General features: G+C 68.8%; 54 protein-coding genes and 1 tRNA gene. 20 read left to right on the top strand and 35 right to left on the bottom strand.

The annotated features are described in order from the left end of the window. The first annotated feature begins 123 nt into the window (after positions 1 to 123). The 3 genes from Q9R22_RS10920 (at position 124) to Q9R22_RS10910 (ending at position 3,700) form a co-directional block, all read left to right on the top strand. The gene (locus Q9R22_RS10920; RefSeq protein ID WP_165489774.1) at positions 124 to 1,749 is read left to right on the top strand and encodes an alkaline phosphatase; all 1,626 of its coding nucleotides are present in this window, start codon (positions 124 to 126) and stop codon (positions 1,747 to 1,749) included. A gap of 69 nt (positions 1,750 to 1,818) precedes the next feature. Beyond that, entirely contained in the window at positions 1,819 to 2,262 is a 444-nt protein-coding gene (locus tag Q9R22_RS10915; protein ID WP_131332570.1) for a GNAT family N-acetyltransferase, read from the top strand. Further along, positions 2,255 to 3,700, top strand: coding sequence for a carboxylesterase family protein (locus tag Q9R22_RS10910; RefSeq protein ID WP_131332569.1), 1,446 nt, complete (start codon positions 2,255 to 2,257; stop codon positions 3,698 to 3,700). The genes Q9R22_RS10915 and Q9R22_RS10910 overlap by 8 nt, the downstream gene beginning before the upstream one ends. Positions 3,701 to 3,723: 23 nt before the next feature. Here Q9R22_RS10910 and Q9R22_RS10905 read toward each other — a convergent pair whose 3' ends face one another. The 10 genes from Q9R22_RS10905 to Q9R22_RS10860 form a co-directional block, all read right to left on the bottom strand. Continuing rightward, positions 3,724 to 3,924, bottom strand: coding sequence for a helix-turn-helix transcriptional regulator (locus Q9R22_RS10905; RefSeq protein ID WP_064846036.1), 201 nt, complete (start codon positions 3,922 to 3,924; stop codon positions 3,724 to 3,726). Beyond that, the gene (locus tag Q9R22_RS10900; RefSeq protein WP_131332568.1) at positions 3,924 to 4,358 is read right to left on the bottom strand and encodes a hypothetical protein; all 435 of its coding nucleotides are present in this window, start codon (positions 4,356 to 4,358) and stop codon (positions 3,924 to 3,926) included. Before Q9R22_RS10900 ends, Q9R22_RS10905 begins: the two co-directional genes overlap by 1 nt. Positions 4,359 to 4,466: 108 nt before the next feature. Continuing rightward, on the bottom strand, positions 4,467 to 5,060 hold the full coding sequence (locus tag Q9R22_RS10895) for a mismatch-specific DNA-glycosylase (RefSeq protein ID WP_131332567.1): 594 nt from the start codon (positions 5,058 to 5,060) through the stop codon (positions 4,467 to 4,469). 245 nt (positions 5,061 to 5,305) lie between these two features. After that, positions 5,306 to 6,214: a DMT family transporter gene (locus tag Q9R22_RS10890; protein WP_131332566.1), complete on the bottom strand. Its 909-nt coding sequence runs from the start codon at positions 6,212 to 6,214 to the stop codon at positions 5,306 to 5,308. A gap of 35 nt (positions 6,215 to 6,249) precedes the next feature. Further along, complete coding sequence (locus Q9R22_RS10885; protein WP_131332565.1) at positions 6,250 to 6,510, bottom strand: hypothetical protein; 261 nt, start codon at positions 6,508 to 6,510, stop codon at positions 6,250 to 6,252. A gap of 280 nt (positions 6,511 to 6,790) precedes the next feature. Next, positions 6,791 to 7,612, bottom strand: coding sequence for an alpha/beta fold hydrolase (locus tag Q9R22_RS10880; protein WP_131332564.1), 822 nt, complete (start codon positions 7,610 to 7,612; stop codon positions 6,791 to 6,793). A 112-nt stretch (positions 7,613 to 7,724) separates the two neighbouring features. Then, positions 7,725 to 7,925, bottom strand: coding sequence for a DUF3072 domain-containing protein (locus tag Q9R22_RS10875; RefSeq protein ID WP_231885531.1), 201 nt, complete (start codon positions 7,923 to 7,925; stop codon positions 7,725 to 7,727). 276 nt (positions 7,926 to 8,201) lie between these two features. Further along, positions 8,202 to 9,989, bottom strand: coding sequence for a selenocysteine-specific translation elongation factor (selB, locus tag Q9R22_RS10870; protein ID WP_311254202.1), 1,788 nt, complete (start codon positions 9,987 to 9,989; stop codon positions 8,202 to 8,204). Next, positions 9,989 to 11,296 carry an L-seryl-tRNA(Sec) selenium transferase gene (selA, locus tag Q9R22_RS10865; protein ID WP_131332563.1) on the bottom strand — a complete coding sequence of 436 codons (1,308 nt, stop codon included), beginning with the start codon at positions 11,294 to 11,296 and terminating at the stop codon, positions 9,989 to 9,991. Before selA ends, selB begins: the two co-directional genes overlap by 1 nt. A gap of 41 nt (positions 11,297 to 11,337) precedes the next feature. After that, positions 11,338 to 11,432 (bottom strand) — tRNA-Sec (locus Q9R22_RS10860). Between the two features lie 83 nt (positions 11,433 to 11,515). Between Q9R22_RS10860 and selD the strand changes: the two genes are divergently transcribed. Beyond that, positions 11,516 to 12,559 carry a selenide, water dikinase SelD gene (gene selD, locus Q9R22_RS10855; protein ID WP_311254201.1) on the top strand — a complete coding sequence of 348 codons (1,044 nt, stop codon included), beginning with the start codon at positions 11,516 to 11,518 and terminating at the stop codon, positions 12,557 to 12,559. Positions 12,560 to 12,680: 121 nt separating this feature from the next. On the opposite strand, the gene nrfD is transcribed toward selD, so the two are convergent. The 6 genes from nrfD to Q9R22_RS10825 all read right to left on the bottom strand — a co-directional run bounded on the left by nrfD (position 12,681) and on the right by Q9R22_RS10825 (position 20,692). Further along, positions 12,681 to 13,781, bottom strand: coding sequence for an NrfD/PsrC family molybdoenzyme membrane anchor subunit (gene nrfD / locus Q9R22_RS10850; protein ID WP_311254200.1), 1,101 nt, complete (start codon positions 13,779 to 13,781; stop codon positions 12,681 to 12,683). Then, on the bottom strand, positions 13,778 to 14,941 hold the full coding sequence (locus tag Q9R22_RS10845) for a 4Fe-4S dicluster domain-containing protein (RefSeq protein ID WP_311254203.1): 1,164 nt from the start codon (positions 14,939 to 14,941) through the stop codon (positions 13,778 to 13,780). Before Q9R22_RS10845 ends, nrfD begins: the two co-directional genes overlap by 4 nt. 11 nt (positions 14,942 to 14,952) lie before the next feature. Then, entirely contained in the window at positions 14,953 to 18,387 is a 3,435-nt protein-coding gene (gene fdh, locus Q9R22_RS10840) for a formate dehydrogenase (protein WP_311254199.1), read from the bottom strand. 202 nt (positions 18,388 to 18,589) lie between these two features. After that, positions 18,590 to 18,931 (bottom strand): hypothetical protein, encoded by a 342-nt coding sequence (locus tag Q9R22_RS10835; RefSeq protein WP_035965408.1) that lies wholly within the window; start codon positions 18,929 to 18,931, stop codon positions 18,590 to 18,592. 126 nt (positions 18,932 to 19,057) lie between these two features. Then, positions 19,058 to 19,951 (bottom strand): SCO1664 family protein, encoded by an 894-nt coding sequence (locus tag Q9R22_RS10830; protein ID WP_242670620.1) that lies wholly within the window; start codon positions 19,949 to 19,951, stop codon positions 19,058 to 19,060. A 69-nt stretch (positions 19,952 to 20,020) separates the two neighbouring features. Continuing rightward, on the bottom strand, positions 20,021 to 20,692 hold the full coding sequence (locus Q9R22_RS10825; protein ID WP_311254198.1) for a histidine phosphatase family protein: 672 nt from the start codon (positions 20,690 to 20,692) through the stop codon (positions 20,021 to 20,023). Positions 20,693 to 20,825: 133 nt separating this feature from the next. On the opposite strand from Q9R22_RS10825, the gene Q9R22_RS10820 reads away from it, so the two are divergent. The 5 genes from Q9R22_RS10820 to Q9R22_RS10800 all read left to right on the top strand — a co-directional run bounded on the left by Q9R22_RS10820 (position 20,826) and on the right by Q9R22_RS10800 (position 26,290). After that, positions 20,826 to 22,214: a sigma 54-interacting transcriptional regulator gene (locus Q9R22_RS10820; RefSeq protein ID WP_131332556.1), complete on the top strand. Its 1,389-nt coding sequence runs from the start codon at positions 20,826 to 20,828 to the stop codon at positions 22,212 to 22,214. A 7-nt stretch (positions 22,215 to 22,221) separates the two neighbouring features. Further along, positions 22,222 to 24,243, top strand: coding sequence for a VWA domain-containing protein (locus Q9R22_RS10815; protein WP_131332555.1), 2,022 nt, complete (start codon positions 22,222 to 22,224; stop codon positions 24,241 to 24,243). 136 nt (positions 24,244 to 24,379) lie between these two features. Then, a complete protein-coding gene (locus tag Q9R22_RS10810; protein WP_131332554.1) occupies positions 24,380 to 24,991 on the top strand; it encodes an LppP/LprE family lipoprotein in 612 nt (203 codons plus the stop codon). Positions 24,992 to 25,144: 153 nt separating this feature from the next. Next, entirely contained in the window at positions 25,145 to 25,474 is a 330-nt protein-coding gene (locus Q9R22_RS10805; RefSeq protein WP_064846019.1) for a hypothetical protein, read from the top strand. A 3-nt stretch (positions 25,475 to 25,477) separates the two neighbouring features. Further along, positions 25,478 to 26,290 (top strand): nitroreductase family protein, encoded by an 813-nt coding sequence (locus tag Q9R22_RS10800; RefSeq protein WP_131332553.1) that lies wholly within the window; start codon positions 25,478 to 25,480, stop codon positions 26,288 to 26,290. Here the strand turns inward: Q9R22_RS10800 and Q9R22_RS10795 are convergent. The 3 genes from Q9R22_RS10795 to Q9R22_RS10785 all read right to left on the bottom strand — a co-directional run bounded on the left by Q9R22_RS10795 (position 26,263) and on the right by Q9R22_RS10785 (position 28,867). Next, positions 26,263 to 27,102 (bottom strand): class I SAM-dependent methyltransferase, encoded by an 840-nt coding sequence (locus Q9R22_RS10795; protein WP_131332552.1) that lies wholly within the window; start codon positions 27,100 to 27,102, stop codon positions 26,263 to 26,265. The genes Q9R22_RS10800 and Q9R22_RS10795 overlap by 28 nt on opposite strands. Positions 27,103 to 27,114: 12 nt before the next feature. Next, complete coding sequence (locus tag Q9R22_RS10790) at positions 27,115 to 28,260, bottom strand: type III polyketide synthase (RefSeq protein WP_311254197.1); 1,146 nt, start codon at positions 28,258 to 28,260, stop codon at positions 27,115 to 27,117. A gap of 121 nt (positions 28,261 to 28,381) precedes the next feature. Further along, the gene (locus Q9R22_RS10785; RefSeq protein WP_064846016.1) at positions 28,382 to 28,867 is read right to left on the bottom strand and encodes a pyridoxamine 5'-phosphate oxidase family protein; all 486 of its coding nucleotides are present in this window, start codon (positions 28,865 to 28,867) and stop codon (positions 28,382 to 28,384) included. A 222-nt stretch (positions 28,868 to 29,089) separates the two neighbouring features. On the opposite strand from Q9R22_RS10785, the gene Q9R22_RS10780 reads away from it, so the two are divergent. Both Q9R22_RS10780 and Q9R22_RS10775 read left to right on the top strand, forming a co-directional pair. Beyond that, positions 29,090 to 29,725 (top strand): endonuclease, encoded by a 636-nt coding sequence (locus Q9R22_RS10780; RefSeq protein ID WP_131332551.1) that lies wholly within the window; start codon positions 29,090 to 29,092, stop codon positions 29,723 to 29,725. Between the two features lie 322 nt (positions 29,726 to 30,047). After that, entirely contained in the window at positions 30,048 to 30,848 is an 801-nt protein-coding gene (locus Q9R22_RS10775; RefSeq protein ID WP_242670619.1) for a glycerophosphodiester phosphodiesterase family protein, read from the top strand. Positions 30,849 to 31,041: 193 nt separating this feature from the next. On the opposite strand, the gene Q9R22_RS10770 is transcribed toward Q9R22_RS10775, so the two are convergent. Further along, entirely contained in the window at positions 31,042 to 31,461 is a 420-nt protein-coding gene (locus tag Q9R22_RS10770) for a VOC family protein (RefSeq protein ID WP_131332549.1), read from the bottom strand. A gap of 110 nt (positions 31,462 to 31,571) precedes the next feature. Beyond that, positions 31,572 to 32,999 carry an NAD(P)/FAD-dependent oxidoreductase gene (locus Q9R22_RS10765; RefSeq protein WP_131332548.1) on the bottom strand — a complete coding sequence of 476 codons (1,428 nt, stop codon included), beginning with the start codon at positions 32,997 to 32,999 and terminating at the stop codon, positions 31,572 to 31,574. Between the two features lie 191 nt (positions 33,000 to 33,190). Between Q9R22_RS10765 and Q9R22_RS10760 the strand changes: the two genes are divergently transcribed. Continuing rightward, complete coding sequence (locus tag Q9R22_RS10760; RefSeq protein ID WP_131332547.1) at positions 33,191 to 33,880, top strand: superoxide dismutase family protein; 690 nt, start codon at positions 33,191 to 33,193, stop codon at positions 33,878 to 33,880. Positions 33,881 to 33,890: 10 nt separating this feature from the next. Here Q9R22_RS10760 and Q9R22_RS10755 read toward each other — a convergent pair whose 3' ends face one another. After that, positions 33,891 to 34,475, bottom strand: a complete 585-nt coding sequence (locus Q9R22_RS10755; RefSeq protein ID WP_131332546.1) for a hypothetical protein — start codon at positions 34,473 to 34,475, stop codon at positions 33,891 to 33,893. Between the two features lie 62 nt (positions 34,476 to 34,537). Then, complete coding sequence (locus Q9R22_RS10750; protein ID WP_131332545.1) at positions 34,538 to 35,137, bottom strand: TetR/AcrR family transcriptional regulator; 600 nt, start codon at positions 35,135 to 35,137, stop codon at positions 34,538 to 34,540. Positions 35,138 to 35,208: 71 nt separating this feature from the next. Between Q9R22_RS10750 and Q9R22_RS10745 the strand changes: the two genes are divergently transcribed. Beyond that, positions 35,209 to 35,871, top strand: coding sequence for a GAP family protein (locus Q9R22_RS10745; RefSeq protein WP_131332544.1), 663 nt, complete (start codon positions 35,209 to 35,211; stop codon positions 35,869 to 35,871). Between the two features lie 83 nt (positions 35,872 to 35,954). Beyond that, entirely contained in the window at positions 35,955 to 36,707 is a 753-nt protein-coding gene (locus Q9R22_RS10740; RefSeq protein WP_131332543.1) for a hypothetical protein, read from the top strand. Positions 36,708 to 36,911: 204 nt separating this feature from the next. Here Q9R22_RS10740 and Q9R22_RS10735 read toward each other — a convergent pair whose 3' ends face one another. Next, positions 36,912 to 37,058 carry a hypothetical protein gene (locus Q9R22_RS10735; RefSeq protein WP_159450043.1) on the bottom strand — a complete coding sequence of 49 codons (147 nt, stop codon included), beginning with the start codon at positions 37,056 to 37,058 and terminating at the stop codon, positions 36,912 to 36,914. Positions 37,059 to 37,178: 120 nt separating this feature from the next. Here Q9R22_RS10735 and Q9R22_RS10730 point away from each other — a divergent pair, with 120 nt between their 5' ends. Further along, positions 37,179 to 37,418: a PspC domain-containing protein gene (locus Q9R22_RS10730; RefSeq protein WP_131332542.1), complete on the top strand. Its 240-nt coding sequence runs from the start codon at positions 37,179 to 37,181 to the stop codon at positions 37,416 to 37,418. Between the two features lie 61 nt (positions 37,419 to 37,479). Here Q9R22_RS10730 and Q9R22_RS10725 read toward each other — a convergent pair whose 3' ends face one another. Both Q9R22_RS10725 and Q9R22_RS10720 read right to left on the bottom strand, forming a co-directional pair. After that, the gene (locus Q9R22_RS10725; RefSeq protein WP_131332541.1) at positions 37,480 to 38,226 is read right to left on the bottom strand and encodes a class I SAM-dependent methyltransferase; all 747 of its coding nucleotides are present in this window, start codon (positions 38,224 to 38,226) and stop codon (positions 37,480 to 37,482) included. A gap of 44 nt (positions 38,227 to 38,270) precedes the next feature. Then, positions 38,271 to 38,957, bottom strand: coding sequence for a histidine phosphatase family protein (locus tag Q9R22_RS10720; protein ID WP_131332540.1), 687 nt, complete (start codon positions 38,955 to 38,957; stop codon positions 38,271 to 38,273). A 444-nt stretch (positions 38,958 to 39,401) separates the two neighbouring features. On the opposite strand from Q9R22_RS10720, the gene Q9R22_RS10715 reads away from it, so the two are divergent. Further along, positions 39,402 to 40,298, top strand: a complete 897-nt coding sequence (locus Q9R22_RS10715) for a serine aminopeptidase domain-containing protein (protein WP_131332539.1) — start codon at positions 39,402 to 39,404, stop codon at positions 40,296 to 40,298. 184 nt (positions 40,299 to 40,482) lie between these two features. On the opposite strand, the gene Q9R22_RS10710 is transcribed toward Q9R22_RS10715, so the two are convergent. Together Q9R22_RS10710 and Q9R22_RS10705 are read right to left on the bottom strand one after the other, a co-directional pair. Next, the gene (locus Q9R22_RS10710; RefSeq protein ID WP_052160972.1) at positions 40,483 to 40,842 is read right to left on the bottom strand and encodes a cupin domain-containing protein; all 360 of its coding nucleotides are present in this window, start codon (positions 40,840 to 40,842) and stop codon (positions 40,483 to 40,485) included. Between the two features lie 202 nt (positions 40,843 to 41,044). Further along, positions 41,045 to 42,658 (bottom strand): L-lactate permease, encoded by a 1,614-nt coding sequence (locus Q9R22_RS10705; protein ID WP_131332538.1) that lies wholly within the window; start codon positions 42,656 to 42,658, stop codon positions 41,045 to 41,047. Between the two features lie 516 nt (positions 42,659 to 43,174). Between Q9R22_RS10705 and Q9R22_RS10700 the strand changes: the two genes are divergently transcribed. Genes Q9R22_RS10700 through Q9R22_RS10690 form a run of 3 tightly spaced genes read left to right on the top strand, consistent with a single transcriptional unit; the run spans position 43,175 to position 46,654 of the window. Beyond that, entirely contained in the window at positions 43,175 to 43,897 is a 723-nt protein-coding gene (locus tag Q9R22_RS10700) for a succinate dehydrogenase cytochrome b subunit (protein WP_131332537.1), read from the top strand. Further along, positions 43,897 to 45,891 (top strand): fumarate reductase/succinate dehydrogenase flavoprotein subunit, encoded by a 1,995-nt coding sequence (locus Q9R22_RS10695; RefSeq protein ID WP_311254196.1) that lies wholly within the window; start codon positions 43,897 to 43,899, stop codon positions 45,889 to 45,891. The genes Q9R22_RS10700 and Q9R22_RS10695 overlap by 1 nt, the downstream gene beginning before the upstream one ends. Before the next feature lie 13 nt (positions 45,892 to 45,904). Continuing rightward, complete coding sequence (locus Q9R22_RS10690; protein WP_131332535.1) at positions 45,905 to 46,654, top strand: succinate dehydrogenase/fumarate reductase iron-sulfur subunit; 750 nt, start codon at positions 45,905 to 45,907, stop codon at positions 46,652 to 46,654. A gap of 88 nt (positions 46,655 to 46,742) precedes the next feature. Here the strand turns inward: Q9R22_RS10690 and Q9R22_RS10685 are convergent, their stop codons facing one another. The 5 genes from Q9R22_RS10685 to Q9R22_RS10665 form a co-directional block, all read right to left on the bottom strand. Beyond that, positions 46,743 to 48,173, bottom strand: a complete 1,431-nt coding sequence (locus Q9R22_RS10685; protein WP_131332534.1) for an anion permease — start codon at positions 48,171 to 48,173, stop codon at positions 46,743 to 46,745. A gap of 164 nt (positions 48,174 to 48,337) precedes the next feature. Beyond that, the gene (locus tag Q9R22_RS10680) at positions 48,338 to 48,874 is read right to left on the bottom strand and encodes a GNAT family N-acetyltransferase (RefSeq protein WP_131332533.1); all 537 of its coding nucleotides are present in this window, start codon (positions 48,872 to 48,874) and stop codon (positions 48,338 to 48,340) included. A 122-nt stretch (positions 48,875 to 48,996) separates the two neighbouring features. Continuing rightward, a complete protein-coding gene (locus Q9R22_RS10675; protein WP_131332532.1) occupies positions 48,997 to 49,251 on the bottom strand; it encodes a Txe/YoeB family addiction module toxin in 255 nt (84 codons plus the stop codon). Then, complete coding sequence (locus Q9R22_RS10670) at positions 49,252 to 49,530, bottom strand: type II toxin-antitoxin system Phd/YefM family antitoxin (RefSeq protein ID WP_131332531.1); 279 nt, start codon at positions 49,528 to 49,530, stop codon at positions 49,252 to 49,254. 148 nt (positions 49,531 to 49,678) lie between these two features. After that, positions 49,679 to 50,947, bottom strand: coding sequence for an ATP-binding protein (locus tag Q9R22_RS10665; protein ID WP_131332530.1), 1,269 nt, complete (start codon positions 50,945 to 50,947; stop codon positions 49,679 to 49,681). Between the two features lie 345 nt (positions 50,948 to 51,292). On the opposite strand from Q9R22_RS10665, the gene Q9R22_RS10660 reads away from it, so the two are divergent. Continuing rightward, positions 51,293 to 51,928: a hypothetical protein gene (locus tag Q9R22_RS10660; RefSeq protein WP_311254195.1), complete on the top strand. Its 636-nt coding sequence runs from the start codon at positions 51,293 to 51,295 to the stop codon at positions 51,926 to 51,928. Between the two features lie 309 nt (positions 51,929 to 52,237). Here the strand turns inward: Q9R22_RS10660 and Q9R22_RS10650 are convergent, their stop codons facing one another. Continuing rightward, complete coding sequence (locus Q9R22_RS10650; protein WP_131332528.1) at positions 52,238 to 52,987, bottom strand: M48 family metallopeptidase; 750 nt, start codon at positions 52,985 to 52,987, stop codon at positions 52,238 to 52,240. Continuing rightward, positions 52,974 to 56,057: a type I restriction endonuclease subunit R gene (locus Q9R22_RS10645; protein WP_131332527.1), complete on the bottom strand. Its 3,084-nt coding sequence runs from the start codon at positions 56,055 to 56,057 to the stop codon at positions 52,974 to 52,976. Before Q9R22_RS10645 ends, Q9R22_RS10650 begins: the two co-directional genes overlap by 14 nt. Positions 56,058 to 56,137: the final 80 nt, after the last annotated feature.

Below are 56,137 nucleotides of genomic sequence, written 5' to 3'. Positions count from 1 at the left end.
CCGCGGGTGGGAACCCCGGCTGCCCGTGGTGCACCCCGTGGGGGTATCGGTGCACGTCAGAGCGGATCCGAAGATTCACCCGGGAGCAATCCACGGGTCACCCACGGCGCCGATCATGAGGTCATGACTCTTCAGAACGGCCCCTTGAACCGTCGTCAGCTCATGAGCGGGGCCGCCCTGGCCGCCGCCGTGACCGCCGTCCCCTCCGCCGCGCTCGCCCATGACAAGCCCTCCCGCGGGCCGGGGCTCGTGGTCGAGCGCCTCACCCTCCCGAGCGGGGTGGCCAGTGGCGACGTCACCTCCGACTCCGCCGTGCTGTGGGCACGATCCTCCGGCGCGGGGCGCTTGCACGCCGTCCTGCGGGCCACCGCGGCGGACGGCACCGTCCTGCGCGGGCGCCGCGCCACCAAGCTGCACCTCGTGAGCGGGTGGGCCCACCCCGGGACCGACCACACGGCCAAGATCCTGGCCCGGAAGCTTCCCGCCGGAACCCGCTTCGACGTGACGTACCGTTTCGAGGACGACTCCGGACGCATGGGTGAGCGACTCACGGGGTCGTTCACGACCGCCCCGGAGCGTACGAACCGCCGCGGTCAGTGCGCTCCCCAGTCCTTCGTATGGACCGCTGACACCGCCGGTCAGGGCTACGGCATCAACCCGGAGATCAGAGGCATGCGCGGTTATGCGGCAATGCATGCCACGCGGCCCGATTTCTTCCTGCACTCCGGGGACACGATTTACGCGGACAACCCCCTGGAGCCCACGCGCCAGGTACCGGGTGAACCGCTGTGGCGCAATGAGGTCACGGAGGAGGTCTCCAAGGTCGCCGAGACGCTTGCCGAGTTCCGGGGCCGCCACCGCTACAACATGATGGACACCAACCTGCGGGCCATGTACGCGGAGGTCCCCGTGATCGCGCAGTGGGACGACCACGAGACCACCAACAACTGGTGGCCCGGTGAGGTCCTGGACGACCCGCGGTACACGCAGGTCCGGGACGTGGACACCCTGGCCGCCCGCGGCCGGCAGGCGTGGCAGGAGTACATGCCCATCGCCGACTCCCGCGCACTGCGCCGCGGCACCGGTTTCGAGCCCGCGCGCATCCACCGCAAGATCGCCCGGGGCCCTCATCTGGACGTCTTCGCCCTGGACATGCGCACGTTCAAGAGCGAGAACACCAATGGGCTGGAGTCGCACGAGACGGAGATCCTGGGCGAGGAACAGACCCGGTGGTTGATCCACGAGCTGTGCCGGTCCCGGGCCACGTGGAAGGTCATCGGCAATGACCTCCCCCTGGGTCTGGTGGTCCCGGACGGGAAGGGACAGGAATCCATCTCCAACGCGAACCACGGTGCACCACTGGGCCGTGAGCTGCAGCTGGCCCGCGTGCTCAAGGCGATCAAGGACCACCGGATCAAGAACGTGGTGTTCCTCACCGGGGACGTGCACTACTGCGCGGCCCACCACTACTCTCCGGAGCGGGCGGCGTTCAAGGACTTCACGCCGTTCTGGGAGTTCGTGGCCGGGCCCATCAACGCCGGTTCCTTCGGCCCCAACGAACTGGACCGCACGTTCGGCCCCCGCGTGGACTTCCAACAGGCCGGTCCGCCCATGGGCTCCCCGCGCTCGGGCGAGCACCAGTACTTCGGACACGTGAACGTCGCGGGGGACGGCAGCGCGTTCACGGTGCGCCTCATCAACGCCAACGGCACCACGGTCTACACCCGCACGCTCACCCCGCAGCGGTGACCGCGCGGCGCCAGCGGACACCCCGCTGGCGTGGTGTTCCGTGGTCCACGGATGCGCCAGGATAGGAGCATGAACGACACCCTGCCCGGTTACACCGTCCTGGACGGCCCGCCCACGATCCCGGACTACCTGTCGCTCCGCCGTGAGGCGGGGATGAGCCGCAAGACCGAGGAACAGGCCGCGGCCGGGATCGGCGGCGCGTGGGCGGCGATCCACGCGATCCACGACGAGTCCGGTGACACCGTGGGCATGGGCCGGGTGATCGGGGACGGCGGGTGGTACTTCCACGTCATCGACATGGCGGTGTTGCCGCCGCATCAGGGCAGGGGCATCGGCTCCGCGGTCCTGCGCGCGCTGCTGGATCGCATCCACCGCGACGCACCGCCGGGCGCGTACGTGTCCCTCATGGCGGATGAGCCCGGGCGTCCGCTGTACGAGCGGCACGGGTTCGCGGACCCCGCGCCGCGGACCATCGGGATGAGCCTGTCCATGGATCGCGGCGCGCATGACTGAGCGTCCCCCCGCTCCGGTAAATCCGGGGTCCGCCCCACAGGACGACGACGCCGCCGTCCCGGGTCACGCCGTGTCAGGTCGCTCCACCCCGCCCCCGTCCGACGCACCCACCGCACCCCGGTGGGACGCACCGTGCGGGCGGATCATCGGATGGCGGGACGGGCCGGTGGACCGGGCCACCGGGATCCGGTACGCGAGCGCGGGGCGTTTCGAGCGACCGCGGCCCGTCGCGGCGTCGTCGGCGGAGCTCCACGCGACCGAGCCGGCGCCCGCGTGCCCGCAACCGCCCATGCCGTTCCTGGACGACGTCGTGGGCAGCAACATCGGAGAGCTGCCCCAGGACGAGGACTGCTTGCGCGTCTCCGTGACCGTGCCTGCGAACACGCCGCCGGACGCCGGGCTGCCCGTGATGGTGTGGATCCACGGCGGGTCGTACGCATCCGGCGCGGGGGACGCGCCGTTCTACGACCCGCGCGTGCTTGTGAGCGAACAGCGCGTGATCGTGGTGAACGTGACGTACCGGCTGGGGCTGCTCGGTTTCCTGGGCGACGGCGCGGACATCCCCGCCAACCTGGGGTTGCTGGACATGATCACTGCCCTGCGCTGGACGCGCGAGAACATCGCCGCGTTCGGCGGCGACCCCGCCAACGTCACGGCGTTCGGTCAGTCCGCGGGTGGGGACGCGGTCGCGCACCTCATGATCGCCGACGGCGCTCGGGGCCTGTTCCGCCGTGCCGTCATCCAGAGCGCGCCGTTCGGCCTATTGGCCGGGCGCGCCACGATGAGCGAGCTCATGGCGACGACCGCGAGCGCACTCGCCCGGGATGCGTCGCTGGACGACATCCGCACGATGCAACAGCGCGTGGCCAAGGCCGCCACGCGGTTCGGACTCAAGGGCCAGATGCCGTTCGGATTGCAGTACGGTCACGACCCGCTGCCGCCGGAATCCGAACTGGACCGGCACTGGTGCGAGGCCGCCCCACACGTGGAGGTCCTCGTGGGCAACACGACCCGCGAAGCCGCGCTGTTCACCGCGCGCATCCCCCCGCTACTCCGGCGGATGAACCACCCCCGCAAGTCCCGCGGCGTGGAGCGGATCCTGATCAGCCCGTTCACCCAGCGGCTCTACGGCCGGGGTGCCCGCCGGTTCGCGCAACGCCATGTCCGCTCGGGTGGCACGGGCGCACGCTACGAGTTCTCGTGGGGTGTGGGGCGCAGCCCGATCGCCGCGGCGCACATCTCCGAGCTGCCCCTGCTCTTCCCTGGCCCGGCATGGGAGCGCACCCCCATGGTCGAGGGACACACGTGGGCGGACGTTCTCGCCGACGGCGCTCGCTTGCGTCGCGCGTGGGCGGACTTCGCGCGGGGCGAACCCGTCACGAGTGATTCCCGCGCCGGGCTGCGGATGTTCCCGCCGGATACGGGTCGTGCCGTCTGAACAGGGTGGCTCGGGAACACGGGTCACTCGACGGCGTCGGGCGTGAACAGGTCCTCGATCCGACATTCGAACACGGCGGCGAGCCGGAACGCCAACGGGAGGCTGGGGTCGAACCGGCCGCGCTCGATCGAGATCACGGTCTGGCGGGAGACGCCCAGCAATTGTGCGAGGTGGGCCTGCGACCACGACCGGTCTCCCCTCCGCTCCGCGATCCGGTTGTCCACTAGGCCCCTCGCCTGTTGAGTACCGCGTAGCGGATGGCGGCATCAGCCATGACGAACACGAGCAACAGCACCAGGAGGGTCGATCCTGCGATCTCGAATTGCGTGAGGGCCAGGACGACGCAGCCCAGCCCGGCCACCACCAGGAAGTCGTGGAAGGCGCCCGAGGCCGCCTTCTCGTACCACTGGCCCTCCACGTTGTCCTCCGCGTGGGGATCGGACTTCGCTGTGTATCGGGAGACGAACACGAACCACGACAGGGCGAACATGGGCCCGGCGGTGCACATCGCGAAGATGACGAACGCCATGAGCCGGTTCTCGTCGGAGAACCATGCGGCCACGTCACCCAGCGCCGCCGCGGCGAGCGCACCGGTGATGAGCATGGTGACATAGGCGGACGGGGGCGCCTCCATCCGGCGCTCTGCTCGAGTGGTCATGACTGCGATCCCTTCACCCGGTCGGAGCGGGGATACCGTTCCGAATGTCGATGGCTACAGTCAAGTGTGCTTGACACCCGATGTCAAGGGTGTTTGACATCCCGAGGTTCAACGCTTCGAGGGGTGTCCTCCGGGGTCGACGGCGATGCCCGCGGCGCGGGCGATGTCACCGTAGATCCGCGCGAGGTCGTCCAGGGAGCTGTGGGCGTTGAGACCGCTGGGGTTGGGTGCCACGAACAGTTCGGTGCCCGGCCACGGTGAATCCTGCCGCCCCGTGACGGCCTTGGGGCGGTCGAAGGCCGCGCGGTACGCGGTGATGCCGAGCACCGCAACCACGGCGGGATGCTCCGCGCGGACCAGTCGGTCCAGCCGCTGTGCCCCCTCGTGGAACTCCTCCGCGGTGAGCTCATCCGCCCGCGCAGTGGCCCGGGGACACACGTTGCTGATCCCGATCCCCCGGTCGGTCAGTTGCGCCAGCTCCTCCGGGACGTAGCCGTCGGCGGCGTTGATCAGGGTCGGGGTGATCCCCGCGCGGTGCAGCGCCGGGTAGAACCGGTTACCCGGCCGGGCGAAGTGCGCACCGGTCGCGGCGGTCCACAGCCCCGGGTTGATACCCACGAACAACAGCCGCAACGGCTGGGGCAGCAGATCCGGGACAGTGCGATCCCGGTAGGAGTCGAGTTCGGCGCGTGAGAATCCCATGGTGGATCATGCTAGGCCGCAGCACCGACGGCCCGGATGGATGCCGGAACACAGCTGGCGCACTCGGAGCAGAACGTCCCTCCGTCGAGTCGGGGGGCGCGGCTTGACCACGCCTCCAGCGAAGCCGACAGCGCGGCGGGAACATGCTCCTTCGATGACGCGGAGCGGGCAGCGCTGCGGGAACCCACCCCTCCGACGACGCAGCCCGGAACGGCGGGAGCGGGCCGGGTCGGAACCAGCGCGCGTCACGTCCCCGGCGGCGTCGGCCCCGTGGATGGCAGACGCCCCGTGCGCACGGCCGCCGCACCGGCGAGGATCACAAGGCCCATCCCGATGATCTCCGCAGGGCCCAGCACCTGCCCCAGGATCACCCAGCCCACCAGAGCGGCGACCGCCGGCGCCAGGCTCACCAGGATCGAGAACGTCTCGGCGGCCAACCGACGCAGTGCCGCGAGTTCGAGGGCGTAGGGCAGCGCCGAGGACAGCAGCGCCACCGCGAGCCCCACGAGCAACACGCGCGGCTCGAGCAACGCCGCTCCACCGCTCGCGATCCCGAAGGGCGCCGCGAGCACCGCGCCCATCACCATGGCCCATGCGAGCCCCTGGGTCCCCGGGAAACTGCGCCCCGCCTGCCGGGACATCAGGATGTACACGGCCCACATCGCGGCCGCAGCCATGGCGAAGAACACACCCGCCAGGTCGGGGACCCCTGAGCCCGGGCCCACACCGCTCAGCAGCACGACGCCCGCGAGCGCCAGGGCGGCCCACAGCACCCCGCTCCACTTCCGGGACAGCACCACGGACAGCGCGAGCGGTCCGAGTAGTTCGATGGTCACCGCGATCCCGAGCGGCAATCGCGCGATCGCCTGGTAGATCAACAGGTTCATCCCACCGAGGGCCACCCCGAATGCCAGCACGACCCCGATCGTGTGCCGCGTGAGCCCCGCCGGGGAGGGTCGCACGACGGCGCACAGCACCACCGCGGCAAGGACCAGACGCAGGAACACGGCACCCGTGGCGCCCACGTGGTCGAACAGCCTCACGGCGATCGCCGCGCCCGTCTGCGTGACGAACGCCGCGGCGACCACGAGCAGCACGCCCTGCGTGGACGAACCACCGCTCTCCCGAGCCGTCGGTGAGGTCGAGGGATTCACGGCGTCCACGCTACGCGGTGCCCCGCGGTACCGGGTCAGCTCGCGACGACGCCGCTGCGCTCGCGTCCCGCGCGGGTGCCGAGTGCCCGGGTACCCCGGTTGCGACCCCGGACCAGGGCCATGATCCAGATCAGCAGGGTCACGGCCGCGAGGATGAACGCCGCGGTTCCCACCACCTGGGACGCGGGTCCACTGGAGGTGCGGGCCACCCCGATCCACACGAGCGCCCACACCACGGCCGCGGCCACGGTGAAACGCGGACCCGGGAGCCGGGCGGAGACGGCGGTGAGGAGCACGCAGCCATGCGGCGTTGAGCACTATGGACACCCCGGCGATGTCAGCCACGAAGGTCCCGGTCACCCCGGCGCCCACGAGTGTCCTGCCGATGCAGAACACCCCGCTCAAGGTCACGAAGACATGGCGGCCGAGGTCGGAGTGCACCCGGGGTTCTCCTGTGGTCGTGGACTCAGAACCCTGTCGGCCGGGGCGGCGACGCCCGCGCGTGTTAACCGCGGGGCCCGCCCGGAGGCGCTCCGCGCGGGAATGATGCGCGCCGATCGGCGGCATCGCAGCGGATCAGCGGTCGGTGAGCAGGAACGTGCGCAGCGCGGAGATGACCTCGTCCGGGCGGTCCGCGTGCACCCAGTGGCTCGCACCGCGCACCGTGGTCCGCACCGTGCGCGGGAAGAGCGCGCGCATCGCGGGGACGTCGCTGTCCTGGACGTAGTCGGAACGCTCCCCCGCGATCCACAGCACGGGCCCCATGAAGGTGCGCCCTGCGACGTCGTCCGCGGGCCAGTCCCCGATGGCGCCGAGCTCGGCATGGAGCAGGCCCAGGTTGGGCTGCCACCCGAAACCGCCGTCCCGGTGGCGCAGGTTCTGGAGGAGGAAACCGCGCACGTGGTCCTCGGGGATCTCGGGGCGCAGCGCGGCGTCCGCCTGGGAGCGGTGGCTGACGTCGCTCAGGTCCAGGCGCTGCAGGGCGCCCAGCAGGTGCTCGAAGTCGCCCCGCCCGGCGCCGGACTCCTGCGCACCCACCGGGGAGATGTCCACGACCACGAGCCGGCGCACGAGTTCCGGGTGACGCAGGGCCAGGATCATGGCGACCTTGCCGCCCATCGAGTGGCCCACCACGTCCACGGGACCGTCCGCGGCGAAGGACTCACGCAGCTCGGCGGCCACGGTATCCGCCATGGCTGCGTAGCCGAAGCTCTCGGTCCAGGCGGACTCACCGTGGTTGGGCAGGTCCACGAGCAAGCTGCGGAACTCGGGTCGCAATCCCTTGGCGATGTTCGTGAAGTTCTTGCCGCGGCCGAACAGCCCGTGCAGGAACACGACGCGATACTCGCCGTCTCCCACGAGCGTGGTCTTCACGAGGGGTTTCTGGTCCTGGGGCACGGGCCCAATCTACTGTGCGCGCCCACCGCGCCCCAAAGCGGACACCGCCCCGCACGCGGCGTGGATGCCGGGTACGGGGCGGTGGATCCGGGACGTCCCGGATGAGGACGGATCAGTTCTGCGAGCCCTTGAGCCGTTCGATGTGCTGGGACGCCTCCGCCTTGGTGAGATCCGCGGGCAGTTCCTCCCCGGCCTGCTTGGCGAGGGTGTCCAGGTAGGACTTCTGGGACGCGGTCATGGGCTCATCGCCGCTGACCCAGGTCGAGGGGTCCTTCTCGAGGGACGAGTCCTGAGCGTCACCGGTCGCACCGATGGTCTCGCCCTGGGGCGCGCCATTGGTCTCTCCCTGCGGAACGCCGTTGGCGGCCTGGTCGGGCAGGGCACCGTCCGGGGTGCCGTTCTCGAGCGGGGGCTGTCCGCCCTGGGGGTCCTGTGCGGGGGTTTCGGTCATGACTGCTCCTTCGCTGGGTCTCGCGCCGGATCACCGGATGTCGTGGTGTCGACGTTAGCCCCCGCTCCGCCTCCCCGCGAGGATGTTTCGCTCACGGCGCGCAAGGTCCCACCGCTCGTACCGATCCGCAGCGGGTGGTCACCGCACGATGCTGCGGTTGCTCCCGTCCTCGCGCCGCGTCCAGCCCTTGGCGTCCAGGTGTTCGAGCAGCGGTACGGCCACCCGGCGCGTGGTGCCCCACGCCTGCCGCGCCTGGCTCGTGGTGAAGGGCTGGGGCAGCCGCGCGAGCTCGCGCATCGCGAGCGCGGGCGCGGTGGGCAACAGGACGACATCGCCGGGTAACCGCAGCACCCGATCGAGCCGCTGCGCCGCCGCCAGTTCTCGGGGGCCGAGGCGCAACTCCTGCAGTTCGTACGCCTCCGGTGCCGCGAACGGATCCGCACGCAAGCGCTTCTCAAGCGCGGTGATCGCGGCCTCCGCGGCACCGAGTCCGCCGCCGCGACCGAGGACCGTGATGTATCCGTCCTGCTCCGTGAGCTGCGCCCGGGCCAAGAGCATGTCCAGGAGCCGTCCGACCGGTTCGCCGAGCGCTGTGCGGGCCGCGCCCCGGGGCAGTCCCGGGGCCAGGGGGTCGCGCTCGTGCGCGGCCTCGACCGCCGCTCGCAACTGCGTGGCCCACTCCGTGAGCCGGGGCACGTGGATCCACCATCCGTCCGCTACCACGACGTCGCCGGAGGGCGTCTCGTCCGCCGCGAACCCCAGCAGCCGCAACCGCTCGGTGCTCACCGCCCCGTACTTGACGGTTTCCGCCACGGGGTCGCCGTGGTCGGCGATGCCCGCGAGCCGAGCGGCCTCCCGGGCGGCCGCACCGCGCCGGTCCAAGGTGGGCGGGTCGACGTCGAGCACACGTGCACCCCCGACCGCGACCTGCGCCCCGGGACTGCGCAGCACGAGCCGGTCCCCCGGCACGAGGGTCATCTCGTGGTCCAGCTGCAATCGGGCGTGATTGGCATCGAGCGGTCGCAACCGAGCGCCCACGCCGGCGGTTCCCGCGTGCACCACGATCTCGGCGGGCAGTTCGTCGAACGGAGCACCCCGCTCACGGCGGACCTCGATGACGCCCGCGCTCGGCCACGCGTCCGGGGTCACGAGCACGTCCCCACGGTGGATCGCGTCCTTGCTCGTGCCCCGCAGGTTCACGGCCACGCGGTGGGTGGGTCCGATCCGCGCCACGGAATCATTCTGACTCTGGATCGAGCGCACGGTGACCTCTTGCTTTCCCGTTCGACCGCGCAGGGTCAACCGGTCACCCGTGTGCAGGGTCCCGGCGGTCAGGGTCCCGGTGATCACGGTCCCGGCACCGGAAATCGTGAAGGCCCGGTCGATCCACAACCGGATCCTGGCGTCCGGGTCCGGGCCGGGCACGCGGGAGAGCACCGCGTCCAGCGTGTCCCGGAACTCGTCGAGTCCGGTTCCCTCCCGCGCCGAGACGGCCACGGCGGGAGCGTCCGCGAGACCCGTGTGGGCGAGCTCCGCGCGCGCCCGCGCCACGACGTCGGCCACCCGCTCCGGAGCCCGATCCGCCTTGGTCACCACGATCATCCCGTGCTCGATCCCGAGAGCGGCGACCGCATCCCGGTGGTCGCGGGACTGGGCCTGCCAGCCCTCGTCCGCGGCCACCACGAAGCACACCACCGGAGCCGGGCCCACACCGGCAAGCATGTTGCCCAGGAACCGCTCGTGCCCGGGGACGTCCACGAACGCCACATGCCTCCCCGAGGGCAGCTCGGTCCACGCGAACCCGAGGTCGATCGTGAGCCCTCGTCGCTTCTCCTCGTCCCACCGATCCGGTTCGATCCCCGTGAGTGCTCGGACCAGGGTGGACTTGCCGTGGTCCACGTGACCGGCCGTGGCCACGACGTACATCAGCCCACCTCCGCGAGCGCCGCGCGCACGGCGGCGAGCAGGTCAGCGTCCCGCTCCTCGGGGACGCAGCGGGGGTCCACGAGGCACGCGCCGTCGTGCACGCGCGGCAGCACGGCCGGTGTGCCGAGGCGCAACGGGCGCGCGGCGGCCTCCGGGAGCCGCACGGCCCAGCCGGGCAGCGGGACACCGGGAGCACCGCCACCGCCCACGCGACCATCGTGCTCCACGACGCGGGCTCCCACCGCGGCGGCCAGGGCCTCCGCGCGCTCACGCACGCGCTGCGGGTCCGCGTGCAGGGCGCTCGCGACGGGGGTGGGACCGCCCCGCAGGGTGGCCTCGAGGGCGGCGAGGGTCAGTTTGTCCGCGCGCACGGCCCGGGCCAGCGGGAAGCGCGCAAGGCGGCGGATCGTCTCGGTGCGCCCGAGCAACAGACCCGCCTGGGGCCCGCCGAGCAGCTTGTCCCCGCTCGCGATCACGGCGTCCGCGCCGGCCTCGAGCGCTTCCGACAGACTCGGCTCGTGGGGCAGCGCGGGATCCGGCGTGAGCAGGCCGCTACCCACGTCCACCACGAGCGGCACCCCGTGCTCGTCCGCGAGCGCCCGCAGCTCCCCGAGCGGCACCGAAGACGTGAAGCCGTCCACCCGGAAGTTGCTGGGGTGGACCTTGAGGATACACCCGGTCTCCGGACCCATGGCGTCCCGGTAGTCGGCGTGGTGCGTGCGGTTGGTGGTCCCCACCTCGCGCAGCCGCGCACCCGTGGATTCCATGAGGTCGGACAAGCGGAACCCGGCACCGATCTCCACGAATTCGCCCCGGCTGATCAGGACCTCGCGCCCAGCGGCCAGCGCGGTCGTGGCGAGGACCAACGCCGCGGCACCGTTGTTGACGATCAGCGCATCTTCGGCGGCGGGGCACGCGTCGAGCAGTGCCTGCCGCGCGGCGACACCCCGGCCGGAGCGCTGCCCGGTGGTCAGGTCCAGTTCCACGTCCACGTAGCCGGAGGCGTCCTCCAGGGCCTGGCGGGCGGCATCGGAGAGCGGAGCGCGGCCCAGGTTGGTGTGCACCACCACGCCCGTGGCGTTGAGCACCGGGGTCAATGAAGACGCGCCGCGCGCCGAGAGCTCGGTGACGACGGCGCTCGCGACGTCCTCGGGCGCGATCTCCCCCGCGCGTGCCCGGGCCTGCGCGGCCGTGATCGCGACCCGCACCGCCGCGGCCCCCAGCCCGGCTCCCACGGACCCGATGCGAGGATCCGCGAGCAACCGGTCGGTGCGGGGGATGCGGCTGCGGGGATCCGCTGCACTCACGGCAACTCCTCGGGATCTGTGGCGGGCGAGTGCTCAAGAAGTGGCGGAGGCGGACGGGAATCGAACCCGCCAGACCGAGCTGCTCGGTCTCACCGGTTTTGAAGACCGGGGCGCCCACCAGGACACGTACGCCTCCGGGAGCGAATGTATCACCGCACTCGCACGCCCTCGGTCGTCATGACTCAGTAGCCTGTCCGTCCCCACTCCTAGACTGGACGCATGACTTCCGAAGCTGCCCACCCGTCCACGACCTCGCACCCGTCCGGGACCGGGATCGGCCGTCTCACGAGCTACGCCCACGGCGGTGGCTGCGCCTGCAAGATCCCGCCGGGCGAGCTTGAGGACGCCGTCAAGGGACTCACGGGCCAGAACTCCCCGGACGTCCTCGTGGGCCTGGACGACGGCGACGACGCCGCGGCCGTCCTCGTGCGCCCCGACCTCGCGGTGCTCTCGACCGCCGACTTCTTCACCCCCGTGGTGGACGACGCCCGCGACTGGGGCCGGATCGCCGCGGCGAACGCACTGTCCGACATCTACGCGATGGGCGGCGCCCCCGTGGTCGCGATCAACCTCGTGGGCTGGCCCCGTGAACTGCTGCCCATGAGCCTAATGTCCGAGGTGCTGCAGGGCGGCCTGGACGTGGCCGCGCTCGCGGGCTGCCCCGTGATCGGTGGGCACTCGATCGACTCCCCCGAACCCACGTACGGCATGGCGGTCACCGGTACCGCAGATCCCGAACGCCTCATGCGCAACGACGCCGCCCGGCCGGGTCTGCCCATCACCCTGACCAAGCCGATCGGGGTGGGACTACTCAATAACCGGCACAAGACCACGGGCGAGGTGTTCCCCGCCGCGATCGAGACCATGACCGCGCTCAATAAGGATGCGTCCCGCGCAGCCCTTGCGGCCGGGGTGCGTGCGGCCACGGACGTGACCGGTTTCGGTCTGCTGGGCCACCTGTACAAGATGTGCCGGGCCTCCGGGGTGGCCGCCACGCTCGACGCCTCCGCGGTTCCGCTCGTCGACGGCGCCGCGGACGCCCTGCGGGACGGTTTCGTCTCGGGTGGTACCCGCCGCAACCTGGACTGGGTGCGCCCGTTCCTGTCCGCGGGATCGGGAATCACGGAGGACCAGCTGCTCCTGCTCGCGGATGCCCAGACCTCGGGCGGACTGCTCGTGGTCGGGGAGGTCCCCGGCTATCCCGTGATTGGGGAGACCACCGAGGTTCCCGCCGACGGCGATGCGCTCATCACCGTGCGCTGAACGCGCCGCTCAACTCAACCCGTCGCGCGAACCGGTCGTCCGACCGGTTGCGGGACGGGTTGCGCGGTCGTCCCGAGCATGTGTTCGCACGTGAGCGGGACAGCCCTCCGCCTCGGAAGACTCAGCCGGCGGTCGTGATCGAATCGTCGGTGATCCCGGCGGCGCGGCGCTTCTCGAGCCGGTTGCGCTGCGGGATCACGGTGTACCGGGGGTCCTTCACGGATTCCTTGCCGGCCCAGAACACACCCCAGCGCGTGAGCGCGGAGGACGTCATGAGGGCGAGTCCCGAGGCCGCGGCGACCCAACGGCGTCGTCCGCCGAGCAGAGCGCCCACGCCACCGATGACCGAGAGTCGTTCGCTCCAGGTGAGCCACGCACCCGGCTTGCCCTGTTCGAGCGGTTCCACGGAGACGGGGTCCATCGCGCCCTTCATGACATGCATGGCCGCGAGCTCCCCCGCGACCCCGGCCACGGCGAAGAACCGTGCGGGGCCGGTCTCCGCCACGGGCGTGGTCACGAGCGCGAAGCCCCCGGATGCCAGGGACGCGGAGCTGACGAACACGAACGGCAGGTGCGCGTGCATCTCGTGCCACGTGGGCACTGCGGTGTCCCCAAGCAGCACGGCGGTGTAGGCCGCGAGCGGCGCTCCGAGAACGCCGGAGGCCACGCTCGTGGGCAGCTCGAGCGCGTGCAGCACCGGGCGCAGGGGGCCGAGCGGGAGGCGTTCATCCGTCATCCGGTCCACCTCGATCGCGGCGGCCACGCCCGCGTTGGTCGCGAAACCCGCGAGCAACCACGAACCCAGGCTCATGGGCGAGGTGGGCTTGACCGTGCGCATCATGTGCAGGAACCGCTCGGGGCGCCCGAGGTCCGCGATGAGCGCCACGGTCCCGAGGCTCGCCGCTCCCAGTGCGCCCAGGCGACCGTTGCGACGCAGTGCGGGCCGGCCCGTGAAGTAGCCGCCCAGGGACAGCAGCGCGGAACCACCCGCGAGACCGCCCAGGAACAGGTAGGACGCGATCTTGGAGTCCCACGGCGGGGCCTTGACGATCGGGCGGCCGTAGTAGGACCTGAACTCGGGCTCCGGCACCACGGGCACTTCGCGGGAACCGTCACCGCCACCGCGGCGGAAGGCTCCCCCGCCCGGGGTGCGGTTCTTGCGGCGTCGTTTGCCGCGCGGCTCCTGCGGCGGACGGTAGGCGTCGTACGGGGAAATGCTCATGAGCGATCACCCGCCGTGAACGCGACCGCGCCGAGCGCCAGCATGCCCACCATGGCCATGCCCGCGCGCTTGAACATGCGCGGCAGGTCCGCCGTGGGGACGCGGGGATCCGGCGGCAGGCCGTACACCTCGGGCTCGTCGAGCAGCAGGAAGATGGACCCGGTCCCGCCCACGCCGTCCTTGGGGTTGGCGCCGTAGAGCCGCGCCTCGGTCTTGCCCTGCTCGTGCAACTGGGCGACCCGCTTCTGGGCCGACTCGAGCATGGTCTCGCGCTCGCCGTACTTGATGGAGGTGGTGGGGCACGCCTGCGCGCACGCCGGGGTCTGGTCGTCCTTCATACGGTCGTAGCACAGCGTGCACTTCTGGGCGATCCCGTCCTGGGGGACCTTCACGGTGTCCGGCATGGGAGCCGCACCGCGCTGGTTCTTGGGCTCCACGAGGCCGTCGTCGCGGCGCTCAATCACGCCGAACGGACAGCCGGCCACGCACGTCCCGCATCCGTTACAGATGTCCTCCTGGACCACGACGGTGCCGTACTCGGTGCGGAACAGCGCGCCCGTGGGGCACACGTCCAGGCACCCGGCGTGGGTGCAGTGCTTGCACACGTCCGAAGACATGAGCCACCGGAAGTCGGGGGTGTCCAGGACGGGGGAACCGTCCTCGCCGGTGCCCGCGGCTGCGCCGCCCGCCCCACCGGAGGAGCAACCGCAACCGCCCGTGGATCCGCAGCCACTGGCCGCGGGCGCGGTGGTCGCCGAGGACGGGCCCGCGCACCCGGACCCAGCGGCGTTGTTCACCGGCGCGGCCGAACCGCACGCGCACCCACCGGACGACGGCGCGGGCGACGTCTCAGGGGGCCCCACCCGCGGCATCCCCAGGTTCACCAGGGCGCGGCCGGACTCACGGGCCTCCTCGATGCGGTCCTGAGTCTGCTCGATGAAGGCCACGTGGCGCCACGTGTCCGCGCCGAGCCCGCCCGTGTTGTCGTAGGAGGAACCCAGGATCTCGTAGTCCGAGTCCACCGGGTTGCGGTTCCACTCCTTGCACGCCACCTCGCAGGCCTTGCAGCCGATGCAGATGGAGGTGTCCGTGAAGAACCCGCGCCGGGGATGCGGGTGCTCCCAGTGGGTGTCGTCCTCGAAGGCCGAGGTGGGTGTCATCCGGTCCGTGCTCACTTGTCTTCTCCCTGGTCCGTCGTGGCGGTCCCCGCCGTGTAGGCCGTGGACCGTCCGGCGACGTCCCCGCTGTCGCGTGCTCGCAGCGGATCGTCGTTCAGCTCGCGCTCCGGATCCGTGATGCGCTCCATGCCGGTCATGATCGTGAGGCCCGCCCGCTGCTGGTACTCCAGCACCAGCTCGTTGCGCTGCGCACCGCGCGGCCGCCGCCCGGGGAGGATGTCACACGAACCCGTCTTGAAGTTCTGGATCTGCACGTTGGGGTCCAGCGTGATGCCCAGCAGGTCGTTCGCCCCGTCACCGGTGACCACCGCGTCCGTGCCCGCACCCCAGTGGTAGGGCAGGCCGATCTGGTGGATGGTTTTGCCCGCCACGGTCAGCGGGGTCATGCGGTCCGTGACCAGAACCCTGACCTCGATGGCCGAACGCGGTGAGACGATCGTGGCCCATCCGTACGGCTCCAGCCCCTTCAGCTCCGCGAGTTCTGGTGAGATCTCGCAGAACATTTCGGGCTGCAGCTCGGAGAGGTACGGCAGCCACCGGCTCATGCCGCCGGCCGTGTGGTGCTCCGTGAGCCGGTACGTGGTGAACATGAACGGGTACACGTCCGTGCCCGGCGCCTTGCCGCTGGATGCGGAGAGGTTGTCCTCCCGCGGGAACATGACGCGCGTTGGACTCTGTTGCTGCGTGTACAGCGGGTTGTCCACAGGCGATTCCTGCGGCTCGTAGTGCGTGGGCAGGGGCCCGTCCATCATGCCCTTGGGTGCGAAGAGCCAGGCCTTGCCGTCCGCCTGCATGATGAAGGGGTCGTCACCGGCGAGCGCATCGGGGCCGCCCTGCTGCGGGTCGGGATGGCTTCCGGGCTCCCGGTCCAGCGGGAAGTCCGGATTGTCCTTGCCCGTCCAGGTGTGGTTCTCCTCGTCCCACCACACGAGCTTCTTGCGTTCGCTCCAGGGCTTGCCCTGGGGGTCCGCGGAGGCACGGTTGTAGAGGATGCGACGGTTCGCGGGCCACGCCCACGCCCACTCGGAGGCGATCTCGTCCTGCACCTGCCCGGGCACGCGCATGGCGGCGCGGTTCACGCCGTCCGCGTAGATGCCCGTGTAGATCCAGCATCCGCCGGCAGTGCTGCCGTCGTCCTTCATCTGGTTGTAGGAGCTCAGGGGCTTGCCGGCGTCCGGGCCCGTGAGGAACCGGCCGTTGATCTCGGCCAGGACGGCCTCGGCGTCCGGCTCCCCCTCCTCCGTGAGCGGGTAGTCCCACGTGAGGTCCAGCAGCGGCCGATCCCGTGGGTCCGTGGAGTCAGCCACGCGTTCGCGGACCCGCTTGCCCAGCTCGAAGAAAAACTCCAGATCGCTCTGCGCGTCCCCCGGCGGGGTGACCGCCTGGTGGCGCCACTGCACCAGACGCTGGGTCTGGGTGAAGGAGCCGGACTTCTCCACGTGCGTGGCCGCGGGCATGAAGAAGACCTCGGTGTCGATGTCCTCGGTCTTCAGCTCTCCCGAGGCGATCTCCGGACCGTCCTTCCACCACGTGGCGGACTCGATCATGTTCAGGTCCCGCACCACGAGCCACTTGAGGTGGGACATTCCCATGCGCTGCAGCCGCCCGTTGGCCGAACCCACCGCGGGGTTCTGCCCCAGCAGGAAGTACCCCTCCACCTGGTCCTTGAGCATGGACATCAGCGTCTGGTACGTGCCATGGGCCCCGTTGATGCGCGGGATGTAGTCGTACGCGTAGTCGTTCTCGGCCGTGGCGGCGTCCCCCCACCACGACTTGAGCAGGTTGACGGCGTAGGACCGGGCGTTGGCCCAGTACCCCTTTTGGTTGGTGGTGCGGATCCCGTCCACGTAGTCGTCCAGGGTCTGCGCCGTCACGGACGGCATGGGCAGATATCCCGGCAGGAGGTTGAACAGCGTGGGGATGTCCGTGGAGCCCTGGATGGTCGCGTGCCCGCGCAAGGCCATGATGCCGCCACCGGGGCGTCCCATGTTGCCCAGCAGCAGCTGCAGGATGGACGCCGTGCGGATGAACTGGGCGCCCAGCGTATGCTGGGTCCAGCCCACCGCGTACGCGAAGCACGTGGTGCGGTCCCGACCGGAGTTCTCCGTGACGGAGCGTGCCAGGTACTCGAAGTCCGCCTCCGAGATGCCACACGCCTCCCGCACCATCTCCGGCGTGTACCGGGAGAAGTGGCGCTTGAGGATCTGGAACACGGTGCGCGGGTGCTGCAGGGTCTCGTCCCGCACTGAAGCGCCCCCGCCCACGGGTGCGCCGCCGCTGCCGAACTTGTCGCCACCGGCCTCGGCCCGCTGCTTGGCACCCTTGGCGTGCTCGTGCTCGACGCCGTGGTTGTCGACGCCGCGGCCCGCGGCGTCGTCGGACGCCTCTCCGCGGGAGTCCTGCCCCTCGGAGTCCTCGGTCTGGTAGGCCCACGACCCCAGGTGGTAGGAGCCGCTCTCCGGGTCGTAACCGGAGAACAACCCGTTCAGGTCCTCGGCGTCCTCGAAGTCCTCGCTGATCAAGGTGGAGGCGTTCGTGTAGGAGACCACGTACTCGTGGAACCAGAGGTTGTTGCTCAGCACGTAGTTGATCAGTGCACCCAGCAGCACGATGTCCGAGCCCGCGCGGATGGGCAGGTGCTTGTCCGACACGGCAGAGGTGCGCGTGAACCGCGGGTCCACGTGGATCACGCGGGCGCCGCGTGCCTTGGCCTCAGTGACCCACTGGAAGCCCACTGGGTGGCACTCGGCCATGTTGGAGCCCTGGATGACGATGCAGTCCGCGTTGGCCATGTCCTGCAGGGACTGGGTGGCGCCGCCGCGCCCGAAGGAGGTTCCCAGACTGGGAACCGTGGCGGAGTGTCAAATCCGAGCCTGGTTCTCGATCTGCACGGCCCCCGCAGCAGTGAACAGCTTCTTGATCAGGTAGTTCTCTTCGTTGTCCAGCGTGGCGCCGCCCAAGGACGCGATGCCCATGGTGCGGCGCAACGGCTGGCCCTGCTCGTCCGCGTCCTGCCAGCCTCGGCGCCGGGACTCGAGAAAACGGTCGGCGATCATGTCGATGGCCGTGTCGCGATCCAGGGGCTGCCACTCGGCGGCGCCGGGCGCGCGGTACAGCACTTGAGTTTGTCGACCCGGCGAGTTCACAAGCTGCTCACTGGCGGAGCCCTTGGGGCACAGACGACCGCGGGAGATGGGAGAGTCCGGGTCACCCTCGATCTGAATGACGCGCTCGTCCTTGACGTAGACCTTCTGTCCGCAGCCCACGGCGCAGTACGGGCAGATGCTCTGCACCACGCGGTCCGCCGTGGCGGTGCGCGGGGTGGTGTCACGGGTGCGTTGGGACTGCACTGCGGAACTGCGGCCGGTGTGATCTCCGGTCCGGAGTTGGCGGATGACCGGCCACTCGAGCGGGCTGAATCGGGACATATCGCAAGAATAGACCGTTTACCGCGCGCGTCCAGGTGTCAGGTGTGTCGCGACGGCGACGACCCGCGCGGCACTCACGGCGGCATCAGCCCGGCTCATGCCGGGATTCGGCCCGCACGGCGACGACCCGTGGCGGCTCGTGGGGCCGCCCGGCCGCCGCGGGCCGCCACGGGTCGTCGGTGGTCTGCGACGGCGTGTCGCGTCAGCGCTCGTCCATGGGGTCCACGGTCTGGTCCGCGCCGTCCCGCAACGAGCGGTTGACCTCGCGGTCGGCCTGCGGGTCCTGCACGAGGGCCTCGACCTCCGGATCCTGGGTCTCGGAGGTGGTATCGAGCTCGGGGATCGTCTCCTCCTGCGCCACCTGCTCCACGTCAGCTTCCTCGGGGTGGGTCAGGGGATCCTCGTCGGCACCCCATTGGGCGTCGTCCTCCTCCCACGCGGAGTCCTCGTCACCGGTGGTGCCGATCAGTTCGTCCTCGCGGAACGTGTCGTCCGAGGCCTCGGGGTTGTCGAGCGGGTTGGGGTCCGGGATGGGCTGCGTCATGGGTTACTCCTTGCCAGGTTCTCGACGAGCGCGCTGTCACGCGCACGGTCAGACTACGGTGCCGCGGCCCCGCGCCTCCACCGGACCCCCGGCCGCTTCACGCGCAGCGGACCGCTCCGTGGCGGCTCACACGAGCGGCCACGGGTAGCGCATGCCGGAGGGGTCCTCCGGGAGCCTGCCCAGCAGCGCGAGGGCACGGGCACGACGACGCAGGGCACGCGTCTCCTCGGTCGTCAGCAGCTCGGTCACCTCATGCAGTGCGCCGTTCTCGGCGAGCGCCTGAATGTCCGCCACGAGGTCCGGGGGCAAGGGGTCGCGCGCGAATTCCCAGATCACGGTGCGCAGTTTGAACGCCGCGGCGAAGCACAGGCCGTGGTCGATCCCCCAGACCCGCCCGTCCCAGCCGCGCAGGACGTGGCCGGATTTGCGGTCGGTGTTGTTGGTCAGCACGTCGAAGGCGGCCATGGCGCGCAGCACCGGGTGGGTGTCCGGGTGGTCCTCCACAATCGTGAAGTAGTGCTCCCGGGGGTCCGCGGCCACGAACAACTGCAGCGATCCCGTCCCGAACGGGGCGTCGTCCCGGATCACGGTGAGCGGGACGATTCCCCAGCCGAGCGCCTCGCTGAGCAGGTACGCGGCGCGCTCCCGGCGGTACAGACCCGGCGGGAAGTCGTGCAGGGGCCGCTCCCCGAGCTCGGGTTTGTAGATGGCCCAGCATGCCGTGTCCGAGTCCGGCGGACCGAACGACGTCGCTGCGGGAGCTGCGTTGTCGGGGTCGGGTGCCGCGACGGGTGAGTCGGCCGGAGCGGCGTCGTCGCCGATCGCGGGAACCGAGCAGGCCTCGGCGGCTTCAGGGTCGGGGACCTCGCCGACACGAGCGTCGCCGTCGGTGCCGGTGACCGATTGCGACGCCAGCGCGCGCACCTCCACGAGGAACGTCTCATTGCTGCTGCGCGCGAGCTGTCCGAGCAGCGTGATCCCCCCCGTGCGCAGCAGCCCGTCCGCTCGTTCGGCCCTCACGACGCCGCTCTCACGACGACGCCGTCCCGCCGCCCCCGCGCCCGCTCCGGGTCGCGCCGGACCGGCCCGTCACGACGCCACCAGCTCCCGCAGGGAATCCCGCGTGGAGTTGACTGTGAGCACCACCGGATTCGTGTCGTTGCCGGAGGGCTCATCCGCACCGTCGGGCGCCGCGGGATAGGACAGCACCGAGATCGAGCACGGCCCCACGCTGAGCCGCTGGAAGTTGTCCAGGGGCGTGCCCATCGCGTGGGCCAGCAACCCGCGAATGGGGTCCGCGTGGGAGAAGCACACCACGGTCCCACCGGGGTGGAGCGTGCACAGGCGCTGCAAGGCATCGACCATGCGCTGCTGCATCTCGGGGAAGCTCTCCCCGTCCGGGAACCGGAACGCGGAGGGATTGTGCTGCACGGTGCGCCACTCGGGCAACCGGTTGAGGTCGTTGAGCGCGCGCCCCGTCCATTGCCCCACGTCGAGCTCCAGGAGTGCGGGGTCCTCGCGGACGGGCAGATCCAGCAGCTCGGCACTCGGCTGGGCGGTCTCCCGCGCGCGTTCGAGCGGCGAGCTGTACAGCGCGCTCACGGTCAGTTCCGCAACCCGCTCGGCCGCGGCGCGCGCCTGCTCCCACCCCTGCTCGGACAGGTGCAGTCCCGGGGAACGCCCCGGCAACAGCTCACCCGTGGTGGGGGTGCGGCCGTGACGCACGAGCAGGACGGTGGTCGATCCGCGGGAGTCGCTCATGCTTCGTCAGCCTAGAACGCACCCGCCCCCGCGTCACGGACCCCGCCCCGCACGGCTCCCCGCCCGTCACACGGCGTCACCGAACCGCCCCGGGGGCTCGACGCCGCCGCCCACCGGGCGTAGCGTGACGCGCGTGAACGCCCAACCTGACATCCGCACCCTGGGTGACCTGCGCGCGTCGGGTCATGAGCTGAAATCCCTGCGCCGGGAGATCCGCGACAACTTGCTCGCGGCGCTCGCCGCGGGGGAGAACCCGTGGCAGGGACTGCACGGCTTCGAGCGCACCGTGATCCCCCAGTTCGAGCGCGCGCTGATCGCGGGGCACGACGTCGCGCTGCTGGGTGAACGCGGCCAGGGCAAGACCCGCTTGCTGCGCACCCTGCCACGGCTGTTGGACGAGTGGACGCCCGTGATCGCGGGCTCCGAACTCAACGAACACCCCTACGAACCGCTCACCGCCGAGTCCACCGCGCGGATCGCCGCGGAGGGTGACGACCTACCGATCACGTGGCGCCATCGCGACGAGCGTTACGTGGAGAAGCTGTCCACCCCGGACACGTCCGTCGCGGACCTGATCGGGGACGTGGACCCCATGCGGGTCGCGGAGGGGCGGCGGCTCGGGGACCCCGAGACCATCCACTACGGGCTGATCCCGCGCGCGAACCGCGGGATCGTGGCGCTCAACGAATTACCTGACCTGGCCGAGCGCATCCAGGTGGCCCTGCTCAACGTCATGGAGGAGCGGGACATCCAGATCCGTGGCTATGTGCTGCGCTTGCCGCTGGACGTCATGGTCGTGGCCTCCGCCAACCCGGAGGACTACACCAACCGCGGCCGGATCATCACCCCGCTCAAGGACCGCTTCGGGGCGGAGATCCGCACCCACTACCCGCTCGAACTCGAGGACGAGATGGCCGTGATCCGCCAGGAGGCCGAACTCACCGCCGAGGTCCCCGACATCATCCTGGAGATCCTGGCCCGGTTCACACGACAACTGCGTGAATCCAGCGCGGTGAACCAGTCCTCGGGTGTCTCCGCGCGCTTCGCGATCGCGGGAGCTGAAACCGTGGCGGCCGCCGCCCGGCACCGCGCCACGGTGCGCCCCGGTGACCCCGCCGTGGCCCGGCTCGTGGACGTGGACACCGCGGTGGCCGTACTCGGCGGGAAGGTCGAGTTCGAATCCGGTGAGGAAGGCCGCGAGGACGACATCCTGGAGCACTTGTTGCGTACCGCGACCGCCCAGGCCGTGCGGGAACACTTCCGTGGCTTGGATCTCTCTCCCCTGGTCGCCGCGTTCGACGGTCAGCGCACCATCACGACCGGCGAACGCGTGGGCGCCCAGGAGTTCCTCGACGCCCTGCCCGCCCTCGAGGACTCCGAGCTCTACGACCGGTTGGCCGAACGCGTGGGCGGTGAGGGGCCCGGGTACCGCGCGACCGCCGTCGAACTCGCCCTCGAGGGGCTGTTCCTGACCCGGAAGCTCTCCAAGGAGTCCGGCGACGGGGAAACCGTCTACGGATAGGCCTCCCATGCGCACACCCCGGCATTCTTCACGGTACGGTCGTTACTCCGGCGGTCCCGATCCCCTGGCCCCACCCGTGGACCTCGGGGAGGTCCTGGACGCCGTGACCGAGGACGTCATGGCCGGCTACTCCCCCGACCAGGCCCTGCGCGAATTCCTGCGCCGCGGCGGGCGCAACCAGCGCGGACTGGACGATCTGGCGCGCCAGGTGCATCAGCGGCGTCGGGACCTGCTGAGCCGGCACCGCCTGGACGGCACGGTGCAGGAGGCCAAGAAACTGCTCGACCGCGCGCTGCGCGAGGAACGCGATCAGTTCCTGCGGGACGCGCGCATGGATCCCACGGACCGGCAGTTCCGGGAGATGCGCCTGGACGCCCTGCCGTCCTCCACCGCGGCGGCCGTGACGGAACTGTCCGACTACGACTGGCAGTCGGACGCCGCACGGCGCAACTACGAACAGATCAAGGACCTGCTGGGCCGCGAACTGCTCGAGCAGCGCTTCGCGGGGATGAAGAACGCGCTGCAGAACGCCACGGACGAGGACCGCGCCGCGGTCTCCCGCATGCTCGAGGACCTCAACGAGCTGCTCGAGAAGCACGCCCGCGGCGAGGACACACCCGAGGACTTCGAGCGGTTCATGAACCGGCACGGGGACCAGTTCCCCGAGAACCCCCAGGACATCGACGAGCTCATCGACGCGCTGGCTCAGCGCTCCGCCGCCGCGCAGCGCATGATGCGGTCCATGACCCCGGAGCAGCGCGAGGAGCTCATGGCGCTGTCCGCGCAGGCGTTCGGCTCCCCCGAACTGATGTCTCAACTGGACCGCCTCGACGCCGCGCTGCAGGGCCTGCGTCCCGGGTTGGACTGGTCCGGTTCGGAGCAGTTCGAGGGCGATCAAGGCCTCGGTCTCGGGGACGGGACGGGTGTGCTGCAGGACCTCGCGGACCTGGACGCCCTGAGCGAGCAGCTGTCCCAGTCCTATGCGGGTTCCACGCTCTCGGACCTGGACGTGGCCGCCCTGGCCCGGCAACTGGGCGACGACGCCGCCGTCGCCGCGCGCACGCTCACCGAGCTCGAGCGCGCCATGCGGGACAGCGGCTACCTGCGCCGCGGCACGGACGGCGAATTGCGGTTGTCCCCGCGGGCCATGCGCAAGCTCGGCAAATCCCTGTTGCGCGACGCCGCCGGGAGACTCTCCGGTCGCAGTGGCCGCCGGGACACCCGGCTCGCCGGGGCCGCCGGTGAGCAGACCGGCTCGTCCCGCCCGTGGCAGTTCGGGGACGTGGAACCGTGGGACGTGACCCGCACGGTGACCAACGCGGTGACCCGCACGGCGGCGTCGGGCGCGGACCCGAGTGCGGGTCTGCGGATCGACGTCCAGGACATTGAGGTGCGCGAGACGGAGGCGCGCACGCAAGCGGCGGTGGCACTGCTCGTGGACACGTCCTTCTCCATGGCGTTGAACGGGCGCTGGGTCCCCATGAAGCGCACGGCGATCGCCCTGCACCAATTGATCTCCACCCGCTTCCGGGGTGACGCACTCGAACTCATCACGTTCGGCCGCTACGCCCAGACGATGGACATCGGGGAGCTGACCGCGCTGCCCGCGTGGCACGAACAGGGCACCAACCTCCATCACGGCCTGCTGCTCGCGCAGCGCTTCTTCCGCAAGCACCCCACCATGCACCCCGTGCTGCTCGTGGTCACGGACGGTGAGGCCACCGCCCACCTGGAACCCGGCGGCGAGGCATGGTTCATGTACCCGCCCGATCCCGAGACCCTGCGGCTCACCGTGGCGCAGCTGGACGCCGTGGCCCGGCGCGGCACCGAGATCACCCTGTTCCGGCTGGGGGACGACCCCGGACTCGTCCGCTTCATCGCGGCGCTCGCGCGCCGGGTGCGCGGTCGGGTGGTCGCCCCGGATCCCGAGGACCTCGACGCCGCAGTGCTGGGCGAATACATGCGTTCACGCTCCCGGAACGGCTCCTGGGGTGGGTCGGGTGACAGCTTCGCGGACGACGACGCGTGACGGTCTTCGGGACGAATGCCCTGGTCGCGGGCTGATTCTTTTGCATCCACATAGAAGTATTGCTTAAGTGAAGACGAGCCCTCGCGCTGGAACCACCCGTGGACATCGGGGAACGGATGAGACGAGAGGATTCGTCATGCACCGCACACGCACGTTGACCGCGGCAGCCGCCCTCCTGGTCCTGTCACTGGGCGGGCTCACCGGATGCAGCTCCTCGCCCGCCGCGCAGCCCAAGAGTCACATGACCGCGTCCGACACCCCCGCGCCCGGGTCGCAGAGCCCCGCGGCGACCACTGCGGCGTCGTCTGCGACCCCCGAACCGTCCGGGTCGTGCGCGAACACCTCTGCGGAGCAGGCCGTGAACGAGAACATCGACAAGGTGGGCCCGGCGTTCCCCAAGGGCAACGTTCCCGACGCCGAGTGGGTGGCGATCGACACCGAGACGTACGACCCGTGCGCGGACCTGTCGTGGGTCACGCTGACGATCCGCAGGGGCACGGCGTCCTCCCCGTCGCAGCAGATGCTCTTCCACGACGGCGAGTACCTGGGCACGACCACCCAGGAGGGCATCGCCTTCTCGCCCGCGACCGTGCGGCTGTCCGACTCCGCCATCCAGGTCACCTACCGGTGGGCCAAGGAGGGCGAGAGCAATGCCGGTGCGAGCGGGCGGGCTGTGTCCACGTACTCCTGGAACCCGAACACCGAGTCCGTGGACCACGCGGGCGAGTGGCCCCCGGGTGTCGGCTGAGCCGCGCCCCGGCGCCCGGTTTCGACAACGCCACCACGCGCCGTCGCCCCCGCACTCCACCGGGACGGCAGCGCGGCCGCGTGGCTGGACACCGTGGCATGCCACGTGTGACACGATGAGCGCACGGGACGCACCCCACTGGCGAGGAGAGTCATGAACCTGCTGCGCACGCTCGTGACCGCATCCGCCGGTGCATACACCGCCAATTGCGCGCTGGGGGCGTCCGTGGCCGCCCGGTGGGTGAACACCTCGAACGTCCGGTGGATCCACCACGGTCTGTACATCACCACGTCCGCCGTGACCGCGGCGGCATGCGTGGCCGCGGTGCGTGAGCGCTCCCCAGTGGCGGCGGTCCTCGCACCGGCGGTCGTCCCGCTCTTCCTGTTGCAGCGCCACGGTGCGCACCCGCTGCGACGTCACACCCGAGACGCCCTCGCGGCGGCTCCCTGCTACGTGGCCGGCCTCGCGCTGGCCTGGAGGTGAATCGTGGAATTCCTGGATGCCGTGTTCAACCGCCGCACCACCAACGGCCCGTTCCGCCCGGATCCTGTGAGCCCCGAGCACCAACAGTTGCTGATCCGCGCGGCGGCCGCGGCTCCCTCCCAGTTCAACAGCCAGCCGTGGCGGTTCGTGCTGATCGAGAACCGGGACACGATCGAGACCGTCGCCCGGATCAGCGGGGAGAGCATGACCGAGGTCATGGGCGCGGGCACGTTCTTCGACCGGTACAAGAAATACTTCCGGTTCAGCCAGAAGGAGATGGACGCCCAGCGCAGCGGCATGCTGTTCGACAAACTGCCCGCGCTGCTGCGCCCGTTCACGTCCAAGGCGTTCACGCCCTCCGGGCAGAGCCTCATGAACAAGCTGCGCGTGCCCCAGACCCTGGGCGAGGAGAACCGCAAGCTCGTGGCGGGGTCCCCGCTGCTGATCGGCGTGATGCTCGAGCGCGGCGAATACCGCCCGGAGGAACTGTCCGGGTTCTACTCGGTGTTCAGCATGGGTGCCGCCATGGAGAACCTGTGGCTCACCACGGTGGAGTTGGGTATGGGGATCCAGTTCGTGTCCTTCCCCATGGAGGCACCGCACCAGTGGCAGCGGATCGTGGACGTGCTGCGCGTTCCGGAGGATCTGGAGCTCATGGCCGTGTACCGGCTGGGCTACGTACCCGAGCGCACCCACCGCCCAGCGATCGACTGGTCCAGCCGCGAGCGCAAACGCCCCTCCCAGTACGTGTTCCGGGAGACGTGCGAGACGCCTCAGCAGGGCTGGGATCAGGACGTGCGTCCCGGGTCCGACTGAGTCCGGTCCTTCTGCGGGGTGTCCACCTGATCCCGGCCCGCCTGGACCGGCTCCGCGTCCTGGCCGGTGTGCACCGCCAGCAGCCGGAAGAACCGCTGTTGCACGGCCCGCCACCCCGGGGGCAGCGCCTGGCGCAGCTCTCCGGGGCGGTAGCTGCGCCGGATGGACAGCAGACCGTCGAAGCGCACGAACACCCTGGCTCGTGCGAGCGGCAGCGTGGCCACCCAGTACAGCAGCCAGGCCGCGCGGCTGCGGCGCAGGTCGTTGTGCACCGCTACCCCACGGGTCAGCCGACGTGAGTCCGCCAGCACGGCGGACAGCTCCTTCCGTGTCAGGTGGTGAAGCATGTGGTTGGAGATCACGGCGTCGTAGCGCTCCCCCGCTGCCACCAGATCGTGGCTCGCGAGCGTCCGGTAGGTGGCGCCCACTCCGCGGTCGTGCGCGGCCGCCCACCGTGTGGCCCGGGCGTCCGGGTCGATCCCGGTAATCCGCACGTCCAGCCCGTCGCGAGCGGCCCAGCGGGTGATGGCCCGGGCGACGTCGCCCCCGCCGCACCCGATGTCCAGCACGGTGCCGGGGCGGCCCTCTCGGGCAGCGGCACGCAACGCAGGACGTACATACCGGCGGTAGACGGGCCGCCAGGATGCAACGAGCGGGTTGATCACCCCGAACAAGCGGTAGGTGTTGTCCAGGGCCACCGGATCGCAGGCCGGATCGTCCATGAGCTCCGGCTCGTCCACGCTGCGGTGGCGGAGCAGGGGGTCGCGGCGGCCCAGGACATCAGCGTGCGGCAGAGGGTTGTTGCGCAGCATAGGCTTCATCGCTCACGTCGTCTCGGACGCGGGACGGACCCGCAGCAGGGCGCTCTCGATGCTCAGGCCGGGGCCGAACGCGAGCGCCGCCACGATGCCCGGGTGCCCCGCTCGCACAAGGCGCTCGAGCACGAACAGGATGGTCGCGCTGCTCATGTTCCCGGCGTCCGCGAGCACTCCCCGGGAGGGGGCCATCTGCTCGTCCGTGAGCGCGAGCCGTCCCTGCACCTTGTCCAGGATGCTGCGTCCCCCCGGGTGCACGGCCCACAGGGGGATCCGGTCCGCGCTCAACCCCGCGCGGTCCAGCAGGGGTGCGAGGGCGTCCGTCACGTGGTCGTCGATGATCCGCGGCACGTAGGTCCCCAGGATCATCTCGAAGCCCTCGTCCCCCACGCTCCACGCGAGTTCCTCCTCGCCCACTGGGGCCAGGGTCGTCTCAAAGTCCACGAGCTCGAGGGTAGCGCCGGGAGCGGCGGCGTCGCGCCCCGTCACCACCGCGGCGGCCGCACCGTCCGCGAACAGGGCGTTGCCCATCACGGTGTCGGGATCGTTGCGCACGTGCAGGTGCAGGGTGCACAGCTCCACGCACACCACGAGCACCACGGCGTCCGGATCCGCGCGGCACGCGGTGTACGCGGCTTGCAGGGCGGGGAACGCGGCATTGCAGCCCATGAACCCCAGGTGCATCCGCTTCACGTCCGCGGGTAGCCCCAGGTCCTTGGTCACGCGCACGTCCGGGCCCGGCGCGAAGAACCCGGTGCAGGACACCGTGATCACGTGGGTCACGTCCGCGAGCTCGATCCCGGGGGCCGCGGCGTCGAGGGCCGCCCGGGCGGCTGTCACGAACATCCGTTTGGCGTGCTCGGTGTAGAGCTGGTTGCGTGCGTGCGTTCCCGGCGAGCGCAGGTGCCGGCTCGTGGGATCCACGAACGGCGACGCCGTGGCGTCGCCCCCGTCAACGGTCCCCGATGCCACAGCGCCCAGCTCGGGCAGGACCGTGTGGCGTGTGCTCACCCCGGCGCCTGCGAAGGCGGAACGCACCACGCGCGTGCCGAGCCTGGTCATCCCCGGTTGCTCGGCGAACAGCCGGGACACGTCCTCCTGCCGGATCACGGTGTTGGGGACGGCGGTCTCGATCGACAGCAGGCGTACGGTCATACCCCATGGTAGGCGCGCGGGCCCCCGCCCGGACGAGGCGCCCCGTGCCGGACGAGCCCCGACATGCGCAACGGCCGCCCGATCCATGGGGATCGAACGGCCGTCGGACGGGCGGTTCGGATCAGAGATCCACGACCTTGTTCTCGCCGTCCACGGTGTCGCCCTTGACCTTGGACTTGATCAAGTTGGCCACCTGGGTCACCTTGCTGTTACCCGGGCTGTCCCAGTACTCGGCGCTGTGGCCGTCGATCTCGATGAGGATGTTGTTGGGGTTCTCCGGGCCGCCCTGGAGCCACGAACCGGTGAAGCTGCTCCACAGTTCCTTGAGCTTGGCCTCGTCGTTGACGATGCGCGCGGTGCCGCACACGGACACCCACGAGCCGGAACCCGAGTAGGCCACGTTCACCTCGGGGCGCTGCTGCAGGGCCTGTGCCTGCTCGGAGTCGCGCTCCGCGATGAACCGCACGGTGCCGTCGAACTCGACCTCCTGCGTCGCCATGGGCTTGGACACCAGGTGACCGTCCCCGTCCACGTGGGTGAGCATGGCGATGCGGGTGCCCTTGATGATGTCCCGCACCTTCTGGATGTCGTCGGTGTTCTCCGCCATGGCACTTCCTTTCGTCGAGGCTGTGATTGCCCACCAAACTGTGGGGTCTGCCACCGCGATGCGGCGTCGATTGTCAGTTTATTTACTAGTGACGGTGCGCACGAGAGAGTTGGCCGGGAGCGGAATTCACGCCATCGTGAGCAGCACGACCCCGAACGATCCGGTCGTGGGCGACATGATGCCGGACGACACGGACACAGACATCCAGGCAGGGAGGGACGCATGACGCGATCGCACGAGGACACCGTGCACGTGCTGTTGGAGCGCCACGGCACCACGTACGCGCAGGACGCCGGCATCGAGCTGCGGGACACACCCGCTCCCCTGTTCCAGCTGCTGGTGCTGGCCAATCTGCTGTCCGCGCGCATCGGGGCCAAGGTGGCGGTCGCCTCCGCGCGCGAGCTGTTCACGGCCGGGTACCGCACCCCGGAACGGATGCGCACGGCGTCGTGGCGGCAACGGGTTCAGGCGCTGGGTCGCGGCGGCTACAAGCGTTACGACGAGCGCACCTCCACAATGCTCGGCGACGGCGCCGCCCTCCTGATCGACGAGTACGGCGGGGATCTGCGGCGCGTGCGTGAGCGCGCGGACGGTACCGACGACGTCCTCGACGCGCTCCAGCAGTTCCCGGGGATCGGCCCCGCGGGCGCCGCGATTTTCGCCCGGGAGGTACAGGGTGTCTGGCCCGGCCTCGCGCCGTTCTTCGACGCCAAGGCCCTGGACGGCGCCCGGCGCATCGGTCTGCCCGACGACGCCCACGACCTCGCGAACCTCGTCCCGCCCGAAAAACTCCCCATCCTGGCCGCGGCCCTGGTCCGGGTCGCGCTGGTCCGCACCAAGGATGACCTGCTGGAGTAACGGACCGGGTGCGATCCGCCGGAGGTGCCTTCGGCGGCGGACGCCGGGTTAATACACCGGCTGTGGTCCGTGGTGCCGAGTTAACACCTCGGTCATCGGGGTGCTCCACAGCCGTCATGTCTCCCCGCGACCATGGGTTCGGCCCGTTCGCCGGTCATCACCACGCGACCGGCAAGGCCATCTCCGTACGGCAACCCGTGAGAGGCTCTGGATGCGCACCCGCACGACCCCCCTGACCGATCGTCTCGCAACGGACCCCCTCCGCTGGATCCGGCCCACGGCCCTCCTGACAGCACCCCGCGGGCGGGAGGACACTGTGGGAATGACCACTGCGCCGGCCCACCTGTTGATCGGCCACCGCGGAGCCGCGGGGGTCGCACCCGAGAACACGGTGGCGGCGTTCGAGGTGGCCCGTTCCTCGGGTGCGCAGTTCTTCGAGCTCGACGTCCAGCTCTCCGCGGACGGTGTGCCCTTCGCGTTCCACGACCCCACCCCCGCGCGCACCACGAACGCCGCCGAGGTGTTCCCGGGTCGGGAGAACGATCCGGTCACGTCGTTCACATGGGCCGAATTGCAACGGCTGGACACTGGTTCGTCCTTCTCCGGCGCGTTCCGGGGCGAGCGCATCCCGCACTTCGACGACGCCGCGGAGGTTGCGCGCGACGCGATCGGCGTGTTCATCGAGATCAAGTCTCCGGTCACGTCCCCCGGTATCGAGCACATCATCGTGGGGCGTCTGCGATCGGATCCCCGGTGGCAGCGTCTGGTCCGCGACGGGCGAATCGAGGTCCTGGGGTTCGACGCTGCTTCCAATCAGCGCTTCGCGGTGCTGGCCCCGGAGGTCCCCCTGCAGCAGCTCGTGTACCGGGTTCCCGATGCCGAGACCCTCGCGCGGATCTCCACCTACGCGGGGCAGGTGGGGTCCAACCACCGCTGGCTCAATGGGGCCGCGGTGGACCGGGTCCGTGCGGCAGGGCTGGGCATGAGCGTGTACACGGTTAACGCCGAGCGCAATTTCAACCGCATGGTGGCCCTGGGCGTGGATCGGATCACGACCGACTTCCCCGTGGAGTTCTCCCGGAAACACCCCGCGACCGTGGGGCACGCCGTGGCCGTGCGGTAGCGCCGACGGTCGCCGGACCGCAACCGGGCCGCCGCCGCGCTGCCCTGCCACCGGGGATCCGTTCGCAGCCGTCCGTAGGTGTCCACGTCCACCCGCGGCCACGGACAGCCTCCGTCATCCAGTAGGAGATCCAGCCGTTCCGGTTCTGCTCGTCCCCTGGTGGCACCGGGACCGATATCGGCCCCGACGGACGTCATTCCTGGGACGCCGAGAACGACCACATCACGCCGTAGCGGTCGAAGACCTGGCCGTACCAGTCGCCCCACGGGGCCTTCTCGAACGGCATGCCCGTGTGGCCACCGCCAGCCTCGAGCTTCTCGATGAGGGCCCGCGCCTCCGTGGCCGTCTCCGTCGTGTAGAGCAGGGAGTAGGCGGTCCCGGTGAGCGGGTAGTCGCCGTCCCCCATGGCGTCACCGGCGGCGATCACTCCGCCGGGCATGGTCAACGTCGAGTGGGCCACGGCCTGGGGATCCGGTTCGAACGGCATGCCCTGCAGGTCCATGTCGCCGTAGCGCAGGATGTGCAGGTCACCCCCGAACACGTCGTGCCAGTGCTCCATGGCTTCGGCGGTGGTTCCGGGCAGGGCGATGTACGTGGCGAGTGAGGGGGTCATGTGAGGCTCCTTCGACGAACGCATCCCGGATGATTCGGTCCCAGTATGGCCGTCGCGAGCGGATTCGGGAACCTCTTGCTCCGGGCCCAGCGCAGTTGTTCGGGAACCTTTTACTCCGGCGCCCGGCGCAGTTGCTCGGGCAGTTCCTCGAGCAGCCGCAACCACAGTTCCGAGACCGTGGGATAGCTGGGCACCGCGTGGCGCAGCACGGGCACCGGTACCTTCCCCGTGATCGCGATCGTGGCCGCGTGCAGTTGCTCGCCAGCGTCCGGGCCCGCGAACGTGGCGCCCACGAGGCACCGGGTCTCCCGGTCCACGACGATCTTGGCCTTTCCGGAGACGGTGTCACGCAGCAGCGCCGCGCCGGCCGCACCGTTGTAGGGCACCTCCGCGGTGACGACGTCGATCCCCCGGTCCCGCGCGGAGGCTTCCGTCAGTCCCGTCTGCGCGACCTGCGGTTGCGTGAACACGACCTGGGGCACCGGCGGATTCTCCACCTCGTACGGCGCGGGCGCCCCCGTGGCCGCCGCCTTGATCCTGGCCCCGATGACCCGGGCGCGGTACTTGCCCCAGTGGGTCAGGGGCACATCGCCGCTGGCATCGCCCACGGCGTGCAGCCATGCGGGGAGCTTCTCATGGAGGACGTCGTCCGCGCTCAGCCCGACCGCGTCGAGTCCCACGTCCCGCAACCGCGGGGTACGGCCTGTGGCCACGAGCACCTCGGCCACGTCGACGGTCCCGGCGGAGGTCTCGAGGTGGACCGGCCCGCCGTGGACCCGGCCCAGCCCCGTGTCCTCGGCATCGCTGCGGGTGCACTTGGTGACGGATGCGTCGAGCACCACTTCCACGCCGCTGGCGCGCAACCCGTCCAGGACGGTGTCCCCCGCGAACGGTTCGTTGCCGGACAGCAAACCCGAGCCCCGCACGAGCAGGGTCACCCGGGATCCCAGGGCGTTGAGCCACACCGCGGCCTCACATGCCACGACTCCCCCGCCCACGATCGCGATGCTCTCCGGCGTCTCGACCACGCCGGTCGCGTCCGCGGACGTCCACGGGTGCGCTCCGTCGAACTCGGAGGGGATGCTCGGCTCGCTGCCGGTCGCGAGGATCACGGCGTGCCGCGCGGTGAGGGTGCGCGCGGCGGCGTCGTCGGCCTCGATGCGCACCGAGCGCTCGCCCACGAGGCGGGCGTGGCCGCGCACCACGCGGATGCCCGCGGACTCGGCCCACTCGACCTGGGAGGAGTCGTCGTAGTCGGAGACGAACGAGTCGCGCCGCGCGAGCATGCCGTCCCGGTCGAGCCGCGTGGGGACGACGCCCTCGAGGTCGTCCGTCAGTCCCGTCACGTCGACCGGGCGCAACAGCGCCTTGCTGGGCATGCACGCGTAGTACGAGCACTCCCCGCCCAGTAGGTGACCCTCCACGATGACTGCGGTGAGGTCCGTGCCCTCGATCGCGTACTGCGCGGCGTTCTCTCCCACCGCGCCGCCGCCGATCACGATCACGTCCACCGACTCCTGCGTTGCTGACTCCGTCATGTCCTCACAGTAGCCGCCGGGGTACCGGATGTCGGCCCGGGGGCACCCCGTGCGCGGTGCGGAACCGGCCTCTCACCTGGCAATACTCCCGATTGTGACCCTCGTCATGTGTACGGTGGAATCGCCACCTCCGTTGCATGGTCGGCATCACGACCCTCGCCGGCCCAGCGGACCGACGATGAGGAGATGCCATGAACGCGAGCGCAATGACACCCCCGGCCACCGACGAGCCCCCCACCACCCATCGCCCCTTCCGAGCCCGCGGCGGACTGGCTTTCCTGGGGCTCGCGGGCATGCTGACACTGGCCGCGTGCGGCGAGGGCAATAACGCCACCACCGCGGATCCGACGGGTGGGCAGGGGGCCGCGACGGCGGCGTCGAGCCCGGGTCCCCTGGCCACCGCCACGGTGCGTCATGCCGAGGGAATGGAGGTCGGCACCGCGCAGTTCACCGAGGCCGGCCAGGATGCGATGCGGGTTTCGGTCGAGTTCTCCGGTCTGGAACCGGGGTACTACGGCCTGCACGTGCACGGCAACGGCGTGTGCGAGGCGGAGAGTTCCGCGCCGGACGATCCCTCCGAGACCGGCGCCTTCCTGTCCGCCGGCGGGCACCTGGGTGGCGACGACGCTCGCCATCCGGAGCATGCGGGTGACCTTCCCGCGCTGCTGGTGACGGAATCCGGGCGGGCGGCCATGTCGTTCGAGACGGACCGGCTCACGGCCGAGAACCTGCGGGACGACAACGGCTCCGCGCTGATGATCCACTCCGGCCCGGACAACTACGCGAACATCCCCGAGCGCTACGCCCCGGAGGGACCGGACGAGGACACCCGCTCCACGGGTGACGCCGGCAGCCGCCTGGCGTGCGGTGTGATCGAGTAACCCGTCCTCGTCACACGGACGTTCGGCCCCCCGCCCGGGTGAGCGCCAGGACGACCACGACGATCAGCGCGGACGTTGTGCCCGCGATCATGTCGGTCATGGTGTCCAGGTTGTTCACCTGAGCGTTGCTGTCCGAGACCAGATCGGTGACGAACTCGGCGACCTCCCACAGGAACGCGATGAAGGCGCTGAACGACACGATCGCGAGCCCCCACAGCCACGTGGGCAGGACGAAACCATGCCGCCGGGACAGGATGCGCCACGCGTGATCGGCGCCCAGCGCGATCAGGATTCCCGAGAAGAAGTGGACCACGGTGTCCCACGGCGTCCACACGCCGTAGACGTGCAAGTACGTTCCCAGGAACGCCCCGCCGAACAACAGCACCGCGTACAGCAGTTGCAGGGTCATGGGGATGCTGGCGCGGGCGATCGGCTCCAGGGCGAGCGGGACGAGCGCCGCGAGGACGAGTGCGGACAGCAAGAACACGGCCGGGCCGTTCTCCCGGGCGATCTCGAAGATCAGCGTCCCCACGAGGAGCACCTCCAGCACGATCAAGGGGACATGGCGGCGCAGTCTCGTGTCGTGGGGGATCATGCATCCGACCCTACGCACGGGCCCTGACACGGTGGGTTGGGACGCGACGGCGCTGAGGAGGCTCAGTCCGTGAGGATCAACGACAGCCCCCGATCGAGGGCCTGTTCGGTGCCCTCCCGAACGGATTCGGGTGCGTTGAGGTGATCCAGGGCCAACCCGTTCACGAGTGCCGTGACCAGGGGCGCGGCGGTGTCCGGGGTCAGCCCCTCACGTAGCTTCCCGTCCTCCTGGGCCCGCCGCAGGACGTTCAGGACACCCTCGTGGAAGATCTGCAGGTTCTGCCAGTACACGCTCGCGAGCCAGTCCCGGGTGGAGGCGGCCGCCCCGAAGCTGACCCACACGGCAGCGTCCTCCCTCCGCACGCCCTCCAACGGCAGGAGTTCACGCAGGGTGCGAGCGAGGGATGCCCGATAGCCGTTCAGACCCCGCGCAGCCATGACCCGTTGGGTCTGTCGCTCCACGGACCTCTCGAGGGCGGCGAGCAGCAGATCCCGCCGCGTCTTGTAGTGGTATTGAACGGTCCCGGGGGAGATCCCGGACTCCTGGGCCACGGTGCGCACGCTCACCACGTCGAAACCTTGCTGGGCGATCACGCGGATCGCCGCTTCCGCGATCATGACCCGGGCGGGGATCATCCCGCGACTCTCGTTCTCCTGTGGCATCTGACCACCCCCTCTCATACAAGTGTATGGTTGCGGTATGGCATACGTTCGTACGAGACAAGGCGGCACACATGGGTGACCTTCTCGCACTGCTCGGATTGGCTCTGCTGGACAGCATGAGCCTCGGGACCCTGGTGATCCCCCTGGTCCTCGTGATCTCCCGGCGGCGCGTGGACGCGGTCCCGCTGTTCTTCTACTTCACGACCGTGGTGCTCTTCTACTTCTTCCTGGGGATCGCGATCGCCCTGGGGTTCGACCTCCTCTCCGACGTGGCCGGGAGGATCTGGGACAGCGAGCCCGCCCAGTGGTTCAAGGTGGTCGCCGGGCTGGGTCTGCTCGCGTACGGGATCTTCGCACCGGACCCCGTGAAGCGCGAGGGGCACCGCGCACCGCCCAGGTCCCTGCATCCCGGTGCCATGGTCGCCCTCGGTGCCGGCGCTGCTCTCACGGAGGCCGCCACGATGGTCCCCTATCTCGCGGCCAACGGGATCATCACGAGTATGGACATCGGCTGGCCGCTGCGACTGGCCCTGCTCGCCGCCTACTGCGTCGTGATGATCTTGCCCGCGCTCGTGCTCATCGCGGCTGCGGCATTGGCCGGCCAGCGGATCTGGCCGCGCCTCGAGAGGATCGTCCCCACGCTCGAGCGGGAAGCGAAGGTCACGCTTCTGTGGATCGCAGCGATCGTGGGGGTGTGGATGGCCGGGAGCGGATTGTCCGCCGTGATGAACTGACCTCCCCCCTGTCCGCGGAGGACCCCGGAAGTGATCGAACACCGTTCGGTGCAGTACTTTGGTGTACTACATTGGCATGGCCGGTGGGGGTGGGTTTCGCCTCCGGTGAGGAGATGCTGCAGTACTACGTCTCCTACGGGTGGTGGGGCATTGCCGGGGCCGCGGTGAACCTGCTCGTGATGCTCGCCGGCGCCGGCTCCCACCTCAATCAGCAGTTCGGCCTGCCCCTGTGGACGGGTTCGGCGATCAGGGTGGTCCTGGTGCTGCTCATGACCGACGCCCTGCTGCTCAGCATCCAGGACGTGTACGACGCCGATCTGCCCACCCTCGCGCTCATCGACAAGATCAATCCCGTGCTCGGGGTCATCGCCTCCGCGGGGACGTACCTCATGATCTTCGGTACGTCCCTGGGCGTGGTCTTCTCCCTGGGCAAGGGTCTCGCGGCACCCCGGCCATCCTGGGGCAGGCTGGTATTCATCGCGGTCACGCTGGTCGAGTTCGGGCTGAGCCTCCTGCCGTTCACCGAGCTCGTGAACAAGGTGTTCCCCGTGATCGGGTGGCTGGGTGTCCTCTTCGTGGCGGTCCTGTTGATCACGTGGCTGGTCATCGCGCGCACCGGCATCGCCGAGGAGGGGTTGCGCCGGGACCGGATCCACGCGCTGCTGCTCTACCGCCTGGACCCGATACGTCGCTGGACGCCCCGGCACGCGAACGCCCTCATCCAGGCGGTGGACGAGTCCAATCTTCGCGCCATGCAACTGGGCGACGTGATGAGCGCTGACCTCTACCAGGAGGCCGAGCGGACCAGTGGGATCAGCGTCCCGCCCGAGGAGTAGGAGCAACTCGGCGAGAAGCTGTCGCAGTTGCAGAAGTCCCGCCGTTCCCAGCACACTCCCGAGCCCCCGCGCCGTTGATGGCGTAGCCCGATCTCCAACGGCAGTACGACGACGGCAGACGGTCACCTTCGCGCTCGAGGTGACCGTCCGCCGTCGTCAGATGTACCGCCTGGGCCCGGGGACGGGAGCAGGGGTGCGAGGTCGTCAGCCTCCGAAGCCGATGTCCAGGGACACGACGCCCACGCCGATCACCATGGCGGTGGCCAGCAGGAACGCGAGCACGATCAGAATGAGCCCCCACGGGGTGCCCTTCTGCGGGTTGCTGGGCTGAGTTTTGGGCGTGTTTTCCATGATCTTCCCTTCGTGTGGTCGGAGTTCAAGTCTGGCAGGTCGCCGAGAGTTCGGGGGAAAGTGACATGGGGCGGGGCAGCTGCCGCTCTTGCCCTGGCGTCTCTGCGTACTGTTGTGGCCATGAACACTTTCTTCAACTCCATGCGCAACCTCGGCTTCCGACGCGGACCGCAACGAGTGGTCGCTGGCATTTGCGGTGGTCTGTCCCATCAGTTCGCCATCAATGTGTGGCTCGTCCGCCTGCTCGTCCTGTTGTCGTTCCTGCTCCCCGTGGTGGGGCTCGCGCTGTACCTGGTGGTCTGGATCATCACCCCGTGGCAGGATGGCAGCATCCCGCTGGAGACGTCGCTGCGCAAGTGACCCGTGCCGTCGTCGTTTCCGACGCTGGCCGAGCCGGGCCCGCCATGACGCGGCGCCCGGCTCATGCTTTCGTGGCATAGAGGCGGAAGCGCCGCTGCGTCACCCGCAGGGGCGTGTGCTCCCCCAGCACGGTGAGTTGGTCGGCGTGCTTGTCGATCGAGAAATTCGGCGCGTCCCACGGGACCATGGCCAGGTACATGATCAGTGCCTCCACGTCCGTGAATTCCATGACGCCGTCCCATGCGTCGGCGACGTCGATCCGCAACCCCGCTTCCTCCAGCTCCGCGATGTACCGGCCCAGGGTCACATGCGGGTAGAGAAACTCTTCGCCGAACCATTCATGGATTTCCGGCGCGTCGAACCCGTCGACCTGTTGCGTCAACAGCCGGCCACCCGGGGCAAGAACCCGGGTCACCTCGCCGACATCGATGGCCTCATGGCGGGACATCACGAGATCCACGCTGCCGTCCTCGAACGGCATGGTCTCGCGCGTATCAGCGTCGTACGGAAGCACCTGGATCCCCCACGGAGCCAGGTTCGCGCGCGCGACCGGCAGGTTCGGTTCCCACCCCTCCGTCGCCGCGACGACGCCGCCGTGCCCCGCAATGCCCGTGAGCAGCGTTCCCAGCCACTCGCCACCCCCGGTCCCGAGGTCCACGATTCGGGACGCACTGCGCACGGCCGCGAGACAGTCCGCCTCGAAATCCCACGGTGGCTCAGTAGCGGTCAGTCGGCCTTCCAACCGTGAGAAGTCCCAGCCGACCATCCGGGTGCGGTCGTAAACGGCGCGCAATGAGTCGATCGTCATACTTCATTGTGGTCTCCCACCGCGCCCCGTGAGCCTGTGTGTTCTCAGCTGCCGGAGCTTTCTGCCTCGTCGAGTTCCTCGGCGGCGGCGCCGTCGGACTTCGGATCCTGCAGTTCGGGCCCGCCCACGGCCTGGTCCTGCCAGGTGAGCACGCGCCATGCGCCGGGCTCGCCGTCCAGCACGACGACGCCCGTGTTCGACAATCCGTTGGTCGCCGTGAACTTGCGGTCCAGGTTGGCGCACCGCAGCGCACACCACGCACGGATGACGGCGCCGTGCGACACGAGAACAGCTACGCGGTCCGGTGCCAGAGCAGTGGACGCTTCCTCGACGACGGCGTCGAAGCGCGCCATGACGTCGTGGCCGTTCTCGTCCGACCCGGGGATCCTCGAATCGAGGCCGCCATCCGCCCAGCTCAACGCTGATTTCAGATAGGTCTCGATCGAATCGTGGTCGTTGGCCATTTCCAGATCCCCGGCACCGATCTCACGCAGACCTTCACGGATCTCGGTCGACAACTCGCGCGCCTCCGCGAGCGGGGCGGCCGTCTGCTGGGTGCGCACGAGGTCGGAGGCGTAGATCGCACCGATGGGCTCACCCGCCAGCGCCTGCACGAGGGCTTGCGCCTGCTCACGCCCCAGGTCGGTGAGGTCCGCGCCGGGTGCGGCGGTGTCCAAGTGATGGCCCACGTTGGAGGAGGTCTGGCCATGACGCACCAGGATGAGTCGCACGGGGAAATGCCCCTTTTCAGTTGCCGGGGGTCTTGGAGGTCCTACCCGGTCCACGGTAGCTCAGGGAGGAATCCGCTGAGCCACGCGCCACGACCGCGGGGCGAGGAGCGACCCTGGCCGTACTGGCCGTCACGCTGCTCACCGGGTGCGAGGGGCGAGACGCCCCGTAGCGCAGGACCACCCCCGGAGCCGAGCCACTCCACGACCCGGTCTGCCGGCAGACGGCCGATCGTCATGGTTGCGGAGAAGGCACCGCAGGCGACGGCCGCGGTGCCCGCGGAGGTGCCGAGCGCGTCCTTCAGGCTGCGCTCGCGCGGAGCTCCACCCGATTGTCACTGACGCTCCCGCCCCCGAGACGGACGTGGCGTCCCTGCGTGCGACATGAGCCACCGTCACCGTGACGGCCCAGGGCTGAGCCGCTGGAAATACCCTAGAGTAACTTCTATGTCTGACCACCGGAACTCCCCCGTAGCCGGCATCCGCCGCGAAAACCTGAGCATTCCCGTCGCCTCGGACGCCGTGGCGGGCACGCTGTGGCTGCCCGAGGGCGAACCGCGCGGCGTCGTCGTCATGCACCCCGCCACCGCAACGCCCGAACGGTTCTACGCCGGGTTCGCCGAGTACGTGACGGGCCGCGGTCTCGCGGCGGTGACCTATGACTACCGCGGCACGGGCCGCTCCGGCGAGCCCCGGAAGAACCCGCACCTGCGCATGCGCGACTGGATGGGCGGGGACGTCCCCGCCGTGGCCGCCTGGACCCGCGCACGGTTCCCCGGGCTTCCACTGCACGCCGTGGGTCACAGCATCGGCGGGCACGCCATGGTCCTCGGCCACGGGCTCGAGGGCCTTGACCGGTTCGCGGTGGTCTCCTCCCACCTGGCGCACACCCGCACGATCGCCCCGCGGAAGGAGCAGCTGCGCGTGGCCGCCATGCTGCATGTCGTGGGCCCGGCACTGAGCCGGACCCTGGGGTACATGCCCGGCAAGCGGCTCGGCATCGGAGAAAACATGCCCACAGCCGCGATGGTCGAGTGGGGGTCGTGGGCACGGCGTCCCGGCTACTTCTTCGACGACCCGTCCATGGACGCGACGGCCCGCGCGGCCGCGGTCACCCAGGATGTGCTCGCGCTCGGCGCCTCCGACGATCCCTGGGCCAGCCCCGCGCAGATGAGGGCCCTGACCGGGCGGCTCACCTCCGCCGCGGTGGAGCACCGCACGTTCACCCCGGAGCAGCTGGGCGTTCCGCGCATCGGCCACCACGGCCTGTTCCGCCGCTCCGCCGCCGACGCCGTGTGGCCGGGCCTCGTGGACTGGCTCACCGCGCCGTCACCCCAGGGCTGAACGGCCCCGGCTTCCCGGGACTGCACGCTCCGGGTGGAGAAGGGCAGCCGCGACGTCGCCTTGGGCGCTCAGGCGTTGACGGGTCGGCGCACGGGCCTGTCCGCCGGCTGGCGCCACACGAGGGCCGCCACTGTCAGCATGAGCACCACGGCGATGAGACCGAACGGCACGGGCAGCAGCGGGATCAGTGCAGCAGCAGTGTGACGGACAGCGTCGTGGGCTCAAGGGCCCTCACGGCGTGTAGCAGCCCCTCCGTGAGGTGCAGCACCTGGCCCGGCCGCAGCTGCACGGGACCCTCCGGGAGCTGGAAGTCCACGCTCCCCCGGACCACCTGGATCAGCGCCGGGTGCGGTGCGGCGTGCTCGTGGAGCTCGTCGCCCTCGTGGAACTCGAAGGCGACCACCTTGACGCCATCCTCCTCCACCACCGTGGCAGCACTGGGGCGGCCCGGACGGGGTTCGCTGCGGCCGACCAGCTCTGAAAGGGTGGCGACTCCACTCCCGGAGCCGTGGTGGGTGGTGTGCTCGAACGAGTGGTGCGCCATCGCTTCTCAGGTCCCCTCCGTGAATTGCTCGAAACATAATCAGCATATTGCGTGCAAGATATTGGATCAACGGGGGTTCACCCGGTCGGAACCGCCGAGGGGCAGTCGCCCTCCTCCTGAGGCACCTCCCAGCTGACCCGGTGCACCGAACGGCCCACCCACGAGGAGGTCGTGGCCCGCCTGAGGACGCGCCCCCAGACACTCACCCGAGGGTTGCTGACACGAGGGCCAGCACGAACGTCCACACGCACACCACCGCGAGCATGCCCAGGCTGTAGGCGATGGAGCCGCGCATGATCTCACTCTCCCGCCCGTTGAGACCCACCGCGCCGGCGGCGATCGCGATGGACTGCGGGGAGATGACCTTTGCAGTGGTACCGCCTGTCGTGTTGGTCCCCACGAGGAGGGACGGGGCGGCGCCGATGCCCTGCGCCGTCGCCACCTGCAGCGGCGCGAAGAGGGTGTTGTTGTTGACCACCGAGCCCGTGAGGAACACGCCGATCCAGCCGATCACCGGGGCGATGAGCGGGAAGATGGGACCGACCGCGGCGAGCGCGGTGCCCATGGCGGTGGAGCCGCCGGAGTAGTTGGCGATGTTCGCGAGCACCAGGATCACGGCGATGAGCAGGATGGCCGGGCCCAGCGCCTTGAGTGCGCCCGCCAGCTCCTCCCCCAGTTCTTTGGCGTGCAGCTGCGGGGTGGTGAAGAACGTGATGAGCACCGCGATCAGGATGGCCGTTCCGGTGGCACCAAGGATCGAGAAGGTCCAGGTGGCATTGACGACCGTTCCGGCGGCGGTGGTCACGTGACCGGTGAGCCCGGGCATGGGCACCTTGAAGGTCGTGAAGCTCAGCGCACCCTTGGTGAAGAGGTTCTGCACGGCGGGGACGGACCACAGCAGGATCACGGCGGTGAGGATGTAGAAGGGGCTCCACGCGCGGATCACCTCGCTCGCGGGATGGCTGGCCTCAGCGGTCTCGGGGGCCTCCGGGGCACGCGAGATCCGGCGCGGGGACCACACGTGGCACACCGCGAACAGGGCGACCATGGCCAGCAGGCCGGCCGCGAGATCTGCCAGCTCGGGGCCCATGAACCACAGCAGGCCACCCTGCACCGCGCAGAAGACCACCGAGGAGACGAGCGCCGGGAGCCAGGCCTCGCGCAGGCCGCGCACCCCGTCGACCATCCACACGAGCAGGAACGGAACGAGGAACGTGAGCGGCTGGAGCAGCAGCACGAGGGCTCGCGAGAGTTCCGGCGTCTCCATGCCGGTGACCTGCGCTCCCACGAGCACGGGCACGCCAATGGCGCCGTAGGCACCGGCGGCCACGTTGGCCACGAGGCACAGCACTGCGGCGCGCACGGGCGGGAACCCCAGCTGCACGAGCAGTGCCGCGCAGATCGCAATGGGCACACCGAAGCCTGCCACGCCCTCCAGGAACGCGCCGAACGCAAACGCAATGAGCAGCACCTGCACGCGCTGGTCAGCGGAGACCGCGGCGATCGAGGAGCGGATCACGTCGAAACGGCCCGAGCGCACGCTCAGCCGGTACAGCCACACCGCCATGACGATGATGTACGCGATGGGCCACAGCGCGGTCAGCAGCCCCAGCAGACCTGCACCGGCCGCGGCGGAGACGGGCATGTGGAACACGAGCAGTGCCACCAGGATCTGCACCACCAGCGCGATGAGCCCCGATGTCAGCCCCGTGAGCTTGAACAGCATCATGCAGGCCAGGAACACGACTATCGGGATCGCGGCCGCGAGCGCGGTCAGGGGCAGGCTGCCCAGGGTGTCAAGAGATTGGGTCCACATTGGAGCCTCCACGACGTCCGGCGGGTGAGCAGTCTTCAAGGCGGGCTCGCGACGTCGCCGCGGTGCGCGCCGTCGTCAGCCGCCGGTCGCGTAGCGGGGCGGGTTCCGGGAGCCAGCGGACCCTCGTACCACCACCTGCGACGCGCCGCAGCGACGCCTTGATCACAGGGTCAACGCTAGTCCTGAACCGGGCAGTTCGGGCGGGAACCCTCCGCGGAGAGTGACAGGTGCGTAATGAGACACCCGGCTGCGGACCCCCTGGGGAACGGCACAGCCGCCCGGGGGGTCCGGAACCCCGTGAGTGGGAACGGGACACCGTGAAAATACCCACACTGTGAAATTACGATAGGCAAATCTTAGTTATTCTCAATTTCCTCGACACCCGCCACAACCCTTTCTGGCGGCAGTACCGGAAACGCCTCGGAACGCGTCCCGCAATACCCCTCCCGGCGTAGAATTGAGGGTGATGAACTCCCGGAGTTCAGCACTCGGTTCACCCATTGACGAGGGGCAACGATGACGGCAACCATTCAGCGAAAACAACGCACGTCAGCCCCGCCGCGCACACGGCTGCCGGTGTCGAACTTCGCCGCGAAAACCACCATGGCCGTCACCGGTCTCATTTTCGTCGGATTTGTGTTCGTGCACATGTACGGCAATCTGCACATCTTCCGCGGCCAGGAGGAGTTCGACCACTACGCACACTGGCTGCGCGAGATCCTGATGCCGCTCATGCCCTACGCGGGTGTCCTGTGGGTGCTGCGCGTCGTACTGCTGATCAGCCTGGTGCTGCACGTGGGCTGCGGGCTCCTGCTGTGGACGCGCGCCCGTCGAGCCCGCGGGACGTTCAAACGCACCGGGCTGCGTCGCGGCGACGCCCTGATGGCGCGCTCGATGCTCGGAACCGGCCTGGTGATCCTGCTGTTCGTGATCTTCCACATCCTGGACCTCACGCTGGGTGTCCAGCCGGCCGCATCCGGGTCGTTCGAGAGCGGATCGGCGTACGCCAATCTGGTCGCCAGTTTCCAGCGGCCCCTCGTGGCCCTCTTCTACATGCTCACCATGCTGGTGCTCACCGTGCACGTGGCCCACGGGACGTGGACCGCCGCCAACGACCTCGGCGCCACCGGCAGGCGGCTGCGGCAGCTCGCCGCGTGGGTGGCAGGGCTGGTCGCCATTGTCATCTGCCTGGGTAACATCTCGATCCCCGTCTTGGTTCTCCTGGGAGTGATTCAGTGATGACAGCATCCTCGACCACCCAGGCGCACGCCCTGCTGGACGAGCTGCGCACCGTGGGCTCGGACCTCCCTGGCCTGGGCTCGGACGTGCCCCCGTCCCAGATGTGGGCGGACCGGCGGCTGCACTACCGCATGGTGGGCCCGCTCAACCGTCGGAAGTTCACCGTGGTCGTCGTGGGCACCGGACTCGCCGGTGCAGGTGCGGCGGCGGCCCTGGGCGAACTCGGCTACAACGTGGAGTCGTTCACCTTCCACGACGCCCCGCGCCGCGCCCACTCGGTGGCCGCCCAGGGCGGCATCAATGCCGCACGCGCCCGCACGGTGGACAACGACTCGATCGCCCGGTTCGTGAAGGACACCGTCAAGGGCGGCGACTTCCGCGGCCGCGAGGCCGATGCCTGGCGGCTGGCCGAGGAGAGCATCCGGGTCATCGACCACATGAACGCGATCGGCGCGCCCTTCGCCCGCGAGTACGGGGGCGGGCTGGCCACCCGCTCGTTCGGCGGCGTACAGGTCTCCCGGACCTACTACACGCGCGGGCAGACCGGTCAGCAGCTGCAGGTTGCCGCCGCCCAGGCGCTGCTGCGGCAGGTCTCCACGGGACAGGTGAACCTGCACACTCGCACGGAGATGCTGGACCTCATCGTCGTGGAGGGCCGCGCCCAGGGCATCGTGGTGCGCGACCTCGTGACCGGGAAGATCTCGGCGGTCACCGGGGACGCCGTGGTGCTCGCCACCGGCGGCTACGGCAACGTCTACTACCGCTCCACGCTGGCCAAGAACTCGAACGTCACCGCCGCATTCCGGGCTCATCGGCGCGGCGCGCTGTTCGCCAACCCGTGCTTCATCCAGTTCCACCCCACGGCCCTGCCGGTCTCCAGCGAGTGGCAGTCGAAGACCACTCTCATGAGCGAGTCCCTGCGCAACGACGGCCGAATCTGGGTTCCCGTGAAGGCCGGGGACCACCGGCCCCCGGACGAGATTCCCGAGGACGAGCGCGACTACTACCTGGAGCGCCGGTACCCGGCCTTCGGCAACCTCACACCGCGCGACGTCGCCAGCCGGGCGGCGAGGACCGAGATCGACGCGGGCCGCGGCGTCGGGCCGCTGAAGAACTCCGTGTACCTGGACTTCCGGGACGCCATCGAGCGCCTGGGCCGCAAGGTGATCGCGGAGCGCTACGGCAACCTCTTCGAGATGTACTCGGACGCCACAGGTGAGGACCCGTACGAGGAGCCCATGCGCATTGCGCCCGGCGCGCACTTCGCCATGGGCGGGCTGTGGAGCGACTACGACATGATGACGTCGATCCCCGGGCTGTTCGTGGGCGGCGAGGCTGGCTGGGGCTACCACGGCGCCAACCGCCTCGGGGCCAACTCGCTGCTCTCCGCGTGCGTGGACGGGTGGTTCACGCTCCCCTACTCGGTGCCCAACTACCTGGCACCGCTGCTGGGCAAGCCGAAGCTCTCGCCGGACGACGACGTCGTGCGGGCCGCGGTTGCCGAGGCCGAGGCGGGCGTGCAGGCGCTGGTCGAGATCGGCGGCACGCAGGGCCCGGAGCGCTTCCACCGCCGGCTGGGCGACCTGCTGTACGAGAAGTGCGGGGTGACGCGCACCGCCGAGGGGCTGGCCGAGGGTCTGCGAGGCATCCAGGAGCTGCGCAGGGAGTTCTGGAGCGACCTGCGTGTGCAGGGGCGCCCGGACGGCTTCAACCAGGAGCTCGAGCGCGCCGGCCGCGTGGCCGACTACCTGGATATGGCCGAGCTCATGTGCCTGGACGCGCTGGACCGGGACGAGTCCGCCGGCGCGCACTTCCGTGAGGAGCACCAGACCGAGGGCGGCGAGGCCCAGCGCGACGACGAGCACTGGCTGTTCGCGTCCGCGTGGGAGCGTGCTGATTCCGGCGAGACCGGCGAAACGGGACCGCGCTACATCAGGCACCAGGAGCCCCTGGAGTTCCCCAGCGTCCCGCCCGAGACCCGCGACTACCGATGAGAGGAACATCCTCGTGAAACTCACGTTGAAAGTCTGGCGTCAGGAGTCCGGCGCCGAGGAGGGGCACTTCGAGGAGTACCTGCTGGAGGAGGTCGGACCCGAGTTCTCCCTCCTGGAGGCGCTCGACAAGCTCAACGACGACCTCGTTACCCGTGGCGAGGAGCCGATCGCGTTCGACTCGGACTGCCGCGAGGGCATCTGCGGGGCGTGCGGCGTGACCGTGGACGGCAGACCCCACGGCCCTCAGAAGAAGACGCCGTCCTGCCGGCAGCACCTCCGCTCCTTCGAGGACGGCGCCACCGTGCAGCTCGAACCGTTCCGCAGCGGCGCGTTCCCCGTGGTCAAGGACCTCGCGGTGGACCGCAGCGCGCTGGACCGGGTGATCGAAGCCGGTGGTTTCGTCTCCACCTCCGTGGGCACCGCCCCGGACGCGGACGCCATCCCGGTGTCCCACGAGTCCGCGGAGTGGGCTCTGGACCTGGCCGCGTGCATCGGCTGCGGTGCGTGCGTGGCGGCGTGCCCCAACGGCTCCGCCCAGCTGTTCGCCGGGTCCAAGACCATGCACCTGGCCACGCTGCCCTCCAGCCAGAAGGAGCGCAGCCGCCGGGCCAAGGGCATCACGCGTGCCGCCGAGGAGGAGTTCGGCCCGTGCTCGGTGTACGGCGAGTGCGCGGAGGTGTGCCCCGCGGGCATCCCGCTCACCGCGATCGCCGGGCTCAACCGGGAGAAGCTGCGGCAGGTGCTGCGCAACAAGGACGACTGACCTGGCCGCTTTCCACAACAGACGACGACGCTCGGTGCCCCTGGGAGGGTACCGAGCGTCGTCGTACTGGGCGGGTTCGCCGGGCGGGCTACATGGCGAGGTCGCCGAGGACCCACATCCAGCCCGTGCCCACCACGGTCCAGATGATGATGATGGCCACGGACATGATGAAGGCGACCTTGAACCACTCGGAGACCTTGACGTACCCGGAGCCGTAGACCACGCCGGACGGGCCGGAGGCGTAGTGGGAGATGGCGCCGAACAGGTTGCCGATGTAGCCGAGGGCGAGGGCCGCGAACATCGGCGGGGCACCCGCGGTGATGGCCGCACCCAGGAAGACGCCGTACATGGCGACGATCTGCGCGGTGTTCGAGGCGAACATGTAGTGCGCGTAGAAGTAGACGAGCGCCAGGATGGCAAAGGCAACAGCCCAGGGCATGCCACCGACGGCACCGGAAACCACCGAGCCGATCCAGGTGATGACTCCCAGGTTGTTCAGGTTCTCCGCCATGCCCACCAGGACCGCGAAGAAGATCAGGGTGTTCCAGGCGGAGCCGTTCTTGGCCATGTCGTTCCAGGTGAGCACCTTGGTGACCAGCAGCACCGCGATGCCGACGAAGGCCGCCGTGGTGGCGTTGACGCCAATGGCCGTGCCGAAGACCCACAGCACCAGGAGCAGCACAAACGTGGCCGCCATGATGATCTCACCGCGGGTCATGGACCCCATCTTCTGCAGCTCGCTGCGCGCCATGGTGGGTGCTTCCGGCGTGCTCTTCAGCGTGGGCGGGTAGACCTTCATGAGCAGCCACGGGACCACCGCCAGGCTCACGAGGCCGGGGATCAGCGCGGCCAGGGCCCACTGGCCCCAGGAGATGTGCACGCCGAGCTTCTCGGCGGAGGCCACGGCCAGCGGGTTGCCAGCCATGGCGGTGATGAACATGGCGCTGGTGATCACGTTGACGTGGGCGGCGGTGAACGTGAGGTAGGAGCCGAGCTTCCTGCGGGACTCGTCGGTGTCCGGGGTGGAGCCCTGGACCTCGGCGACGGAGCGGACGATCGGGTAGATCACACCACCCGCGCGGGCCGTGTTGGACGGGGTGGCCGGTGCGAGCAGGAGGTCCGTGACGGCCATGCCGTAGGCGATGCCCAGGGGCGATTTGCCGAGGACCCTGAGAAACATCAGGGCCACGCGGCGCCCCAGCCCGGTGAGCAAGAAGCCGTCCGCGATGAAGAACGCCGCGACGATGAGCAGCACCGCGGAGTTGGAGAATCCACTCAGCGCCTCCCCACTCTTGACATTCATGGCACCGGTGATCATGGCCGTGGCCAGACCGATCAGCGCCACCGACGGGGTGGGCAGAGGCTGCAGGATGAGCCCCAGGATGGTCGCGACGAAGATGCCGAGCATGTGCATGCCGCGGGGGTCCACGCCCTCGGGTGCCGGGATGAAGAAGATCACCGCGCCCACCAGCACCATCAGTCCGAACTTCCAGAGCATGGAGACGGTGTCCCGACTCATGGTTCTGGATTCGTGGGTGGAATCAACCTGATGGCCGGACATTTCTGCCTCCGAGTGTCGCTCCGGTGTGAGACTCTTCTCCCCTCAATTTTAGGCCCGTGGCCAGCGAAAATACGGCTCCTTGCTCATGGGCCCACGACCCGATACGTGTTTCCCGTCACTATTCATCGGGTGACCATGGGCAGGGGGTCAAAGGCCGGATGCGGGTCGGTTTTCAACCGCCCGTAGGTGTCGACGTCGAGGCGTTCTCCGTCCACCAGGAATTTCTGGCGCTGGGTTCCTTCTTTGACGAAACCAGCTCTTCTCGCGACGACGCCGGAGGCCGGGTTGTTGACGCGATGGCCGAGTTCGAGGCGCTCCAGTTCGCGCTCCGCGAGGGCCCACTCGGCGACCGTTGCCGCCGCCCGGCTCATGACTCCCCTGCCGCGCGCTCGGTCGGTCATCCAGTACCAGAACCACCCGTTCCGGTTGTCCTCGTCCACCGTGACGCAGACGAGGCCGATCAGAGCGTCGGAGTCGACGACGGCCCACGGTTCATGGGGCGAGTCCGGGCTCACGAGGCGGGCGACGTACGCCGACGCTTCCTCGGCCGAAGTGACCACGCCTTGACGGGCCATGTCGGGGTTGGAGGCGAAAGCCTGGTGAACAGCAGGGGCGTCCGACTGTCGCAATCTGCGAAGGAACAGGGCTTCATCGGGCACAGCAACATTCCTCACCAGTCAATGGTCGGACAAGCCTCGCGGGCTTCCCAGAGATGCGCCTTGGACGACGGCAGTAAAGTCACCTGGCACAGCCGATCCGAACAACGACAGTTCAGCCCGGCTCAGTAGTGGTAGCGAGCCTGCAAGATCACGAGATCCTCACCAGTCACGAGGTAGACGACCCGGTGCTCCTCGTTGATGCGCCGCGACCACGAGCCCCGCGCCCCGTACTTCAACTGCTCCGGCTTGCCGATGCCCTCGAACGGCTCGCGCAGGCAGGCATCGATGAGCAGGTTGATCCGTTTGAGGATTCTCCGGTCGGCGGTCTGCCAGTACGTGTAGTCCTCCCAGGCGGCCTCGTCCCAGACCAGCCGCATTCAGACGTCCCGAGACTGGCTGACCGACTCGTCGGAACGGTCGAGCTCGTGGACCTGGGTCTTCCCGACACGGGCACGATCGTAGGCGTCGAGCAGCCTGCGGGCGTTCGACGGCGACCGGAACAGGTAGGCGGTCTCCTGCCACGCCGCGTACTCGTCGGCAGGCATGAGCACCGCGTTGCCCTTCCGAGAGACGATCTCGACGGCTTCCTGGTCCTCGTTCACGCGCTCGATGAGCGGGAAGAGAGTCTTGCGGGCCTCGCTTGCGCTGATGGACATGGAGTACCTTCCCTACGTTGACTGGTACCTTTTTATGGTACCAGTCGACATCCTGGTGCGGTCCGCATGACGACGATCAGGCATGGGCTTCCTTCGCTGGGGACGTTGCCGACGCCCTCAGACAATTCGGCTCAGGCTGCTTCGTTCCTCAGGGGCCAAACAGGGCCAGGGGCACCACGGCGATACCATCCCGCCGCCGATAGGCGGTCGGACCCGTCGTGATGATCAGACCATCCACGAAACGTGATCCCAGCTGATCGCGCAGCCAGCGCAGGTGCTTGCCGTCGGAGTCGCTGACAGCCGCCGCGAGCTTCACCTCCGCCCCAACAACCCCGCCGTCGGGCCGCACGACCACGAGGTCCACCTCATGGTCGCCGTTGCGCGTCCGCAGGTGTGCGACGTCGACCTCCGCGGCCTGGGCAGCGACACGGACGCACAATGTCACCAACGATTCGAAGAGCGTCCCCAGCATGGAACCCGCCTGGGGACGAAGTGGCTCCCCTTTGCCGCCCAGCAGTGCGTCGGCGCCCAGGCCGAGGAGGCGAGCTGCCAGAGCAGGATCGGCCAGGTGGTGCTTCGGAGCCTGCCCGAGGCGAGTCATCGGACTGCCGGTCGGGGTCCAGGCCGGCACAGGGTCGAGAAGCCACAACGAGGCGAGCACCTGGCGGTAGGACTCGGCGGTCGCCCGTGCCGGCTTGTCGCTATGACCAGGGGTCGCCGCATCGAGAATCTGGGAGTAGCTCGCCGTCGTCGAAGTGGCGGAAGCATACGCTCGCAGCCAGGCCATCATGGCCTCCGGGCGACGGACCGCCAGGCCCTGCTCTGGCACGTCGCGCTCCACAGCATTGCGCAGGTAGGAGTCGAGCTGAAAGCCCCGGGCGCGGGAGCTCAGGCCGCGCATCCCCGGAAAACCCGAGGCGACGATTTCCTCCACGTATTCGGGCAGCCCAAGCGGTGACTCCCCCTGGATGGCATCACGTCCCACCAGAACAGCAGCCAGACTGACGGTCGGTGTGACCAGACCACGCTCGGCGAGCGTCATCGGACGCATGCGCAGGCGGCCGATCCGACCGGCTCCCGAGTGCTGCACAGTTCCGTCCTGCGGACTCGCACTGCCGGTCAGAAGAAACTGTCCGCCTGCGGCATCCTCATCTACAGCGCGGCGAACGACATCCCACACCTCCGGTACTTTCTGCCACTCATCGACGAGGAGCGGACGCGGGCGGCGGAGGATGATCTGTGGATCCGCTGAGACAGGCTCGCGAACGGCCTTGGAGTCCAGCTTTACCAACCCATCTGCCCGTTGTTCCGCCGTCGTGGTCTTGCCTACGGCCTTGGGGCCATCCAGTGCGAGGGCTGCTACCTCGCCAAAGAGGTCATCCAGCTCGAGGTCCACGATGCGACGGGTGTACGACATGCCTGAAGCATACCAGTAGCAGATGTGCAACTAGACAATACGCATGCTCTGAACTAGTCAGGACGCCGCAAATTTCTCAGAAACCCGGCCACCTTTATGGATATCGCGCTTCGACTACCTAGGGTCACGACCCACGCCCCCTTCACTCCAGTAGACCGGGGCTTTTGCAGGGATAGGTGACATCGAACTGTGCTGACCGAACCGCATGCAAGACGGCAGTTCAGGAGACGACCTCGATGACACCAAGTCCTCCTTGTCCTCCTTGCTCCAGGACCCTCAGCCTTCTACGTGTCAGCCCCGTGTGCGATGCTCAACATTGGCCAGCCAGAGACGGACGGAGACTCCATGAGCACCGCACCCGATACCCCAGCCTCGATCCCTGAGCACCTGCTCGAGACAATCACCGATGGCATGGACTTCCGCGACGACCAGAGATGGATCCCCTGGGCCTGGGGAGTCCTTGCCCGCGCTGGCGACGTCCCCGCGCAAGTTGATGAAGACGACCCCGATTACCCCCGTAGCCTCATGACGCTCGCGGCACTCGGCCGACTCTACGATCTTTTCCAGCAGGTCCTTTCAGGTCTGAGCGCCGATCTCGAGACGAACCCTGATCTGGTTGACGAGGTCCGCCCCGGTATCACAACCATCGAGCTCGCTCGCTACTCCGAGGCCGAAGGTGTCTTCGACACCGCGTGGCCCGAGACGGGCAGCGGGCTTCTACGAGAAGCCATCAGGACGCGGACTGAACAGATCAGTGCCCGCCTCGTAGAGCTTCTGGGTACCGCGCGTCTCTTCACATCCCTCTTCGTCACCGGGACGGCGACTGTCGCTATGGACGACGACACTGACGTCCCTGCGGACGCTCATTCACCGTCGGAGGATGCTTTTGACCGGTATCTCTCGTTAGTCGTCAATGATGACCCCACGGTGGACAAGCAGCGCACATACGAGTGGCTCAACGGCGACCTCGACCTCGGTTAACTCGTAACGATCAGCATTATCTGGTCGATCGCGTATATCCAAAAGTAGGGCAAGCTTAAGCGCCCTGGGTTTCGTTCCGGCCTACTTCTTCAAGGAGGATCGGAACGAAACCCAGGGCGCTTCATTCTTCCTGTTGCTACGAGAGAACGTCCTCGACCGCCAAACCTGGGGCACCCGGAAACCGCTGCGTATCGCGATCGTCACGTGGATCGAGCCGGCCTATCCCCGGCGCCGCAGGCAGGACCGCCTCGATCGATTGCCGCCGATCAAGTTCGATACCGTCATGACCAAAGCACTCAAATTGGTTGCCTAACCCCTGCCACTTTCTCGTGCAGCAGTCCCCCACGCCTCCTCGGCCAAGGGTTCGCGGTTTAGTTGCTCGCGGCGACGTCGCCAATCGGGGAGTTCCCGATCCATCAATTTCGTGAACCGCTCTCCGTGGCCCCGTTCAAGATAATGGATCATCTCGTGGACGACGACGTACTCCAGGCAGTCGGGGTGCTTCTTGGCGAGCTCGGCGTTGAACCAGATGTGCCGCGTCTCCCGGTTGCATGAGCCCCACTTCGTCTTCATGCGTCGAATTGTCCACTTCGGAACTGACAGACCCAGCTTGACCTCCCACGCGGCTATCACTTCGGGTAGGGCATGGCGTAGCTGCTGGCGGTACCACTGATCGAGGGCGACGCGGTGCCGAGCGCTATCGCCGCCCTCTGGGGTGTAGAGCACGAGCCGATCGCCGTCGATCTCGAAATGAGTGTCTCCGGGACGGTAAACGATCTTGAGGCGGTACCGGTTCCCCCAGACGTAGTGGGACTCCCCAGTAACCATCTCGCGCTCGGATTGCCGCTCGGCGTCCTTGAACTGTTGACGCTGCTGCTCGATCCACGGCAAGCGCTTGATAATGGCCAGCCGTACGGCATCGTCGTCGAGGCGAGTTGGAGCAGCCACTCGGACCCGGCCGAGTGGCGGGTAGACGCCGATGTGCAGGTTCTTGATGTCCTTGTAGATGACATCAATCTCGATCCCGCGGACGGTCAGGTAGGCGTTAGTGGTACTCATCGCGAGCTTTCACAAGGTCGAACAACTTGTCGAGACGGTCGAACCCATCAGGGAGTACCTGGGCGATGGCGCGTCGTACGTGCTTTTCCTTCATGGCATTACCGACCCAGTTGTGCGGCTTCGACGTCCGGATCGCGAAATCGACCTGGATCGGATGGGATGGGTCAGTGAAGTGGAAGTCCACCAGGGCGCGTTGCGCTCCGTTGTGCACCCACTCCGGGTACGCCTGGTCAGATCTTTTGCTGCCGAGTTGTTCCGCTGCATCAAGCAGTGACGCCAGGTACTGCTTGTAGTCGATTGCAGCCTTGCGGCGAGCCTCGAGGATCGAGTCGAGCAGGGTACTCATCTTGTCGTAGTAGGCCGGGTTGGTTGCATACTCATCGACGATCACCTTGCGCATGTTGTTCGTGATCGTTTCGGCGACGGCCTCGGGATCCTTTCTAATGCCGGGCGGCAGCTTGTCGATCACCCCAGCGCCAAGCTTGACGATGAGGTCGACGAGCCCGACGTTGTCGAACTCGGACACCACCTCGGAGTCGTCGGCCTGGATGTAGGTGTCGAGGAGGTGGCGCATACCGGCTTCGTACTGCTTGAAGTCGACATCCTCGCCAGCGCCGAGCTTGACTTCAGCTCTGACGTCAACGAAGTGGGCAACCTCGCGCTTAATCGCCTCAGCCTCGGTGTCGGTGTAGCCGGCTTCGGTCATCTCATTGGCAAGGTTGGCGAAACAGCGGGCGACGACAGTGACGGCCTTGTAGAAGGCGACACGCTTCTGCTCGTTATTTTTCAGCAACTCGCCATCGCCGTCGGTGGTCGCGAAGTAGCGCAAGTAGTCGACGGTGTTCTTCGGGTTCGATACCGGCTCTACGAGCGCCCGTACCGCTTCCAGCGCCTCGTCCAGATCCTGGCGTGCCTTCTCGATGCGGTCGGAGAGCAGACCCTCGATGTCCTTCTTCACATAACCGTCAAGCGCACCCGAGGTGTAGTCGGTGATCGCATCTTCGAGGGAGTTGAACAGGTCTTGGTAGTCGACGATGTAGCCGTAGTCCTTGTCGTCGCCGTCGAGTCGGTTGACGCGGCAGATGGCTTGGAACAGCCCGTGGTCGCGCATCTTCTTGTCGATGTAGAGGTAGGTGGCGCTCGGTGCATCGAAGCCGGTCAGCAACTTGTTGACAACGATCAGCAGGCGCATCTGGCCTGGATTCTCGACGAACTGCTTCTTGACCGCCTTCTCGAACTCCTCGACTCGGGTGACGGCGACGTCTTCCGGTTGGTCGAAGTAGTCAGCCAGCATCTTGCGGTAGGTGTCGTACTGGCGGATCTTCTCGGTCTTACCCTCGCCGGAGTTTTCCTTGGAGATGGCGCTGGCGTTGGGCACGTAGCTGGTGACGATGGCGCACTTGCCCTTGAAGCCACTGGCTACAAACAGGTCGTAGAACTTGCATGCTTGGTAGATGCTGGCGCCGACCAGCATGGCGTTGCCGCGCCCGTTCATCAGGCGGGGCTTGGTTTCCATGTCAAGCAGGATGTCGTCGACGATCTGCTTGGCTCGGGGCTCGCTGGAGACGACCTTCTGCATCGTGCCCCAGCGCTTCTTGAGTTCGGCCTTGCTGAGGTCGGTCATGCCCTTGGTCTTGATGTCAAACCACTGGTCGATCTTCTTCGGGCTGGTCAGGTGCTGGTCGATGTTGCGGGCTTCGTAGCGCAGATCAAGCACCACGCCGTCTTCGACCGCTTCGTCGAACTTGTAGGTGTGGATGAACGAGCCAAACGTCTCGATGCTGGTGGCCTGGTCGGCCTTCAATAGCGGCGTACCGGTGAAGCCGATGAACATGGCACCCGGTAGCAGCTGCTTCATGGCGGAGTGCATCTTGCCGGACTGGGTGCGGTGGGCTTCGTCGACGAAGACGAATAGGTTGCCCTTGACGGAAAAGTCCTTCGGGATGGAGGCGCTCAGCTCCTTGATGAAGTCACCTGCTGCCTCGTCCTGGTGCTTGTCGCTGTCAGCAGCGCGGAACTTGTGGACGAGCGAGCAGATGAGCCACTCCTGGCGCTTGTTGAGCGTGTCGATCAGGTCGGCGCCGCTCTTGGTCCGATAGATCTGCTCGTTGACACCCTTGAAGACACCCTCGATCTGCTCGTCGAGTTCGGTGCGATCGGTGATCAGCAGGACCCTCGCATCGTCCTGATGTTCACGGATCCACTTGGCCAGCCACACCATGGTTAGGCTCTTGCCCGACCCCTGGGTGTGCCAGATGATGCCGCCCTCGCGTTTGGCGATCCGTTCCTGAGCGGCCGTCACGCCGAAGAACTGGTTGTGTCGAGCGGTCTTGCGTACACCGGCATCGAAGACGGTGAAGTCGTGAATCAGTTCGAGGAAGCGAGCCTTGTTGCACAGTTGCAGCAGCGCGCGGTCAAGCGGACCAGCGACGTCGGACGGTTCCTTCCACGCCAGCCAGTACTTCTCGGGCGTGTCGATGACCCCATAGCGCAGCCCCTCGACGTCGTTACCAGCGAAGACCAGCTGCACTGTAGAAAAGAACGGCCGGATGAACTGCTTGTCCTGGTTGCCAAGCGTCTGCCGGATGCCTTCGGAGACACCGACATACGAGCGCTTGAGCTCAATGGTGGCGAAGGCGATGCCGTTGACGTAGAGCACGACGTCGGGCCGCTTGGTGTGCTGGCCGAGCACCGTGACTTCTTCGGCGATGACGAAGTGATTGGCGTTCGGATCGTTCCAGTCGATCAGCCAGACCGTGACCGTTGGGTCGCTGGCGCTCGGCTTCACCTTGATGCCATAACGCAGCAGTTCGTAGACCTCGCGGTTGGCTTCGTAGAGGTCATGGCCGGCGCTGACAGCTGCGGCCTTCTTGAGTTGGTCAATGGCGCGAGAGATTAGGAGGTTGGAGTAGCCGCGCGCCTTGAGGTTCTGGGTGAGCAGCGCCTCTTCGATGTTCGAGTTGCCCTGGCGGTACTCCCAGTTGCCCTGGTTGTCGTACCCGAGCTGCTCCGCGAACAGCTTGACGACGCGATCCTGCGTCTTGCGTTCGATCTGGCCGACGTCACTCACGCTGATGCCTCCATGGGTAGACGAACCCGGCCAGTCAGAAGTTGTTGCATCATGCCAGTCTTCATGGCGCGAGCTTTTGT

It is taken from the genome of Kocuria sp. PD6, from assembly GCF_031844145.1.
Lineage (GTDB): Bacteria > Actinomycetota > Actinomycetes > Actinomycetales > Micrococcaceae > Kocuria > Kocuria marina.
This window is presented reverse-complemented; position numbering and strand designations above follow the sequence as displayed.

Coding starts and splice junctions, on each gene's coding strand:
- Q9R22_RS10910 (WP_131332569.1), top strand. CDS start 2,255: ATGACTGAGCGTCCCCCCGCTCCGGTAAATCCGGGGTCCGCCCCACAG.
- Q9R22_RS10795 (WP_131332552.1), bottom strand. CDS start 27,102: ATGCTGCGCAACAACCCTCTGCCGCACGCTGATGTCCTGGGCCGCCGC.
- Q9R22_RS10695 (WP_311254196.1), top strand. CDS start 43,897: ATGACAGCATCCTCGACCACCCAGGCGCACGCCCTGCTGGACGAGCTG.
- nrfD (WP_311254200.1), bottom strand. CDS start 13,781: ATGAGCATTTCCCCGTACGACGCCTACCGTCCGCCGCAGGAGCCGCGC.
- Q9R22_RS10715 (WP_131332539.1), top strand. CDS start 39,402: ATGTCTGACCACCGGAACTCCCCCGTAGCCGGCATCCGCCGCGAAAAC.
- Q9R22_RS10915 (WP_131332570.1), top strand. CDS start 1,819: ATGAACGACACCCTGCCCGGTTACACCGTCCTGGACGGCCCGCCCACG.
- Q9R22_RS10835 (WP_035965408.1), bottom strand. CDS start 18,931: ATGACGCAGCCCATCCCGGACCCCAACCCGCTCGACAACCCCGAGGCC.
- Q9R22_RS10780 (WP_131332551.1), top strand. CDS start 29,090: ATGACGCGATCGCACGAGGACACCGTGCACGTGCTGTTGGAGCGCCAC.
- Q9R22_RS10755 (WP_131332546.1), bottom strand. CDS start 34,475: ATGATCCCCCACGACACGAGACTGCGCCGCCATGTCCCCTTGATCGTG.
- Q9R22_RS10705 (WP_131332538.1), bottom strand. CDS start 42,658: ATGTGGACCCAATCTCTTGACACCCTGGGCAGCCTGCCCCTGACCGCG.
- Q9R22_RS10765 (WP_131332548.1), bottom strand. CDS start 32,999: ATGACGGAGTCAGCAACGCAGGAGTCGGTGGACGTGATCGTGATCGGC.
- Q9R22_RS10810 (WP_131332554.1), top strand. CDS start 24,380: ATGCACCGCACACGCACGTTGACCGCGGCAGCCGCCCTCCTGGTCCTG.
- Q9R22_RS10805 (WP_064846019.1), top strand. CDS start 25,145: ATGAACCTGCTGCGCACGCTCGTGACCGCATCCGCCGGTGCATACACC.
- Q9R22_RS10700 (WP_131332537.1), top strand. CDS start 43,175: ATGACGGCAACCATTCAGCGAAAACAACGCACGTCAGCCCCGCCGCGC.
- Q9R22_RS10900 (WP_131332568.1), bottom strand. CDS start 4,358: ATGACCACTCGAGCAGAGCGCCGGATGGAGGCGCCCCCGTCCGCCTAT.
- Q9R22_RS10675 (WP_131332532.1), bottom strand. CDS start 49,251: ATGCGGCTGGTCTGGGACGAGGCCGCCTGGGAGGACTACACGTACTGG.
- Q9R22_RS10815 (WP_131332555.1), top strand. CDS start 22,222: ATGCGCACACCCCGGCATTCTTCACGGTACGGTCGTTACTCCGGCGGT.
- Q9R22_RS10650 (WP_131332528.1), bottom strand. CDS start 52,987: ATGAGTACCACTAACGCCTACCTGACCGTCCGCGGGATCGAGATTGAT.
- Q9R22_RS10725 (WP_131332541.1), bottom strand. CDS start 38,226: ATGACGATCGACTCATTGCGCGCCGTTTACGACCGCACCCGGATGGTC.
- Q9R22_RS10920 (WP_165489774.1), top strand. CDS start 124: ATGACTCTTCAGAACGGCCCCTTGAACCGTCGTCAGCTCATGAGCGGG.
- Q9R22_RS10750 (WP_131332545.1), bottom strand. CDS start 35,137: ATGCCACAGGAGAACGAGAGTCGCGGGATGATCCCCGCCCGGGTCATG.
- Q9R22_RS10825 (WP_311254198.1), bottom strand. CDS start 20,692: ATGAGCGACTCCCGCGGATCGACCACCGTCCTGCTCGTGCGTCACGGC.
- Q9R22_RS10745 (WP_131332544.1), top strand. CDS start 35,209: ATGGGTGACCTTCTCGCACTGCTCGGATTGGCTCTGCTGGACAGCATG.
- selD (WP_311254201.1), top strand. CDS start 11,516: ATGACTTCCGAAGCTGCCCACCCGTCCACGACCTCGCACCCGTCCGGG.
- Q9R22_RS10660 (WP_311254195.1), top strand. CDS start 51,293: ATGAGCACCGCACCCGATACCCCAGCCTCGATCCCTGAGCACCTGCTC.
- Q9R22_RS10770 (WP_131332549.1), bottom strand. CDS start 31,461: ATGACCCCCTCACTCGCCACGTACATCGCCCTGCCCGGAACCACCGCC.
- Q9R22_RS10670 (WP_131332531.1), bottom strand. CDS start 49,530: ATGTCCATCAGCGCAAGCGAGGCCCGCAAGACTCTCTTCCCGCTCATC.
- Q9R22_RS10685 (WP_131332534.1), bottom strand. CDS start 48,173: ATGAGTCGGGACACCGTCTCCATGCTCTGGAAGTTCGGACTGATGGTG.
- Q9R22_RS10775 (WP_242670619.1), top strand. CDS start 30,048: ATGACCACTGCGCCGGCCCACCTGTTGATCGGCCACCGCGGAGCCGCG.
- selB (WP_311254202.1), bottom strand. CDS start 9,989: ATGTACGTCGTGGCCACGGCCGGTCACGTGGACCACGGCAAGTCCACC.
- Q9R22_RS10710 (WP_052160972.1), bottom strand. CDS start 40,842: ATGGCGCACCACTCGTTCGAGCACACCACCCACCACGGCTCCGGGAGT.
- Q9R22_RS10790 (WP_311254197.1), bottom strand. CDS start 28,260: ATGACCGTACGCCTGCTGTCGATCGAGACCGCCGTCCCCAACACCGTG.
- Q9R22_RS10895 (WP_131332567.1), bottom strand. CDS start 5,060: ATGGGATTCTCACGCGCCGAACTCGACTCCTACCGGGATCGCACTGTC.
- Q9R22_RS10730 (WP_131332542.1), top strand. CDS start 37,179: ATGAACACTTTCTTCAACTCCATGCGCAACCTCGGCTTCCGACGCGGA.
- Q9R22_RS10785 (WP_064846016.1), bottom strand. CDS start 28,867: ATGGCGGAGAACACCGACGACATCCAGAAGGTGCGGGACATCATCAAG.
- Q9R22_RS10845 (WP_311254203.1), bottom strand. CDS start 14,941: ATGACACCCACCTCGGCCTTCGAGGACGACACCCACTGGGAGCACCCG.
- Q9R22_RS10665 (WP_131332530.1), bottom strand. CDS start 50,947: ATGTCGTACACCCGTCGCATCGTGGACCTCGAGCTGGATGACCTCTTT.
- Q9R22_RS10760 (WP_131332547.1), top strand. CDS start 33,191: ATGAACGCGAGCGCAATGACACCCCCGGCCACCGACGAGCCCCCCACC.
- Q9R22_RS10735 (WP_159450043.1), bottom strand. CDS start 37,058: ATGGAAAACACGCCCAAAACTCAGCCCAGCAACCCGCAGAAGGGCACC.